This is a genomic window from Mycolicibacterium moriokaense, assembly GCF_010726085.1.
Taxonomy (GTDB): domain Bacteria; phylum Actinomycetota; class Actinomycetes; order Mycobacteriales; family Mycobacteriaceae; genus Mycobacterium; species Mycobacterium moriokaense.
In genome coordinates this window covers 2,848,843-2,906,038 of record NZ_AP022560.1, presented here as the reverse complement: position 1 = coordinate 2,906,038, position 57,196 = coordinate 2,848,843, and the positions used below count along the sequence as shown (strand labels likewise).

Annotated in this window: 53 protein-coding genes and 1 pseudogene (2 of these 54 running past the window's edge); 25 read left to right on the top strand and 29 right to left on the bottom strand. The window is 66.7% G+C overall.

Annotated elements, in window-relative coordinates:
* Together G6N43_RS14135 and G6N43_RS14130 are read right to left on the bottom strand one after the other, a co-directional pair.
* Positions 1-784: the 5' portion of a CbiQ family ECF transporter T component gene (locus tag G6N43_RS14135; protein WP_083155724.1), read on the bottom strand. The gene continues 65 nt to the left of window position 1, outside the view; the window shows 784 of its 849 coding nt (coding positions 1-784); the start codon lies at positions 782-784; its stop codon lies beyond the left edge, outside the window.
* Complete coding sequence (locus G6N43_RS14130; RefSeq protein ID WP_083155721.1) at positions 781-2,829, bottom strand: ABC transporter ATP-binding protein; 2,049 nt, start codon at positions 2,827-2,829, stop codon at positions 781-783. Before G6N43_RS14130 ends, G6N43_RS14135 begins: the two co-directional genes overlap by 4 nt.
* A gap of 98 nt (positions 2,830-2,927) precedes the next feature.
* On the opposite strand from G6N43_RS14130, the gene G6N43_RS14125 reads away from it, so the two are divergent.
* From G6N43_RS14125 to G6N43_RS14085, 9 genes are all read left to right on the top strand, one after another.
* Positions 2,928-3,365, top strand: coding sequence for a MarR family winged helix-turn-helix transcriptional regulator (locus tag G6N43_RS14125; protein ID WP_083155718.1), 438 nt, complete (start codon positions 2,928-2,930; stop codon positions 3,363-3,365).
* A gap of 75 nt (positions 3,366-3,440) precedes the next feature.
* Positions 3,441-4,646, top strand: coding sequence for an MFS transporter (locus G6N43_RS14120; RefSeq protein WP_083155714.1), 1,206 nt, complete (start codon positions 3,441-3,443; stop codon positions 4,644-4,646).
* A gap of 155 nt (positions 4,647-4,801) precedes the next feature.
* Complete coding sequence (locus G6N43_RS14115) at positions 4,802-5,407, top strand: TetR/AcrR family transcriptional regulator (RefSeq protein WP_234810202.1); 606 nt, start codon at positions 4,802-4,804, stop codon at positions 5,405-5,407.
* Positions 5,394-6,635, top strand: coding sequence for an MCE family protein (locus G6N43_RS14110; RefSeq protein ID WP_083155711.1), 1,242 nt, complete (start codon positions 5,394-5,396; stop codon positions 6,633-6,635). Before G6N43_RS14115 ends, G6N43_RS14110 begins: the two co-directional genes overlap by 14 nt.
* Positions 6,632-7,672: an MCE family protein gene (locus G6N43_RS14105; RefSeq protein WP_083155707.1), complete on the top strand. Its 1,041-nt coding sequence runs from the start codon at positions 6,632-6,634 to the stop codon at positions 7,670-7,672. The genes G6N43_RS14110 and G6N43_RS14105 overlap by 4 nt, the downstream gene beginning before the upstream one ends.
* The gene (locus G6N43_RS14100) at positions 7,669-9,102 is read left to right on the top strand and encodes an MCE family protein (RefSeq protein WP_083155704.1); all 1,434 of its coding nucleotides are present in this window, start codon (positions 7,669-7,671) and stop codon (positions 9,100-9,102) included. Before G6N43_RS14105 ends, G6N43_RS14100 begins: the two co-directional genes overlap by 4 nt.
* 3 nt (positions 9,103-9,105) lie before the next feature.
* Positions 9,106-10,569 carry a virulence factor Mce family protein gene (locus G6N43_RS14095; RefSeq protein WP_083155691.1) on the top strand — a complete coding sequence of 488 codons (1,464 nt, stop codon included), beginning with the start codon at positions 9,106-9,108 and terminating at the stop codon, positions 10,567-10,569.
* Positions 10,566-11,711, top strand: coding sequence for an MCE family protein (locus G6N43_RS14090; RefSeq protein ID WP_083155689.1), 1,146 nt, complete (start codon positions 10,566-10,568; stop codon positions 11,709-11,711). The genes G6N43_RS14095 and G6N43_RS14090 overlap by 4 nt, the downstream gene beginning before the upstream one ends.
* Before the next feature lie 4 nt (positions 11,712-11,715).
* Positions 11,716-13,278, top strand: coding sequence for an MCE family protein (locus G6N43_RS14085; protein ID WP_083155764.1), 1,563 nt, complete (start codon positions 11,716-11,718; stop codon positions 13,276-13,278).
* A 4-nt stretch (positions 13,279-13,282) separates the two neighbouring features.
* On the opposite strand, the gene G6N43_RS14080 is transcribed toward G6N43_RS14085, so the two are convergent.
* Positions 13,283-14,452 (bottom strand): amidohydrolase family protein, encoded by a 1,170-nt coding sequence (locus G6N43_RS14080; protein ID WP_083155686.1) that lies wholly within the window; start codon positions 14,450-14,452, stop codon positions 13,283-13,285.
* Positions 14,453-14,490: 38 nt separating this feature from the next.
* On the opposite strand from G6N43_RS14080, the gene G6N43_RS14075 reads away from it, so the two are divergent.
* Positions 14,491-14,805 carry an acyl-CoA synthetase gene (locus tag G6N43_RS14075; RefSeq protein WP_083155683.1) on the top strand — a complete coding sequence of 105 codons (315 nt, stop codon included), beginning with the start codon at positions 14,491-14,493 and terminating at the stop codon, positions 14,803-14,805.
* Positions 14,806-14,834: 29 nt separating this feature from the next.
* On the opposite strand, the gene G6N43_RS14070 is transcribed toward G6N43_RS14075, so the two are convergent.
* Genes G6N43_RS14070 through G6N43_RS14050 form a run of 5 tightly spaced genes read right to left on the bottom strand, consistent with a single transcriptional unit; the run spans position 14,835 to position 20,484 of the window.
* Positions 14,835-15,860 carry a spirocyclase AveC family protein gene (locus G6N43_RS14070; protein ID WP_083155681.1) on the bottom strand — a complete coding sequence of 342 codons (1,026 nt, stop codon included), beginning with the start codon at positions 15,858-15,860 and terminating at the stop codon, positions 14,835-14,837.
* A complete protein-coding gene (locus tag G6N43_RS14065; RefSeq protein ID WP_083155679.1) occupies positions 15,857-16,861 on the bottom strand; it encodes an LLM class flavin-dependent oxidoreductase in 1,005 nt (334 codons plus the stop codon). The genes G6N43_RS14070 and G6N43_RS14065 overlap by 4 nt, the downstream gene beginning before the upstream one ends.
* 5 nt (positions 16,862-16,866) lie before the next feature.
* Positions 16,867-17,721, bottom strand: coding sequence for a mycofactocin-coupled SDR family oxidoreductase (locus G6N43_RS14060; RefSeq protein WP_083155677.1), 855 nt, complete (start codon positions 17,719-17,721; stop codon positions 16,867-16,869).
* Positions 17,722-17,743: 22 nt separating this feature from the next.
* Positions 17,744-19,336: a class I adenylate-forming enzyme family protein gene (locus G6N43_RS14055; protein WP_083155675.1), complete on the bottom strand. Its 1,593-nt coding sequence runs from the start codon at positions 19,334-19,336 to the stop codon at positions 17,744-17,746.
* Positions 19,315-20,484 carry a thiolase family protein gene (locus G6N43_RS14050; protein WP_083155672.1) on the bottom strand — a complete coding sequence of 390 codons (1,170 nt, stop codon included), beginning with the start codon at positions 20,482-20,484 and terminating at the stop codon, positions 19,315-19,317. Before G6N43_RS14050 ends, G6N43_RS14055 begins: the two co-directional genes overlap by 22 nt.
* Positions 20,485-20,531: 47 nt before the next feature.
* On the opposite strand from G6N43_RS14050, the gene G6N43_RS14045 reads away from it, so the two are divergent.
* Positions 20,532-20,963, top strand: coding sequence for a Zn-ribbon domain-containing OB-fold protein (locus tag G6N43_RS14045; protein ID WP_308206487.1), 432 nt, complete (start codon positions 20,532-20,534; stop codon positions 20,961-20,963).
* On the opposite strand, the gene G6N43_RS14040 is transcribed toward G6N43_RS14045, so the two are convergent.
* The 5 genes from G6N43_RS14040 to G6N43_RS14020 are packed head-to-tail and all read right to left on the bottom strand — an operon-like array spanning position 20,956 to position 27,850.
* On the bottom strand, positions 20,956-23,121 hold the full coding sequence (locus G6N43_RS14040; protein ID WP_083155761.1) for an acyl-CoA dehydrogenase family protein: 2,166 nt from the start codon (positions 23,119-23,121) through the stop codon (positions 20,956-20,958). The genes G6N43_RS14045 and G6N43_RS14040 overlap by 8 nt on opposite strands.
* On the bottom strand, positions 23,085-24,518 hold the full coding sequence (locus tag G6N43_RS14035) for a phosphotransferase family protein (RefSeq protein WP_083155762.1): 1,434 nt from the start codon (positions 24,516-24,518) through the stop codon (positions 23,085-23,087). Before G6N43_RS14035 ends, G6N43_RS14040 begins: the two co-directional genes overlap by 37 nt.
* On the bottom strand, positions 24,515-25,357 hold the full coding sequence (locus G6N43_RS14030; protein ID WP_179968004.1) for an enoyl-CoA hydratase/isomerase family protein: 843 nt from the start codon (positions 25,355-25,357) through the stop codon (positions 24,515-24,517). The genes G6N43_RS14035 and G6N43_RS14030 overlap by 4 nt, the downstream gene beginning before the upstream one ends.
* Positions 25,354-26,622, bottom strand: a complete 1,269-nt coding sequence (locus tag G6N43_RS14025) for an FAS1-like dehydratase domain-containing protein (RefSeq protein ID WP_083155666.1) — start codon at positions 26,620-26,622, stop codon at positions 25,354-25,356. The genes G6N43_RS14030 and G6N43_RS14025 overlap by 4 nt, the downstream gene beginning before the upstream one ends.
* A 1-nt stretch (position 26,623) precedes the next feature.
* The gene (locus tag G6N43_RS14020) at positions 26,624-27,850 is read right to left on the bottom strand and encodes a cytochrome P450 family protein (RefSeq protein ID WP_083155662.1); all 1,227 of its coding nucleotides are present in this window, start codon (positions 27,848-27,850) and stop codon (positions 26,624-26,626) included.
* Positions 27,851-27,975: 125 nt separating this feature from the next.
* Between G6N43_RS14020 and G6N43_RS14015 the strand changes: the two genes are divergently transcribed.
* The 8 genes from G6N43_RS14015 (at position 27,976) to G6N43_RS13980 (ending at position 36,941) form a co-directional block, all read left to right on the top strand.
* The gene (locus G6N43_RS14015; RefSeq protein WP_083155659.1) at positions 27,976-28,812 is read left to right on the top strand and encodes an enoyl-CoA hydratase/isomerase family protein; all 837 of its coding nucleotides are present in this window, start codon (positions 27,976-27,978) and stop codon (positions 28,810-28,812) included.
* 4 nt (positions 28,813-28,816) lie between these two features.
* The gene (locus G6N43_RS14010) at positions 28,817-30,247 is read left to right on the top strand and encodes a FadR/GntR family transcriptional regulator (protein ID WP_083155655.1); all 1,431 of its coding nucleotides are present in this window, start codon (positions 28,817-28,819) and stop codon (positions 30,245-30,247) included.
* A gap of 81 nt (positions 30,248-30,328) precedes the next feature.
* A complete protein-coding gene (locus tag G6N43_RS14005; protein ID WP_083155757.1) occupies positions 30,329-31,903 on the top strand; it encodes an AMP-binding protein in 1,575 nt (524 codons plus the stop codon).
* Positions 31,904-31,913: 10 nt separating this feature from the next.
* The gene (locus G6N43_RS14000) at positions 31,914-32,327 is read left to right on the top strand and encodes a Zn-ribbon domain-containing OB-fold protein (protein WP_083155652.1); all 414 of its coding nucleotides are present in this window, start codon (positions 31,914-31,916) and stop codon (positions 32,325-32,327) included.
* Complete coding sequence (locus G6N43_RS13995; RefSeq protein WP_083155649.1) at positions 32,324-33,529, top strand: thiolase family protein; 1,206 nt, start codon at positions 32,324-32,326, stop codon at positions 33,527-33,529. Before G6N43_RS14000 ends, G6N43_RS13995 begins: the two co-directional genes overlap by 4 nt.
* A gap of 4 nt (positions 33,530-33,533) precedes the next feature.
* Positions 33,534-34,379 (top strand): acyl-CoA thioesterase, encoded by an 846-nt coding sequence (locus G6N43_RS13990; protein WP_083155646.1) that lies wholly within the window; start codon positions 33,534-33,536, stop codon positions 34,377-34,379.
* A gap of 164 nt (positions 34,380-34,543) precedes the next feature.
* Entirely contained in the window at positions 34,544-35,686 is a 1,143-nt protein-coding gene (locus G6N43_RS13985; protein ID WP_234810201.1) for a DUF7064 domain-containing protein, read from the top strand.
* A 46-nt stretch (positions 35,687-35,732) separates the two neighbouring features.
* Positions 35,733-36,941, top strand: a complete 1,209-nt coding sequence (locus tag G6N43_RS13980; protein WP_083155753.1) for a CaiB/BaiF CoA transferase family protein — start codon at positions 35,733-35,735, stop codon at positions 36,939-36,941.
* A gap of 15 nt (positions 36,942-36,956) precedes the next feature.
* Here the strand turns inward: G6N43_RS13980 and G6N43_RS13975 are convergent, their stop codons facing one another.
* On the bottom strand, positions 36,957-37,751 hold the full coding sequence (locus tag G6N43_RS13975; protein WP_083155643.1) for a FadR/GntR family transcriptional regulator: 795 nt from the start codon (positions 37,749-37,751) through the stop codon (positions 36,957-36,959).
* A gap of 82 nt (positions 37,752-37,833) precedes the next feature.
* On the opposite strand from G6N43_RS13975, the gene G6N43_RS13970 reads away from it, so the two are divergent.
* Both G6N43_RS13970 and G6N43_RS13965 read left to right on the top strand, forming a co-directional pair.
* Complete coding sequence (locus G6N43_RS13970) at positions 37,834-39,306, top strand: aldehyde dehydrogenase family protein (RefSeq protein WP_234810200.1); 1,473 nt, start codon at positions 37,834-37,836, stop codon at positions 39,304-39,306.
* Complete coding sequence (locus tag G6N43_RS13965) at positions 39,291-39,716, top strand: DUF2599 domain-containing protein (protein ID WP_083155636.1); 426 nt, start codon at positions 39,291-39,293, stop codon at positions 39,714-39,716. Before G6N43_RS13970 ends, G6N43_RS13965 begins: the two co-directional genes overlap by 16 nt.
* Here the strand turns inward: G6N43_RS13965 and G6N43_RS13960 are convergent.
* The 11 genes from G6N43_RS13960 to G6N43_RS13910 form a co-directional block, all read right to left on the bottom strand.
* A complete protein-coding gene (locus tag G6N43_RS13960; protein ID WP_234810199.1) occupies positions 39,706-40,440 on the bottom strand; it encodes a DUF3298 domain-containing protein in 735 nt (244 codons plus the stop codon). The two genes, G6N43_RS13965 and G6N43_RS13960, sit on opposite strands and share 11 nt — an antisense overlap.
* Positions 40,437-41,063, bottom strand: a complete 627-nt coding sequence (locus G6N43_RS13955; RefSeq protein WP_083155634.1) for an Rv1363c family protein — start codon at positions 41,061-41,063, stop codon at positions 40,437-40,439. Before G6N43_RS13955 ends, G6N43_RS13960 begins: the two co-directional genes overlap by 4 nt.
* Positions 41,064-41,118: 55 nt before the next feature.
* The gene (locus G6N43_RS13950; protein WP_083155622.1) at positions 41,119-42,369 is read right to left on the bottom strand and encodes an MlaD family protein; all 1,251 of its coding nucleotides are present in this window, start codon (positions 42,367-42,369) and stop codon (positions 41,119-41,121) included.
* Complete coding sequence (locus G6N43_RS13945; protein ID WP_234810198.1) at positions 42,366-43,535, bottom strand: MCE family protein; 1,170 nt, start codon at positions 43,533-43,535, stop codon at positions 42,366-42,368. Before G6N43_RS13945 ends, G6N43_RS13950 begins: the two co-directional genes overlap by 4 nt.
* 83 nt (positions 43,536-43,618) lie before the next feature.
* The gene (locus tag G6N43_RS13940; RefSeq protein WP_083155621.1) at positions 43,619-44,719 is read right to left on the bottom strand and encodes an MCE family protein; all 1,101 of its coding nucleotides are present in this window, start codon (positions 44,717-44,719) and stop codon (positions 43,619-43,621) included.
* Positions 44,716-45,777 carry an MlaD family protein gene (locus G6N43_RS13935; protein ID WP_083155749.1) on the bottom strand — a complete coding sequence of 354 codons (1,062 nt, stop codon included), beginning with the start codon at positions 45,775-45,777 and terminating at the stop codon, positions 44,716-44,718. The genes G6N43_RS13940 and G6N43_RS13935 overlap by 4 nt, the downstream gene beginning before the upstream one ends.
* On the bottom strand, positions 45,777-46,847 hold the full coding sequence (locus G6N43_RS13930; RefSeq protein WP_083155618.1) for an MlaD family protein: 1,071 nt from the start codon (positions 46,845-46,847) through the stop codon (positions 45,777-45,779). Before G6N43_RS13930 ends, G6N43_RS13935 begins: the two co-directional genes overlap by 1 nt.
* The gene (locus G6N43_RS13925; protein ID WP_234810196.1) at positions 46,847-48,226 is read right to left on the bottom strand and encodes an MlaD family protein; all 1,380 of its coding nucleotides are present in this window, start codon (positions 48,224-48,226) and stop codon (positions 46,847-46,849) included. Before G6N43_RS13925 ends, G6N43_RS13930 begins: the two co-directional genes overlap by 1 nt.
* Positions 48,190-49,044, bottom strand: a complete 855-nt coding sequence (locus G6N43_RS13920) for an ABC transporter permease (protein WP_165761893.1) — start codon at positions 49,042-49,044, stop codon at positions 48,190-48,192. Before G6N43_RS13920 ends, G6N43_RS13925 begins: the two co-directional genes overlap by 37 nt.
* Positions 49,044-49,895 carry an MlaE family ABC transporter permease gene (locus G6N43_RS13915; RefSeq protein ID WP_083155612.1) on the bottom strand — a complete coding sequence of 284 codons (852 nt, stop codon included), beginning with the start codon at positions 49,893-49,895 and terminating at the stop codon, positions 49,044-49,046. Before G6N43_RS13915 ends, G6N43_RS13920 begins: the two co-directional genes overlap by 1 nt.
* A 17-nt stretch (positions 49,896-49,912) precedes the next feature.
* Entirely contained in the window at positions 49,913-51,103 is a 1,191-nt protein-coding gene (locus tag G6N43_RS13910; RefSeq protein WP_083155609.1) for an acyl-CoA dehydrogenase family protein, read from the bottom strand.
* Positions 51,104-51,221: 118 nt separating this feature from the next.
* On the opposite strand from G6N43_RS13910, the gene G6N43_RS13905 reads away from it, so the two are divergent.
* Positions 51,222-52,346 (top strand): acyl-CoA dehydrogenase family protein, encoded by a 1,125-nt coding sequence (locus G6N43_RS13905; protein WP_083155605.1) that lies wholly within the window; start codon positions 51,222-51,224, stop codon positions 52,344-52,346.
* Positions 52,347-52,376: 30 nt separating this feature from the next.
* Here the strand turns inward: G6N43_RS13905 and G6N43_RS30945 are convergent.
* Both G6N43_RS30945 and G6N43_RS13895 read right to left on the bottom strand, forming a co-directional pair.
* Positions 52,377-52,578: pseudogene (locus G6N43_RS30945) on the bottom strand (cytochrome P450); the annotation flags it as partial.
* Between the two features lie 40 nt (positions 52,579-52,618).
* Positions 52,619-53,332, bottom strand: a complete 714-nt coding sequence (locus G6N43_RS13895) for a VIT1/CCC1 transporter family protein (RefSeq protein WP_083155602.1) — start codon at positions 53,330-53,332, stop codon at positions 52,619-52,621.
* Positions 53,333-53,433: 101 nt separating this feature from the next.
* Here G6N43_RS13895 and G6N43_RS13890 point away from each other — a divergent pair, with 101 nt between their 5' ends.
* Positions 53,434-55,353, top strand: coding sequence for an acyl-CoA dehydrogenase family protein (locus G6N43_RS13890; protein ID WP_083155600.1), 1,920 nt, complete (start codon positions 53,434-53,436; stop codon positions 55,351-55,353).
* 227 nt (positions 55,354-55,580) lie between these two features.
* Here G6N43_RS13890 and G6N43_RS13885 read toward each other — a convergent pair whose 3' ends face one another.
* Positions 55,581-55,745, bottom strand: a complete 165-nt coding sequence (locus G6N43_RS13885) for a thiazole synthase (RefSeq protein WP_083155598.1) — start codon at positions 55,743-55,745, stop codon at positions 55,581-55,583.
* Between the two features lie 119 nt (positions 55,746-55,864).
* Positions 55,865-56,260 (bottom strand): hypothetical protein, encoded by a 396-nt coding sequence (locus G6N43_RS13880; RefSeq protein ID WP_083155595.1) that lies wholly within the window; start codon positions 56,258-56,260, stop codon positions 55,865-55,867.
* A 272-nt stretch (positions 56,261-56,532) separates the two neighbouring features.
* Here G6N43_RS13880 and G6N43_RS13875 point away from each other — a divergent pair, with 272 nt between their 5' ends.
* Both G6N43_RS13875 and G6N43_RS13870 read left to right on the top strand, forming a co-directional pair.
* A complete protein-coding gene (locus G6N43_RS13875; RefSeq protein WP_133056575.1) occupies positions 56,533-56,817 on the top strand; it encodes a hypothetical protein in 285 nt (94 codons plus the stop codon).
* Between the two features lie 186 nt (positions 56,818-57,003).
* Positions 57,004-57,196, top strand: partial view of a tyrosine-type recombinase/integrase gene (locus tag G6N43_RS13870; protein WP_083155588.1) — the beginning only. 956 nt of this gene lie beyond the right edge of the window; only the first 193 of its 1,149 coding nucleotides appear in the window; the start codon lies at positions 57,004-57,006; its stop codon lies off the right edge, out of view.

Sequence of the window (57,196 nt, the reverse complement as noted above, 5' to 3'; positions counted from 1 at the left end):
AGATCACGATCACCCACGCCCACAGGTCGATCATCTTGGGGCGCGACGGAAACGCGGAGATCTGGCCCGCGCCGCCGCGGGCGGTGATGGCGTCACCCATCTCGTCGGCCCGGCGCAACGCGACGGTGATGGCCGCCGCGAGCAGATCGATGAGCTCGAGCCAAGCACCGCGTAAGCGTCCTCGCCTGCTGGCTGCCACGTTCCTGGGTCGCAGCCTGCGCGCCGCGTAGAGGACGCGGAACTCCTCGATCAGCATCGGGAACGCGCGCAACGCCAACGCCAGCGCTACCGACCACTCGTCGACCGGGATCCGCAATATCCGCAGCGGCCGCCCCAATGTGGCGACGGCGGGCGCGATTTCGGCGACGTTCGTCGTCCACGACACCATGGCCCCAAGGCCCAGCAGGACGATCGACAACGCGGTGATGCGCAGGAAGTTGAGCAGCCCGCCGAGCCCGATCTCGACTGAGCCGAAATCGACGATCGGGCTACCGCCGGCGAACGTGGCGGTGAGGCCGCCGAAGAAAATCAGAATCCACAGCCAGCCCGGAATCGAAGGCAGCACCCCTCGGGGAATCCGTGCGATCCACGCGGCCACCAGCACCAGGACCGCGACCGCGGCGATAGGCACCCAACCCGGGTAGAACGTCATCAGCACGCCGATGCCCGCCACCATAAGGAGTTTCGAGCCCGCCCACAGCCGATGGATGGCGCTGTCGCCGGGAACCGGCCGCAGCAGCACAACCGGCTTTCGCTGCCGTTTGGTTGCCGTCGGGGCCGTCATGACACGCCTCCCGCGGTGGTCGGTACCGGTGCCAGAACGCCGTCCTGCAGGTGCAGGATGCGCGGGCACACCTCCTCGAGGCCCGAGAAGTCGTGCGAGATGATGATCACCGTCAGGCCGGCGTTGCGCCGCAGCTCGGCCAGAAGGCGCAGCAGCCCACGCTGACTCGCGGCGTCCAGCCCGGCGAGCGGCTCGTCGAGGATGAGCGCGCGCGGCGACCGAGCCAGCAGACCGGCGAGCACCACACGGCGCATCTGGCCACCGCTGAGTTGGTCGATGCGCCGCTTCGCCAGGCCCGGATCCAGGCCGACGGTGGCCAACGCCTCGGCCACCCGCTTGCGGTCGCGATGGGAGAACCCGGCCGCCGACGCGATCTCCAGGTCGACGCGGCCGCGCATCAACTGCAGTCGGGCCGCCTGGAACGAGATGGCCACGGCGCCAACCTGTTCGGACACCGGCCTGCCGTCGAGCAGGCAGCTGCCGGACGTCGGGACGGTGAGGCCCGCCATGATCCATGCCAGGGTGGACTTGCCGGATCCGTTGACACCGTGGATCAGCAGCCCGTCGCCCTCGTTGACGGTGAAGGTGATGTCGCGCAGAGCCGTTGCGGCCCACGGTGTCCCGCTGGCGTATTCATGGTTGACGTCGACCAGCTGAAGCACCGGAGTGTCTGCGTGGTGGCCGTGTGCCATTGTCGCAGCGGGCGCCGAGGCGGTCTCCACCATGTCGGTGTTGTCGGCGGCGCCACCGTTGCCGGTGAGGTTCACGGCGCGGTCGGCGGCGTCGGCCTCGTCGTTGTAGTGGGTGATGTGCACCAGCGACATGTCGTGGTGCTGGGTCAGCCCGGACAGCACCGACATCAGCGCTGTGCGGCCGTCCTGATCGACCATGCTGGTGACCTCGTCGGCGATCAGCAGCGACGGCTCGCGCGCGAGCGCCGCGGCGACCGCGAGGCGCTGTAGCTCACCGCCGGACAGGCCGCCGGTGTCGCGTTCGGCCAGACCATCGAGGCCGACCTCGCCCAGCAGCCTGTGCACGTCGGTGGTGGTGCCAGGCGGCAGGCCCCACACCACGTCGTCGGCCACCCGCGTGCCGAGCACCTGACTCTCGGGGTGCTGCATGATCACCGCCGTGCCGCCGAGCCGGCCGAGCCCGACGGCGCCGGGCCGCTCGATGGTGCCCGCGGTGGGTTCGCGTCCGGCGAGCATCAGCATCAGCGTCGTCTTGCCCGAGCCGTTGGCGCCGGTGATGGCGAGGTGCTCGCCCGGTTCGACGGTCAGCGACACCGGGCCCAGCGCGTCGTGATCGGTGTTGGGATAGCGGAAGCGGACGTCGTGCAGGCGCATCGGCACCGGCGCGATCGGCCCGGTGTCGGTCGAGGCGTCGAGCTTGTGCACGTCGGGAATGCCGAACAGACGCGAAAGCACCCGCGACAACGCCCACCAGCCGATGAGAGTCACCATGGAGATGGACAAGATCGAGGTCGCAAAGAACAGGAACGGCCAGTACTCGAGCGCGGTGGCGAAGTCGCGCTTGAGTTGGTCGGCGACGCCTTGCATGTCGGGGATGCGCGCGATGATCGCGGCGACGCCGTTGATGTTGGCGGTCACCGATTCGAAGATCAGGTGGCGCAGCCGCGCCAGGACCGCCAGCGCGGTGACGACTGCGACGCCGAAGACGGAGCCGGCGACCAGTGAACAGAGGAAGACGGTCGTGGTGCCGCGGCCGCGACGCTTGACGATGCCGGTCAGTCCGCCGATGTAGGCGCAGTTGACGACGGTCATGAAGCCGCCCATGCCGGCGATCAGGAAGGCGATGATCGCGCCCGCGACGGTCGCGGTGAGCAGCACCCGCAGTCGGTAGCGGTAGGCCAGCAGACCCATCGGGACGGTGCCGACCAATGACAGCGCGGCGGCAAAGGGAACGACGACGGAGATGATCGCCGTGGCAGCCGACAGCGCCGCAATGACCGACGCCTGTGCGAGTTCGGCGGGATTCAGCGAGCCGGAACGTCGAGACATGCTCGAATCCCCGGTCACGGCCATTTCATGATTCTGCCAGTCGTAGGGTGAGAGCGGTCTTCGCCGCGCTCCGACCTGCGGCAGGTTTGAACTGCATAGTAAAACTATGTAATCTAGAAGCTATGTCTCAGACTCTTGGAGCTGATCTGCTGGCTGTGGTCGCCCGGCTCAACCGACTCGCCACACAGCGCGCGCGGCTGCCGCTGGGATACGCGCAGGCGCGGTTGCTGTCGACCATCGAGGACCAGGGGCCGACCCGGATATCCGACCTCGCCGCGCTGGACCACTGCTCGCAGCCGACGATGACCACCCAGGTACGTCGACTCGAGGACGGGGGTTATGTATCGCGCACCGTCGACCCCGACGATGCGCGGGCCGTGCTCATCGAGATCACGGCCAAGGGCGTCGAGACACTGAGGCAGGTACGGGTGGATCGCGGCGCCGCCATCGATCCGTATCTCGAGCGCCTCGATGCGAAGGATCAGCAGACCCTCGGCAACGCCGTCGAGGTGCTGCGCCGACTGCTCGCCGACGCGTCCTCCCCCACAAAATCTCGGTGATTTCGGCGTGGCTGGTCGCGCTCAGCGCGACTTAGCACACCGAAATCGCTACAAAACGTTAGGAGTATCGCCCGTATGTGGCGTCAACCCAAAGCTGTTTGGGCCGTTGCCTTCGCGTCTGTCGTCGCGTTCATGGGTATCGGTCTCGTCGACCCGATCCTCAAGCCGATCGCCGACACCCTCAACGCGTCGCCGTCTCAGGTGTCGCTGTTGTTCACCAGCTATATGGCGGTGATGGGCGTCGCGATGCTCATCACGGGCGTGGTGGCCAGCCGCATCGGCCCGAAGCGCACGCTGCTGATCGGCCTGGTGGTGATCATCGCCGGCGCAGGGCTGGCCGGTATGTCGGACACGGTGACCGAAATCGTTGGGTGGCGGGCACTTTGGGGTCTGGGCAACGCGCTGTTCGTCGCGACGGCGCTGGCGACGATCGTGAACTCGGCGCGCGGGTCGGTGGCGCAGGCGATCATCCTGTACGAGGCGGCGCTCGGCCTGGGCATCGCAGTCGGCCCGCTGGTCGGCGGTGTCCTGGGGTCGATCTCGTGGCGCGGCCCGTTCTTCGGGGTGTCGGTGCTGATGGCCGTCGCGGTCGTCGTCACCGCGTTCCTGTTGCCGTCGACGCCACCCGCCGCGCGGGCCACCACGTTGGCCGACCCGTTCCGTGCGCTGCGGCACCGCGGGCTGCTCGGGGTGGCGATCACCGCGCTGCTCTACAACTTCGGCTTCTTCACGCTGCTGGCGTTCACGCCGTTCCCGCTCGACATGAGCGCTCATGAGATCGGGCTGATCTTCTTCGGCTGGGGTATCGCGCTGGCGTTCACGTCGGTGGTCGTCGCGCCGCGGCTGCAGCATCGCTTCGGCACGGTCCCGACCTTGTTGGCGAACCTGGTGGCGATGACGGCGGTGCTCGTGGTGATGGCCGTCGGCACCGACCACAAGCCCCTGTTGGCGGCGTGCGTGGTGATCGCCGGCCTCTTCATCGGCATCAACAACACGTTGATCACCGAGACGGTGATGAAGGCGGCGCCCGTCGAAAGAGGTGTGGCCTCAGCGGCTTACAGCTTCGTGCGGTTCTCCGGTGCCGCGTTGGCGCCGTGGCTGGCCGGGGTGCTCGGCGAGCGGATCAACGTGCATGTGCCGTTCTGGGTCGGCGCGGGTGCGGTGCTGCTGGCCGCCGGCGTGCTGGCGGCCAGTCGCCCGCACCTGATGGGCATCGACGTCGAGGGGGAACTCGACGAGCTCGACGAGGCGACGGTGATCACGGTCGGCAGCGATTCTTAGCGATTTCGGCGTGGCTGGTCACGCTGAGCGCGACCCAGCACGCCGAAATCGCATCGCACGGGTCACGCGGACCAATTTCTCCGAGACGGCCAAGTCTGGTGAGACGCATGATACTGTCCCCGCTTGTGAGTCCCACGCCCAAGACTGGGAATATCGTGGCCAGCGCACTCGCGACTCCGCCGGTGCTGCGCGACGCCTCCGATATCGCCATCTTGGAAGCGACACTGCGGTGTCTGACGCGCTATGGCATCGAGCGGATGACCGTCGAGGACGTCGCCCGCACCGCAGGGGTGGGCCGCGCGACGGTGTTCCGCCGGTTCGAATCCAAGGACACCTTGATCCGTGAGGCGCTCGCGCTCGAACTGCAGCGGCTGATCTCCGAATTCGAAACCAAGGCCAAGTCGTTCGACGACCCCTACAACCGGCTGTTCGAGTTGTCGGTGGAGACGGTGCGGTTGATCCGCACCCACCCGGTGGCGCGGCGACTGGTCGAAGACGAAACCGCGCTGCCGCTGCACCGGGACCCACGCGTCGCCGAATTCCAGCTCGTCGGCCTGCGGCGCGATATCTCCCAAGCCGCAAAGGATTTGGGCGTCAAGGTCGACGCCCGGGCGATGGCCGAACTGCTGATGCGATTCTTCGGCAGTCTGTGGATCGCACCGGATATCGGACTAGGGGTGGACAATGAAGCTCACATTCGCACCATGATCGCAATACTGCTCGCGCCGCTGCGTCCCCAAAAGCGCGATGCGACTGGGTAAGCGCGGCAAGTCCGACTCCTCGGGAGTCAACGGTCCGCGACGGAAAGTGCCGATCAAGACGATCGGCCTGGCGGCGCTGCTGCTCATGGCGCTGGTCTTCGGCCTGATCTACGGCCGGTTCGAGAACTACTTCACCCCCAAGATCACACTGACAATGATCGCCGGCCGTGGCGGCCTGGTCATGGACCCGGGCTCCAAGGTCACCTTGAACGGGGTGCCGATCGGCAGGGTGGACTCGATCCAGCACTACGACGACGGCGGTGACGCCAAGGCCAAGATCCTGCTCGACGTCAATCCGCGCTACGTCAGCCAGATTCCGGCCAATGTGCGTGCCGACATCAAGGCCACCACCGTGTTCGGCAACAAGTACGTCGCCCTGAGCTGGCCGGAACATCCGGTGGCGGCACGGATCGAGAGCGGCGACGTCATCGACGCCACCTCAGTCACCACCGAGTTCAACACGCTGTTCGAAACCGTCACCGAAATCGGCGAGAAGATCGACCCGATCGAGCTCAACAAGACGCTGTCGGCGACCTCGCAGGCGTTCGAGGGACTCGGCACCCAGTTCGGCGAGTCGCTGCTCGCCGGCGAACGGATTCTCGATCAGGTCAATCCCCGCATGCCGACGCTGACCGCCGACATCCGCCGCCTCGCCGACCTGGCGGAGGTCTACGAGCAGGCCTCGCCCGACCTCTGGCGTTTCCTCGACAACGGCGTGGTGACCGCCGAGACCCTTAACGAGCACAGCGCGGACCTGGACCGCGTGCTGGAGGCGGGCCTGAGCTTCGCCGAGACCGGTGCCTACGTCTTCGAAAAGGGCGAACCCTATTTCGTGCGCTCGGTATCCGACCTGACCGCCACCTCCGGCGTGCTCGACACCTACAGCCCCGAATTCTTCTGCGGGATCCGCAATTACGACGAGATCGCACCGATGGTCAGCCACGCGCTGGGCGCGAACGGCTACTCACTGCAACTGGCTTCGGGGTTGTTGGGCGCCGAGAACCCCTACGTGTACCCCGACAATCTTCCGAGGGTGAACGCGAAGGGCGGACCCGGCGGCAAGCCCGGCTGCTGGCAGAAGATCACCAGAGAACTCTGGCCCGCGCCCGTCCTGGTCATGGACACCGGAGCCACCATCGCGCCGTATGACCACTTCGAGTCCGCGACACCGATGTTCACCGAATACGTGTGGGGCCGCCAGGTCGGGGAGAACACGATCAACCCATGAAAATCACCGGAACCGCCATCCGACTCGGCGTCAGCGCGCTCATTCTGCTGCTGCTCACGGGTCTGATCATCGTGGTGTTCGGGCAGGTTCGGTTCGACAGGACCAAGACCTACGCCGCGGTGTTCGGCGACATCGGCGGCCTGCGCGAGGGCCAGTTCGTCCGCGCGTCGGGAGTCGAGGTCGGCAAGGTCTCGCGCATGCAGCTGATCGACGGCGGTAAGCATGTGCGTGTCGAATTCACTGTGGACGAGACGATTCCGCTCTACGAGTCCACCACCGCGTCGATCCGCTACGCCGACCTCATCGGAACGCGGTACATCGAGCTGCAGCGTGGGGAGGGTGAAGGGGCACATCGGGTGCTCTCCCCGGGCGGCACCATCCCGCTTACCCAGACCCAGCCGGCGCTCAGCCTCGACGCGCTGATCGGCAGTTTCCGGCCACTGCTGCGCTCGCTGGACCCGGAGAAGGTCAACAACATCTCGCGCTCGTTGATCACCGTGTTCCAGGGCCAGGGTGGCAGCATCGCCAACATCCTGGACCAAACCGCGCAGTTGACAATGGAACTCGCCGACCATGACCAGGCGATCGGCGAGGTCATCACCAACCTGCGCACAGTGCTGGCGACCACCACCAAACACCAGAAGGAATTCGATCAGACCGTCGTCGACCTGGAGGCACTGATCTCCGGGCTGAGCGCACGCGGCGACCCCCTCGCCGACGCCGTGGCCCACATCAGCGACGCCGCGGGCACGGTGGCCGATCTGCTCGCCGACGACCGGCCCGAGTTGCACAGTTCCATCGCCTATGTGGAGCAGGTGGCACAACCGTTGGTGGACAACCGGGTTGCGATCGACGACCTACTAGGATCACTGCCCGGTGCGTTCCAGATCCTCGGGCGTGCTGGTGGCGTGTACGGCGACTTCTTCAACTTCTACATGTGCGACCTCACGCTGAAGATCAACGGGCTGCAGCCCGGCGGGCCGGTCCGCATGGTCAAGGTGACGACGCAGCCGACGGGCAGGTGCACGCCCAAGTGAGAACACTGGAGAGCGGCAACCGCGTACGGCGGGGATTCATGGGAATCGTCATCACTGCCTTGGTGATCGGGGTGGGTCAGAGCTTCACCACCGTGCCCATGCTCTTCGCGCAGCCGGTCTACTACGGCGAGTTCGCCGAGTCGGGTGGTCTCTCGAAGGGCGACAAGGTGCGGATCGCGGGGATGGACGTCGGCACGGTCCGGTCCCTGGAGTTGGACGTCGACCGAGTGGTGGTCGGATTCGACCTCGGCGGGACCATCGTCGGATCCGACAGCCGCATGGCGATCCAGACGGACACGCTGTTGGGGCAGAAGGTGATTCAGATCGAGCCGCGCGGCTCGACGCCGTTGCGTGTCAACGAGGTCATCCCCCTGAACCACACGGCCACCCCCTACCAGATCTACGACGCGATCGACGACACGACGAAAGCCGCGTCGGGCTGGGACATCGACGCCATCAAGGAGTCACTCGACGTGGTCAGCGACACCATCGACCAGGCATCGCCGCATCTCAGTGCCGCACTGGACGGTGTCGAACGGTTCTCCGACACGATCGCCAAGCGCAACGAGGACCTCAAGGCACTGCTGAAGGACGCGAACGCGGTGGCGCGCGTCTTCGGTGACCGCAGCGAGAAGATCAACCAGATCCTCGTCAGGTCGAACAGTCTGCTCGCCGACGTGAACGCCCGCGGACAGGCGGTCGACCAACTGCTGGAACGTGTTTCGGCCGTCGCGGTGCAGGTGCGCGGTCTGGTCAACGACAACCCGAACCTCAACAACGTGCTCAAGCAGGTGGGCACGGTCAGCGACATCCTCGAAAAGCACAAGCACGACCTGGCGGAACTTCTCGTCACGATCAGGAACTTCTCCGCCGCGCTCAGCGAGGCGGTCGGGTCGGGACCGTACTTCAAGGCGATGCTGGTCAACCTGCTGCCCGGCAGCATCCTGCAACCGTTCATCGACTCCGCGTTCAAGGAGCGCGGCATCGATCCTCAGAAGTTCTGGGGCGACGCGGGACTGCCTGCGTTCCAGTTCCCCGACCCCAACGGCGAGCGGCTGCCCAACGGCGCCCCACCGCCCGCACCGCCGGTTCAGGAAGGCACACCCGAGTTCCCGCATGCGGCCGTGCCTCCGGGCTCACCGTGCTCCTACACGCCGGCCCCTGGCGCGCAGCCCATACCGGGCAATCCGCTGCCGTGCGCCGCCCTGAACCAGGGTCCGTTCGGGCCGGTGCCTGGCGGGTACGGACCGCCGAATGTGTTGTCCTCCCCCGCCAATCCGACGGGACCCCTGCCGGGCCCGGGACTGCCCGCCGCCGCGCTGCCGGGCCAGCCTGCGCCTCCGGTGCCCGGCACACCGGTGCCCATCCCCCCGGCAACCAACCCCGGTGCCACGACGGTGCCGCACCGGCAGACCACGGCGGGAGGGTGATCTGTGACGACGATTCTGGACATTCGCAAGCTGAAACTGCCGCGGCTCTCGCGCGGCATGGTCATCGTCGGAACGCTGGTGATCATCCTCGGCCTCACGGCGGCGATCGTCGGCTTCCAGCTGTACCGCAAGCTGACGACCAACACCGTCGTGGCGTACTTCCCGTCCGCGATCGCGCTCTATCCCGGCGACCAGGTGGAGGTGCTTGGGATCCGGGTCGGCTCCATCGACACGATCGAACCGGTCAACGGTCGGATGAAGGTCACCTTCCACTACGAGAACAAGTACAAGGTGCCCGCCGACGCGACGGCGACGATCCTCAACCCCAGCCTCGTCGCATCGCGGACCATCCGGCTGGGGCCGCGCTATGAGGGCGGGCCGACGCTGGCCGACGGTGCGGTCATCCCGATCGAGCGCACCCAGGTTCCCGTCGAATGGGACGATCTGCGTGACGATCTCGGCAACCTGGTCGAAGAGTTCAAGCCAACGCCCCAACAACCCGCCGGACCCATCGGCGAGGTCATCAACTCGTTCGCCAACGGTCTGGACGGCAAGGGCGAGGCCATCAACAAGACGCTGACGTCGCTGTCGGAGGCCGTCACCGCGCTCAATGAGGGTCGCGGCGACTTCTTCTCCGTCGTCCGCAGTCTTGCGTTGTTCGTCAACACGTTGCAGGCCAATGACGAACAGTTCGTCCAACTCAACTCCAACCTCGCCGAGTTCACCGGTTCACTGAGCAACTCGGACCAGGAGTTGTCGACGGTGATCACCGAGGTCGACTCGCTTGTCTCGACGTTGCGAACCTTCCTCGGCGAGAACGGCTCTCAGCTGGCGCACGACATCAACCAACTGGCCGAGGTCAGCAACGCCGTCGTCCAGCCGGAACCGCGCGAAGGTCTTGAGATGGGCCTGCATGTCCTGCCGAACACCGCCGCCAACCTGGCCGCGATCTACGAGCCCGCCCACGGCGCCACCACGGGTGCACTCGTGGTGACCAACTTCGCCAACCCCCTGCAGATGATCTGCAGCGTCATCCAGGCCGGCAGCCGGCTCGGCTATCAGGAGTCCGCCGAACTCTGCGCCCAATATCTAGCGCCGATCTTCGACGCCATCAAGTTCAACTACCCGCCGTTCGGTCAGAACATCTTCAACACGGCGTCGACGCTTCGCGATCAGGTGGCCTACTCCGAGGAGCGGCTGCGCCCGCCGCCGGGATACAAGCCCACGACGGTGCCCGGTGTGTTCGCGCCCGACAACATCTTCTCCCACCGCAACCGGGGCGAAACGACATGGCGAATCGGTCCCGGAATGGAGGGCCTGGAGTTGCAGCCCGGCACCCAACGCATGCTGGCCCCAGAGGATCTCGCACAGCTGCTCGGCACAGCACCGCCACCCCAGCCCGCCGCTGCCCCACCACCCGCGCCCCTGCCCGCCGAGGCGCCGCTACCCGCGGAGGCAGGACGATGAACAAGGTACGCCGCATCCTCTGGCGCACACTGGTATTCGCCGCCGTCATGCTCGCGACGGTGTCGTGCAGCCAGTGGCGCGGCATCGCGAACGTGCCGCTGCCCGGCGTGCCCGGCAGCTCCGGGGAGCACTACACCGTCTACATCCAGATGCCCGACGTGCTCGCGGTCACCGTCAACAGCAGGGTCCGCGTGGTCGACACCTACGTCGGCACCGTGCGCGCCGTCGAGCTGAAGAACTGGATCGCCACCGTCACCGTCGACATCCGCAGCGACGTCAAACTGCCCGCGAACGCCACCGCGAAGATCGGGCAGACCAGCCTGCTGGGCACCCAGCACCTCGAGTTGGCGGCACTCCCGGATCCGTCACCGGAGCCGCTGCGCAACGGTGACACCATTCCGCTGCAGCATTCGTCGGCCTATCCCACCACCGAACGCACCCTCGCCAGCGTCGCGATGGTGCTGCGCGGCGGTGGCATCGAACACCTAGAGGTCATCACCACCGAGGTCAACGATGTGTTGTGGGGCAACGCAGAACGGATCCGCAGCTTCCTGGCCAAACTCGAGACCTTCATCACCGAGCTCAACCAGCAGCGTGAGCAGATCACCCGCGCCACCACCGAGGTTCGCGACCTCCTCGCCATCGCGGCGGCCAACGAGCGAACCCTGGACCGCGTGCTCACCGCATTCCCGCCGCTCGTGCAGCATTTCGCGGACCAGCAGGAGCTGTTCGCCGACGGTGCCGAAGCATTCGGCCGCTTCAGCGCGGTCACCGACCGGACGCTGACCGCAGCGCGCGCCGACATCGACGATAACCTGCGGCTGCTGCAACGTCCGCTGCGCGAACTCGGAAGAGCCGCACCGCATCTGCCCGGGGCGCTGGAGATCCTGCTGACCCTGCCGTTCACCGCCGACGGGGTCGGCAAGTTCGTCCGTGGCGACTACATCAACCTGTCGCCGACCTTCGACCTGACGCTGAGCACGATCGACAACTCGTTCCTCGCGGGCACCCGGTTCTCCGGGGCCCTGCGTGCGCTCGAGCAGTCGTGGGGCCGCGATCCCAACACGATGGTCCCCGACATCCGGTTCACCCCGAACCCGCTCACGGCGCCGGGTGGTCCGTTGGTCGAGAGGTCGGAGTGAGATGTTGCTGACCCGCTTCGTCCGCATCCAGCTGATCATCTTCACGCTGCTGACGATCTTCGCGGTGACGGTGTTGTGCATCTACTACCTTCGGCTGCCGAGCCTCGTGGGCGTCGGTCATTACACGTTGCACGCGCAGCTGCCCGCGTCCGGTGGCCTGTACGCGACCGCCAACGTCACCTACGGCGGGGTGACGGTCGGACGGGTCACCGATGTGCAACCCGTCGGTCGCGGTGTCGTCGCGTCGATGAGCATCGACAACCGCTACGAGATCCCCGCCAACGTCTCGGCCAACGTGCACTCCGTGTCCGCCGTCGGTGAGCAGTACCTCGACCTTGTCGACCCCGACCCGGGCCTCCCCACCAACGACTTCCTGCGACCCGGCCAGACGATCACCACCGGCACCGTGCCCGCCGAGGTCGGTCCGATCCTCGATGCGACCAATAAAGGCCTGTCAGCGCTGCCCAAGGACCAGATCTCCAAGCTGCTCAAGGAATCGTCGCTGGCGGTCGGCGGGCTCGGACCCGCCCTGCACCGATTGGCGGACTCCACTCAGCTGATCGTCGGCGACTTCGACGCGAATATCGACAGCATCAACGACATCATCGACAATTCGGGTCCGATTCTCGACAGCCAGATCCGGTCGTCCGACGACATCGACCGCTGGGCAGCCAATCTCAGCACCCTGGCGGCGCAGTCGGCGCAGAAGGACGACACGGTGCGCCATCTGCTGACCGAGGCCGTCCCCACCATCGAGGCCGCCAGGGCGGTGATCACCGACGTTCGCGACTCGCTGCCGCAGCTGCTGGCCAATTCCGCGATCGTGCTGGACATGCTCAAGCGTTACGACAACGGCCTCGAGCAGTTCCTGGTGATCCTCCCGCAGGGAGCCGCAGTCGCACAGACGGTGCTCGCACCGTATCCCGGCACCGTCGGCCTGAACTTCAACCTCACCATCAACCAGCCGCCCGCCTGCCTCACCGGTTTCGAGCCGCCGGGCAACTGGCGCTCCCCCGCGGACACCACCACCGCGCCGCTGCCCACCGACATCCGGTACTGCAAGATTCCGAAGGGCGCTCCGAATGTCGTTCGCGGCGCACGCAATTACCCATGTGCCGACGTACCCGGCAAGCGCGCCGCCACACCGAACGAGTGCCGCAGCAACGAACCCTATGTGCCGCTGGGCACCAACCCGTGGTACGGGGACCCCAACCAGGTCCTCGACTGCCCTGCGCCTGCCGCCCGCTGCACGCGTCCGGTTGAGCCGGGCCTGGTGATCCCCGCACCGACGATCAACACCGGCATGAACCCGATGCCCGCCGATCAGCTGCCGCCGCCCGAGCCCGTGCGCAGCGATCCACTCACCCCGCCGAGTCAGGGCACCGTGCAATGCGATGGCCGGCAACCGAAGCCGTGCAGCTACACCCCGTCGCTGCAGGCAACCGGCGTGTACTCACCGGCCAGCGGTGAGGTCGTCGGACCCGACGGCGTGCGCTACCGGGTGGAGAACACGCTGCCCGACGTCGACAACGGCTGGAAGGACATGCTGGCGCCCGCGGGCAGTTAGACCCTCACGCCACCCGCGGGAAGTTCAGCATCCGCCGTGCGTTGTCCTCGACGATCAACTTGCATTCGTCATCGGGGACTTTGGTGAGCACCTCCGCGGCCCGCTTGCGCGAGTTGGGCCAGTTGGAATCCGAATGGGGGAAATCGATTTCGAGCGTGATGCGGTCGACTCCGATCGTGTGCCGATTCACCAGACCGTGCTCGTCGTCGATGAAGCAGCCGTAGAAGTGCGCTCGGAACAGATCCGAAGGGCGCGTGTCGAAGTCGATGGGCTGGTAGTACCGGTGCCGCTTCCACACATAATCCGAACGCTCCAGAACGTAGGGCACCCAGCCGATCCCACCTTCGGACAACGAGAACTGCAGGTCCGGGAACTTCTGCAGCTTGCCCGAGAACAACAGGTCGACGGTGGTCCACATCAGGTTCGTCGAGAACAAGGTGATCGCCACCGCGAACGGTGCGTCCGGCAGCGTAGGCGTCGGCGAGGACGCGATTGCCGAATAGGAGAAGCCAGGCACGAACGAGCCCGAACCGAAGTGGAGTGACACCGGCATCTTCGCGTCAGAACACACGTCCCACAACCCGTCCCAGTGGTCGGAGTGGAACGAGGGCAGACCCATCGGCACGGGACTGTCGGGGAACGACACCGTGCGTGCCCCCTTCGCGGCGACGCGCTTGGCCTCGGCGACCGTCTCGTCAATGTCCCACACCGGCAGGATGGCCAGCGGGATGTAGCGGTCCGGCGCGGTCGCGCACCACTCGTCGATGTAGAAGTCGTTCCACGCCTTGACGCACAGCAGCGCGAGTTCCTTGTCCTGGCCACGGAAGAACGTGCTGCCCCCGAAGCCGGGCATCGAAGGGAAGCACAGCGCGGCCTGCACCCCGTCGAGGTCCATGTCGGCGATGCGGGCCACCGGGTCGTAGCAGCCCGGAATCATGTCCTCGTAGCGGACGGGGTCCATCCCCCACTCCTCGGGCGGCTTACCCGCCACCGCGTTGAGCCCGATGGTCGGCATGATCTGCCCGTCGTAGCTCCACAGATGCCTGCCCTCGAGCTCCACGATGCGCGGCCCGTTCTCCTGGAACTTCTGCGGCAGGCGATCCTGCCACACTCGCGGATGCTCGATCAGGTGGTCGTCGACGGAGACGATCTGATGATCATCTTGCAATGGCATGGTGTGCCTCCTGTGGATCCATCGGTAACGTGGGCTGCATGAAAGATGCGGAATCGGTTGAGGGTTCGGACCCGCCGCGCCAGCGGGTGGATGAGGACGACCACGATCTGCTGACTTTCGGTGAGGTGCATGAGCGTTTACGCATCGAGATCGCCTCCGCCAGAGATGCCGTCACCGAACTGGAAGCCGGCGGCGATGCCGATGCGTTGCAGCGGGCGCGTGATCGCTTGGCCGCACTGGAATCCGCGGCCAAGCGCAACAGCGCCAACCGCATCAACGACGCCAACTTCGAGAAGTTCTTCGGCTACGCCGGCACGGCCCAGCGCAATCTGTCGCCGCCGCAACCGGAGTGACGGTCCGAGCCATCGAGCGGCGGTGATCATCATGGCCTCGGTGGGCACGGCGGATTCGGCCCGACGCCACACATGCCGTGGTGCAGGTAACTGGGCACTTCATCAGCGGGCGGTTGCAGCTCGGCGTGCTGGTTGACCAGGTTGAAGCCGAGGTTGAACACCAGCATGATCAGGTTGAACACCGCCGTCAGCGCGAGGATGCGCACCAGGGTGACGGTGCGTTTGCTCTTCAGTTTCTCGATGCCGATGTCGGAGATCATCCGGCCGTTGCGGTCGCGCAGACAATAGATGGCGATGGACGAAACGCTGACCAGACCGCCGAACACGATGCCCTCGTACAGCGGGAACTGGTACAGGGTGCCACCGAAGATCGACCAGGTGTCGTCGACGCGCAGGTAGGTCCACAGTTTGATGCGATGGAAGTACTGCTCCAAGACGATGTCGAGCACGATGAACAGCACGAGCATCACGAACAGCACACCCGCGGTGTTGATGCGCGGCCACGTCTTTCGCATCCGGGCGATCACCTGATCGATGCCCATGATGGCCAGCGGCGTCAGCAGGATGTAGCTGGCGAGGAAGTAGATGATCGGCTGCGGATTCTCGGCGCCCTTGTGCACCCAGCCCGGGATGAACCCACCCCAGGTGCCCATGTTGAAGAACCCGGCGTTGTACCCGAACACCGGCCGCACGGCGTTCACACCGGGGTCCTGCCAGGCCGCCAGCAGCCAGGCCACCACGAAGATGCCGATGGCCGGAAGTTGTTTGTCCCGCCGCGTCTTCCGGATCAGCCAGACGAGCAGGACCACCCCGCCGAGCATGCAGCCGATCTCCCAGAATCGGATCCAGGCGATGCTCGACCCCGGGATCGGGTCGGGTCCGGCGGGTGCGGGCCTGAACTCGTCCGAAAATATCCAGCGGGCGTAGACATAGAGCTGGAACACCACGAAGACGGCACCCAGCCGGGCCAGCCACACTATCGGGGGTGAATCCCGGTAGGTCTTCGGCGCCTCGTCCAGAGACTCGGGGGCGTCGATGTTGCGCTCGGTGGTCATGTGACGACTCCCGTCCGTGTGAAGGCCTCGATGACCCTGGTGCCGTACTGCTTGCGTCGTCGCGCACTGACCAGAAATCCTGGCGGCGAATGGAATCCGAGATCGGGTAGCGACTGCCGGGCGGCGAGCATCGCGCGGGCCTGCTCGGTGTCGCCGCACGCCGCCATCGCCCACAGCATCTCGTCGGTGACATGGTTACCGATGGCGCGCGGGTCCCCTTCGCGGAACGCCGCCCGGATCGCGGCCACCTCGTCCTGCCAGCCGTGCAGCGCGACGAGCGAGTCGTAGGTCTTGACGGTCAGATAGAACGCGATCTGACGCTTGGCATCCTCGATCGCCCGCTGCGGATCCTCGTCGTCGATTGCGGTGATCACCCACCCCCACCGCAACAGCTCCGCGGGGTCACGGCCGGCGCGCCGCGCCCCGAGGGCCAGGTTCGGCTCCACCACCTCGGCCCACCAGCGGTCGGTGAACAACCCGTGCCCGAGCACCCCGTCGGCGACGCCGCCGACGGTTCGCAGCATGTGAATGTTGAACGCGCCCAGCAGGATCGGCACGCCGATCCGGCCCAACACCGGGGCCTGAATGCGGGCGTCGAGGTGGTAGAAGTCGCCGTCGAACGTGATCCGCTCACCGTTTTCGGCATCCAGGAACGCCCTGATGCAGGTGACGAGCTCGCGCATCCTCGGCGCTGGATGTGACGAGTCCCCCCCGAACCAGTCGCTGTTCATCCGGCTGGTCCCCGCGCCCAGCCCGAGGAACACCCGGCCCGGCGCGATCTGGTTGAGGTGTCGGGCCGCCGACGCGTGCACGAACGGCGACCGCGCGAACGCGTAGGCGACGCCTGGGCCGATCCGCGCGGCGGTGGTCTGGTGTGCCATCTCCGATGCGGTGACGTAGGCGTTGCTGTCGGCGAACTCGCCGGCGCAGAATGCCGCCGCGCCGGCGGATTCGGCCTGTCTGGCGAGTTCGGCGCCCGGCCAGGGCATCGCCCACTGCATCGTTATCAGAATCTCAGGGAGGCGCCGGCGTCGACCTTGAGTTGCACGCCGGTGACATAGCGGGACTCGTCGGATGCCAGATAGCAGACCGCATGCGAGACGTCGTCGGGTTCGACATAGGGAATCGGCATGCCCTGCAGGATCGGGAAGGTCAGCACGGCGTCGTCGAGCGTCGGATGTTCGAGGTCGGGCCGGAACATCTTGTACATCGGTTCGTTGTGCAGCATCGGGGTGTTGACGTTGGTCGGATGCACCACGTTGACTCGGATCGACTTGGGCGCCAACTGGTTCGCCAGCGCCATCGTGTACTTGTCGATGAACTGCTTGGCCAGGTTGTAACCCGCACCACCGGCGCCGTTGGGTCCCATACTGACGGCGGGCCCGGCCTTCTCGGCCAGCAATCCTGCGATCGACCCGACCGTGATGATTGAGGCGCCCTCCGAAAGATGAGGCAGCGCAACATGAACCGTGTTGACCACGCCGACGAAGTCCACATCGAAGGCGTTGGCGAAAGCGTCGATCGGCACATCCGTGCCCATCGGGCAGATGCCTGCGTTGGCGACAACGACGTCGAGCTTCCCGAGTTCGGCGACGGCATCGTTGAGCGCCGTCCCCAGTGCTGCCCGGTCCCGCACGTCGACGACGGCCGTCACGGCTCGGCGTCCGGTCTTCTCCACCTCGCGGCCCACCTCTTCGAGATCGTGCTCGGTGGCCAGCGAATAGGCGTTGTGTTCGACGTCGGAGCAGATGTCGAACAGGATGACGTCGGCGCCCTCCTCTGCCAGCCGCACCGCATGCGACCGGCCCTGACCACGCGCACCCCCGGTGACGAGTACGACCTTGTCCTGCACTCTGCCCACGTTCGTTCCTTCCCTCGGATTTCTACTGCACGGCGTTGTCGAGTTGCTCTCTGAGACGGTGCTTTTGCACTTTGCCGCTGATGGTGCGCGGCAGCTCGGGAACCACCACGACACGTTCGGGCGTCTTCTGTCTGGCCAGTCCGCACGCGGCGAAGTGCGCTGCGGCGTCGGCGGTGTCGAAGGAGTCGCCACCGTTGAGGACGACGAACACGCAGACCCGTTCGCCGTACTTCTCGTCGGGTGCGCCGACCGCGGCGGCTTCCGCCACCGCCGGGTGGCTGCTGACCACGTCCTCGACTTCCTTCGACGAGATGTTCTCGCCGCCGCGCACGATGATGTCCTTCTTGCGGTCGGTGATGGTGAGAAAGCCGTCGGCATCCAACCGTCCGACGTCGCCGGTGCGGAACCACCCGTCGATGAAGCTGGCCTCGGTGAAACGCGGGTTGGTGTAACCCCGGAACAGTTCCGGGCCCTGCGTGAGGATCTCCCCGTCGACGCCGACCGGGACGTCACGACCGTCGTCGTCGACCAACCGGACCGCCGTTCCCGGGGCGATCCGGCCGTCGGTGTCGGCCCGCTTGTCCAGCGGGTCCTCGGGACGGCCGACGCTGATGGTCGGGTGCTCGCTGGATCCGTAGCAGCGGTAGGCGCCGATGCCGAAACGGTCGGCCCGCCGGATCAGCGCGCCGGCGACACCCGCGGCGCCGGTGGTGTACTCACGCAGGCTCGACACGTCGAGACTGTCGCGTTCGGCGACGTCGAGGATGCCGCCGAGGTGGATCGGCGCGCCCGCCGACACCGCGACCCGGTGCTTGGCGATCAGCCACGCGGCCGCCTCGGGGTTCCACGCATCCATCGCGACGGTGCCGCCGGAACGGCACATCAGGCGCAGGATGCCCAACGTCCCGGCGATGTGGCCCGACGGGAACACCGCCAGCGTGGTTTCACCGGCCTCGGTGTGGCGCAGCGCATCCATCGCGTGCAGTTCGCCGAGCAGCGATCCGTGGCTGTGCTGGACGCCCTTGGGCTCGGCCGTCGTACCCGACGTGTACACCAACAGCGCCCGGCTGTCCGGATCGGGACGATACGGTGTGAAACCCGTTGGCGGAGTAGCGCTCAGCTCATCGAACGGGATCGTCCCGGCGTCCCCGCCGCCGAGCATGATGCGGTACTTCAGGTCGGGCAGATCGGCGAGCGCGGCGACCGTGGCGCCCGTGTCGCGGTTGCGCAGTTCGCGGGCCAGGATGATGGCACGCGCTCCCGACTGCCTGGCGATGAACGCGACCTCGGCGGGCCCGTAGATCGGCACGATGGGTAAGACGACGGCGCCGCACAGCCAGACCGCCGCGTGCGCCGAGAAACACTCCCGCCAGTTCGGCAGCTGCAGCGCGACGACATCACCCGGGCCAACACCCAGCCCCGCCAGCCCGGCGGCCAGCCGAATGCTCTCGTCGAAGAGTTCGGCGACGGTGAACTCGTCGGGGTGGACGTCGCTGTGCACGACGACGGCGGTGTCGGGGTCCTGGCGGATGAACCCGGCGATCTCGTCGGGAATGGTGGAGGCGGCCGTCACTGCGGTGCGCTCGGATTCGGTCAGCACGACAGCAGCACACATCCCGCGATCGGACCGCCGCCCGCGGAGGCGACAGCCACTTCAGGGCGCGTGGGGATGGCGGTGTCGCCTGCCAAGCCACGCAGCTGCTGGCAGGCCTCGTACAGCACCCAGTACCCGTGCATCCGGCCTGCCGACAACTGGCCGCCGTAGGTGTTCAACGGCAACTCGCCGTCGCGTGCGATGCGTTGGCCGCCTTCGACGAACGGTCCACCCTCGCCGTCGGCGCAGAAGCCCAGCGCCTCCAACCAGGCCAGCGTGAGATAGCTGAATCCGTCGTACAGTTCGACCAGATCCACGTCGGCCGGTTTCAGGTCGGTCTGCGCCCACATGTCGGCCGCGGCGTCGTGCATCGCCATCTTCGGGTAATCGAGCCTGCCGGTCCAACCGCCCGCCCCCGACGCCCCGCCAGCGGCCTCGATGGTGACCGCGCCGTGCGGGGTGTCGGCGCGATGCTCCGGGGTGGACACCACCAGCGCGATCGAACCGTCCACCGGCACATCGCAATCCAGGAGCCCGAGCGGTGAGGAGATGGTTCTGGCGCCGAGGTACTGCTCCATGGTCATCGGATCCCGGTACACCGCCAACGGATTGCGCTCGGCGTTGCGCCTGGCGTTCAACGCGATCCAGCCGAGCTGCTCCTTGGTGGTGCCGTAGCGGTCCATGTGGGCACGGCAGTGCATGGCGAGCCAGTTGGCCGCCGAATAGGCATGCGCGGCAAGCAGATAGCCGACCTCGACCATGTCCATCCCGCCACCGGCACGCTTGCCACCCGACGCCGGCGCCTGCGCGGCGCGCTGATCCACCGTGCCGCCGATCATCTGTACGGTCCGGTACACGAGCACATGACACGCGCTGCCCTCGGCGACCAGATCCCGCGCCGCGACGACCGGGGTCAGCAACCCGTTGCGCCCGAGCGTTGGACCCTGCTCGCCGGCCTCCGCGATGCTCAGCGCCCTCGCCGCCTCATCGGCCGGAGTGTCGCCCATGGTGAGCACGGCGTCGATGTCGGCGGGCGTCAACCCCGCGTCGGCGATGGCGGCGGCACAGGACTCAACCGTGAGATCCAGCGCCGGAATACCGGTGCGGCGCCCGATCCGGGAGATGCCGGCACCCGAGATCACCGGTGCGCTCGCCGGGGTGGCCGACATTCAACCTCCTTGGAGACCAATAAACTTAATCAGTGTACTTTTATGTCGTGCCTGATACATCGGTTACTTCGGACTTCTTGCACGCCCCGCGCATGCTGCCGCCACTCGACGACGCCTCGCGTCCTTATTGGACCGGGGGCGCCGAGGGCAGGCTGCTCATCGCACACTGCGCGCGGTGCCAGCGGTACTTCCATCCCCCACGGTCGGCATGCCCGACGTGCGATGCGGATCCGGAGTTCGTCGCGGTGTCCGGGCGCGGCACCGTGTTCACGTTCACGGTGTGTCATCAGCAGTTCAATCCCAGCGTGCCAACGCCATTCGTGGTTGCGCTGATCGAGTTGGCCGAGCAGCCGGGCCTGAGGCTGGCCGCGAATGTCGTCGACTGCGACCCCGAATCGGTGCGCTCCGGCATGCCGGTCGAGGTCCGGTTCGTACAGCAGGATGACGCCTGGGTCCCGGTGTTCGTGCCGGTCACTTGATCAGCGGGTCCCGGGGCAATCCGAGGATGCGCTCGGCGATCTGATTGCGCGTGATCTCCGAGGTGCCGCCCGCGATGGTCATTCCGCGGGAGGCCAGCATCATGAACCCCGGATACTTGCCGGGTCCGCTGACCAGCGCGACGTCGGGCCCGACCAATTCCGCCGACAACCGTGCCCGCTCCACGACGTGCTCGGCGATCAGCAGCTTGGTGACGTTGCCCTCGGGGCCGGGTTCGGCGCCGACCACGCTGCGCGCCGCCCGACGCAGGTTCAGTAGCCGCAACGCGTGGTCGTCGGCAAGGAACCTGCCTGCTCGCTCGCGTGCGGCCGCCACCCGGTCGCCGTAGCGCTGTGTCAGATCGACCACCATGGCGGCGGCGCCCTGACTGCCGGGTAGCCCGCCGCCGATGCTGACCCGTTCGTTGCCGAGCGTCGCGCGCGCCACGCGCCACCCGTCGTTGGGTTCGCCGACCACGTCGCGGTCGGGCACGAAGACGTCATTGAAGAACACCTCGTTGAACTCCGACCCGCCGGTGATCTGGCGCAGTGGGCGGACTTCGACCCCAGGTGCGTTCATGTCGATGATGACGGTGGTGATGCCCGCGTGTTTGGCGGCGGACGGATCGGTGCGCACGGTCGCCAGGCCGTAGCGGCAATACTGCGCGCCGCTGGTCCAGACCTTCTGGCCGTTGATGATCCAACCACCGTCGGTGCGGGTGGCCTTGGTGCTGACCGCCGCCGCGTCCGATCCGGCGCCGGGTTCGGAGAACAGCTGGCACCACACGTGCTCACCGGTCAGCGCCGGGCGCACCAGTCGTTCGATCTGATCGGCGGTGCCGTGCTGGATCATCGTCAGCACCACCCAGCTGGTGATGCCGAACTCCGGTCGTTTGATGCCGGCCGCGGCCATCTCCTGCTCGATGACCAGTTGCTCCACCGCGCCGGCGGCCCGACCCCACGGCGTCGGCCAGTGCGGCATGATGTAACCGGTTTCGATCATCTTCTCGCGCAGCTCTTTCGGCTCCAGACCGGACCAGGATGCGAACTCGGCGCGGATCCGGTGGCGCAACTCCTCCGCTTCGGGCGGCAGGTCGATCGAGTTCTCCCGGACGACGCCCTTGGCGGTCAGCTCGTAGACGTCGAGCGGCGCGTCGTGCCCACCGAGCAGGCCGCGCAGCGTGATCGCACGCCGCAGATGCAGGTGCGCGTCGTGCTCCCACGTGAATCCGATGCCGCCGTGTACCTGGATGTTCAGTTCGGCGTTGTGCACGTAGGCCGGGAAGGCCAGCGTCGCCGCACATGCCGCCATGAGCGCGAACTCCTGCTCCCCCGCCTCGGCGGCCCGCGCCGCGTCCCATACGGTGGCGCCGGCTGATTCAGCGGCGACCAGCATGTTGGCCAGATGATGCTTGACCGCCTGGAAGGTGCCGATGGTGCGGCCGAACTGCTCACGCACCTTGGCGTACTCGACGGCCGTGTCGAGGCAATCATGGGCGGCCCCAACGGCTTCCGCGGCCAGGATGGTCCTGGCGATCGCGCGGGCGATCCCCGCCGCGCCCGGCAATAGCTCGGCGGCGCCGACCTCGACGTCAGTCAGCGTGACGCGTGCAGCACGTCGGGTGGGATCGAGGTTGGTTTTCAGGTCGACGGTGACCCCGTCGGTCCCGGCCGGGAGCACCAGCACGTCATCGCCGACCGTCAACACCAGCACATGGGCCACCCCGGCACCCAGCACCACGCCCGCGTCGCCCGAACAGCGCGAACCGTCGAGCGTCAGAGAGGCGTTGAAGCCGACCCCCGCGGTCGACGTACCGTCCACCAAGCCGGGCAGCCACCGTTGACGTTGCTCGTCGGTGCCCGCCGTCGAGATGATCGCCGACGCGATCACCGTGGGGACGAACGGTCCGGGCGCCACCGCACGACCGAATTCCTCTGTCACCACGACGAGTTCGGCCAGTCCGCACCCAGAACCGCCGTACTCCTCCGGCACATGCAGTCCGAGCCACCCGAGCCCGGCCAGTTCGGACCAGAAGTCGGGCCGCGATTCGGTGTCGGCGTCCAGCAGCGCTCTGGCCGCGGCACGCACCCCGCGCGCCTGAAGGAAGGACCGGGCGACCTCGGCTAGCTCACGGTGGTCTTCGGTGATGGCGATACCCATCGCTGCACTCCTGTTTCGCTGGAATCGTGAAGTTCGGGCCAGGTCCGACGCCGCAACGCGCCGGACGCCGTTCTGGTGAGGTAGTCGTCGCGCTTGATGCCGCGCCACAGCTGGGTGACGTAGTCGCGCTCGTCGAGCTCGCCGCGGGCGACCCGTTCCGCGAGCGCGGCACGTCCCGACGGCACCGATGACGGGGTGGCACCGAGCATTTCGGCCAGCTCGGCGAGTTCGGCCGCGTCGACCTGCGCGCCGACCCGGTCCACTTCTGCGAGGTACTTGACCAGCCGGGCGGCGCCCTTGACGTAGCGGACGGCCAACGGGTCGGTGGTGCGCCCGACCGCGTCGGACAGCGCTGCCGCCGTGGCGTCGTACACCGGGCCACATTCGGATTCCTGCTCGTCGTCGGGGAATTCGACCTCGACGTCGGGAATGCCGACCACGCGAGCCAGCGCCTCCACCAGCAACCGCCGGTGCAGCATCCCGTAGATCAAGCTGTTCCCCGCGTCGGGCGAATGGGCAGGCACCGACGCGCGCACGTCCATGCCGCCCGGGTTCATCGACGCCAGCCGGGTCTCGGCGAACAGCCGGTAGTACCAGACCCGGGCTTCGTCGATCGGGTGCCCGGACAGCCGTTCGTATTCGGCGATGCGGTCGGGGAAATGGGTGAAGGTGTCCTGCACGGTGCGCAACGACAGCCAGGCGATGTCGTCCATCGGGTCACCGAAATGCGCCAGCTCCCAGTCGACGATCGCGGTCACCTTGCCGTCGGCGTACATGAAGTTGCCCGGTCCCGTGTCCCCCTGGACCAGCACGGTCGGACCGTCGTAGTCCGGGATGTTGCGCTCGAGCCAGTCGATGCAGAACGACACCAGCGGTGCCGGTTTTCCGTATGCCGCAACGCGTTCCCGCATTTTCGTCAATTCGTCCCGCACGTGCCCGGGCACCGGTCCTGCCTGGCCCAGGCTGGCGATGTTCAGCGTGCCGGCATCGACACGATGCAGATAGGCCAGCTTGGCGATGAAGTCCTGCGCGACGCGGACCTGATCGTCGGGATCCTTGATCAACCGGAACCAGGTTTCGCCGCCGACCCGTTCCAGCAGCACGGCCTGCTCCACCGGGTGGGCAGCCAGCACCCGCGGCACCGTCACACCGCGGCATGACAACTCCGCCATGATCTCGGCCTCCACCTGCAAGGGGTGAAAGATGCTGAGGGGATTCGACGGCTTCGGGTCATAACGCAGGAACAACTCCTGGCTGCCGTCAGGTCCGTGCGCGTCGACGAACCAGGCCTGCCTGCTGGCGCCGCCGGGGACCTGCTTGACGTCGACCCGATCGGCGCCGGTGGCCTCGACGATCCACTGCTGCAGTTCGGGGGAGATCTCTGCGGCCTTGCTCATGAGCGCGCGCCTGACTTCGCCGCCGCCGCAGCCAGCCACGCCTTGACCGCCGCGCGGTGCTCGGCCGTCATACCGCTTCGCACCATGCGCTCGCTTTCGGCCGCCAATGCCTGCTCCAGCGGAAGGCTCTGCGCGTCACGGACGTTGGCCTTTGTTCCGGCGAAGGCGTCGGTCGGTCCGGCGGCGATCTGCGCGGCCCAGCGCAGGGCGGCAGCCGGGAGTTCAGGGTCGTCGACGACGCGGTTGAACAGCCCGAGGCGCAGCCCGGCCTCGGCGTCCACCGGTTCGTCGGCGATCAGCAGCTCCAGTGCTTTGGCGGGGCCGACCAGCCGGGTCAAGAACCAGGCACCGCCGAAGTCGCCCGAGAACGCGAGCTTCGACCAGCCGGGGATGAGCCGCGCCGAGCGTGCGGCGATGCGCATATCGGCGGCCAGTGCGATGCTCATGCCCGCCCCGACGGCGGCCCCTGGCAACGCGGCGATCGTCACCTTGGGCATCCGGTGCAGCAACGTCACCATCCTGGCGTTGTCGGCGAGGATCGCGGCCTGGGCGTGCACCTTGGCTTCGATATCGGCGGCGGGGGTCGGCGGCTGCTTGGCTGAATTGCCGTCGCGCACATCGCCGCCCGCGCAGAACGCACCGCCCGCACCCGTGAGGAGAACGCAACCGATCGTGTCGTCGGCGCCGAACTGTTCCAACAACCGCGGCACCGCCACGTACATCTCAGCATGCAGCGCGTTACGCCGCTCGGGCCGGTTGAGGGTGATGACCCCGACCCCGTCGACGACCTCGGCCAGTACGGTTTCGGTACCGGTCTCGATCGGCTGGGCTGAGCTCACTTGCGTGATTTCCCGATCAGTTCGTTGTGGCGGTCGAGCATCTGCACCGCCTTGCGGCGCAACTCCTCGTCCGGGACGGGCAGCGTCACCGGGCCGTGCTCACGGCTGGGCAGCGCCACGGTCGCGGTGGCCGGAGCGGTGATCTCGCCGCGCTGGCTGGTGCACCGGAACTCTAGGTCCACCAACGCATTTCCGTTCTCCATGCGCTTACCGACTACCTCACCGGTGATGAACTGGGTGTCCCCGATGAAGTTGAACTTGCGCATCTCGTCGTGCTGGCGCACCAGCCAGCCGTCGTCGCCCATCCAGTCGGTGACGTAGTGGGTGAGCCAACACTCGCGCATCACGCCGTAGTCGTAGGCCATCGGATTGCCGATGGACTGCGACCACTCGTTCTCCCAGTGCAGCCGCTGCGCGACGTCGGGGATGCCTGCCGCGTTCTTGATGTAGAACTTCGGCACCCGCTGCCGGTTCTTGTAGCCGATCCGCGCAGCGCCGATCCCGTACGGGCCGAATCCGTAACCACCCGAGTGGAAGCTAATCACGTCGGTGAGCGTCAGCGGGCCCTTGACCATCTTGGGCATCTCCTCGCCGACCTGGACGTCCTCCCAATAGCGCGGCTCAGCACCGCGGGGTTTCTCGGCGGCGTAGATCTCGTCGATCTCGGCGATCTGCTCATCGGTGTAGGTCGCAGGCTTGATATCCATGTACTTGCCGCGTTCACGGGACTTCTGGCGTTCGGTCGCGATCAGGATGATGCGGGCGACCACGACCACCTCGCCGCGCTGATTCACCCTGACCTGCCGGATGATCCGGATGATCGAGCGCCCGGCGTACTCGCTGTGCTTCTCCTCGATCGACTCCAGCCCACCGAAGCCGTAGAGCGAGTCGCCCGGCCGCACCGGTTGATACCACTCGGTGGTCTGACCGGAGACGAAGACATGGATGCCGGAGAACAGCCCCCTGGTGGCCTTGCGGATGTCCTCGGGAATGGGATCGCCGAGCATCTTCTTCGACATCGCCGAGAAGATCATCGGCGGCGCGATCACCCCTCCCCAGCGGGTTTTGGCCGCGTACTCCGGATCGCAGAACAACGGGTTGTCATCACCGGCGCCGCGCGCGAAGTTGCGGATTCCGTCGACGCTGGCTTCACGGTAGAACTCGTCGATGCTCGTCGGGGCGTCGATACCGAGCAGCAGTTTGGCGCGCTCGATGTCCTCATCCTTGATGGCGTGGTCGAATTCCTGTTGTTGCGTCTGGGTCATGTCAGTACATCCGTATCGGTAGGTTGATCAATCCGCGTAGCGAGACCGTGGACTTGTAGCGCAGGCTCTCCCTCGGCGCCGTCAATTCCCAGTTGCCGAAGCGCTGTAAGAGCGTGTTCAGGGCGATGCGGCCTTCCAGCCGGGCCAGCTGATGCCCCAGGCAGTAGTGGATGCCGAAGGCGAATGCCAAGTGCCTGTTGGGTTTCCGCGTCAGATCGAGCGTCTCGGGGTTCTCGAAAACGGCTTCGTCGAAGTTCGCCGACGTGATGGACCCCAGCACCTGAGAGCCGCGTGGAATCGGCACACCGCCGATCTCGAGATCCGTCAGCGCGAAACGCGCGGCACCGTCGGCGACGGGTGAGGTGAACCGGAGCAGCTCCTCCACCGCCGTCGACTCCAGCAGTTCGGGTTGGCGCCGAAGCAGCTGCAGCTGTTCGGGATTCTCGGTGAGGGCCAGCACGCTGCTGCCGATCAGGTTGGCGGTGGTGTCATGGCCGGCCAGCAGCAGAAGGAAGATCATGCACACCGCCTCACGGTGGCTGAGCCGGTCACCGTCTTCCTCGGCGCGGACGAGCTCGGAGATCAAGCCGTCGTCCGGATGCAACCGGCGGTCTTCGATCAGTGCCTCGAACAGCTTGCCGAGCTTGCGCGCGCTGAAGTATGACCCGACCAGGTTGCCCTGCTGTTCGCCCATCTTCTCGACGAGCGTGTGGAACCTGTCCCGGTCCTCGTCGGCGACGCCGAGCATGGTGGCGATCACGGCCAGCGGCAGTCGAACGGCGTACGCGTGGATCAGGTCCACGTCACGCTCAGCCGCGAGCTGGTCGGCGAGCTCCTCCGCGATCTTGGTGATGTCGGTCGCCATCGTCGACACCAACTTCGGCGTAAAGGCCTTGTGCACCAGCGTGCGTAGACGCTTGTGGTCGGGGTCGTCCTTGAACACCATCGTCTGGGCCAGCATCCGCAGGCTCGGCGGCAACAGCCAGATGAACTTGCCTGCCGGCGAGTTCTTCGTGACGTCGGTGGAGAAGCGGTCGTCGCTGTGGATGAACATGACGTCGTCGTAGCGGGTCAACAGGTAGCCACCCTTGCCCTGCAGGATCCCCTGGGCCGTCGCCCAGGACACCGGGTGGTGTTGACGCAGGTATGCGAACCGCGCATGCGGGGTGTCCAGCATCTCGCGCGAGCTGAGATCGGTCTTCTCAAGTGTGTCAATCACTTTGGGCATTACCACTCCCGTCTCTGCCGAATTGCGCCAGCACCGAATGCGCGGCCGCGGCGCCCATCGAGAGTCCCCATCGCAACTTCTCCGTATCTCGGCTTCGCCTGAGAATTATTAGTACACTGAATAGTATGATTTACGCTACCCCCCAATCGGACGCCGATCCCAGCGCCGCAGGGGACGGTGAACTTCAGGCCATCGAATTCGCCGTCGGCGCCGACCACGTGGCCACGGTGACGCTGAATCGGCCGGACGCCATGAACGCCATCTCCGATCGAATGGCCCGTGAGCTGGCCTGGGCCTGGCAGACGGTGCGCGATACCGACGACATCCACGTGGTCGTATTGCGGGCCGCGGGCGACCGGGCCTTTTGCACCGGGGTGGACGTCAAGGGAGACGCCAGCTGGTTCCTGAAGTCCAACGTGTGGAACAGCTTCGACCCCGGGGTGTGGGTCTCCCCGAAGATCGCGCACCGCTGTTGGAAACCGGTGATCACCGCGGTGCACGGGCTGGTGGCCGGCGGCGGGCAGTACCTGCTCAACGAGGCCGACATCATCATCTGCTCCGAGGACGCCGCGTTCTTCGACCCGCACGCGAACGCGTCGATCGTCTCGGCGCTGGAACCCATCGGCATGCTACACCGCGGGGTGCCGCTCGGCGACGTGCTGCGCTGGGCGCTGATGGGTACCGAGGAGCGCATCTCCGCCCACACCGCACTGCGGCTCGGGCTGGTGACCGAGGTCGTCGAGCGCGACGCGCTGTGGGATCGCGCCCATGAGATCGCGGCCACCATCGCCGCGCGGAACCCCCAGGCAATCCAGGGCACCATCCGCGCGATATGGGAATCTCTTGACATGACCAGGTCGACCGCGCTGCAGAACGGTATGGCCTACACCCACATCGGCAACCCACCGATCGCCGAACGCCGCGCGGCGCCACGGCGCAACGGGCCACCCAGCTACCGGTGATGCCGTGGAACAGGACCTGATCGCGCCCCGGATCGACTCGCGCCAAGCCAAACTCGCGGGCCGAGCGGCGGAGCAGATCGTCGCCGACGTCATCGAGTTGGGTTGGCCGGTCGGCCATGTGCTCGGTTCCGAGGCCGAACTGCTCGAGCGGTACGGGGTGAGCCGCGCGGTGCTGCGCGAAGCGGTGCGACTCATCGAGCACCAGCACGTCGCGCGGATGCGGCGCGGCACCGGCGGCGGCCTCGTCATCGACGAGCCCAACGTCGACGCGGTGATCGGCCCGACGGTGATCTACCTGCTCCGCGCGGGCGCCACGCTCGACGAGCTCTTCGACACGCGCATCATCCTGGAGGAACTGGTCGCCGAGCTGGCCTCGCAGCGGGTCGACGAGGCCGACATCCGCACGGTGCGCGAAACCCTGGCCAACGAGTCGTCGGGCAACTTCACCGACGCCCGACTTCTGCACACCCAGCTGGCCACGCTGACCGGAAATCCGGTGCTGCAGTTGTTCGTCGAGACCTTCAGCCGCGTCATCGAATTCCACTTCAAGGACGATGCGGTGCTGCCCCCGAACGTGAGCAAGGAGGTGCAGCACGCGCACGCGAGCATCGCCCGTGCGATCCTCACCAACAATCCCGGGATGGCCCGCGAGCGCATGAGCAGGCACCTGCGCGCCGAGGCGGAGTTCATCGCCCGCCAGCCGGCCACGGTGCAACACCTGGACCCGACCGCCGCGCTGGCGGGTACCGACGGCGACAAGCGTGGCGAGGCGCTGGCCAGACAGATTTTCGCGTGGGTGCTCGAGACCGAGGCGAAGCCGGGCACGTTCATCGGGTCCGAGGCCGCGCTGATGGCCAAGTACCGGGCCAGCCGGGCGGTGCTGCGCGAGGCCATCCGGATCCTGGAGTACCAGCAGATCGCACTCACCCGGCGCGGACCCGGCGGCGGGCTGTTCGTCACCGAGCCGGACAGCGCGGCGCTGACCGACATCATCTCGATCTACCTGCGCCGCCACGGGGTCACCGCAGAACACATCCACGAGCTGCGCAGCGGGCTGGAGCTGGCCGTCGCCGAGCGGGCCGCGAACGCCGTGCGCGACGGCGCGGTCGACGCCTCGATCATCGAGAAGGCGCTGGCCACCGAATCCGAGAAGGGACTTATCGCCGCATATGCCCACCGCGAGGATTTCCACTCGATGCTGGGCCAGCTGTCGGGCAACCGCGCGCTGGAACTGGTGCACCGGGTGACCATGCGCCTGGGCTGGAACTTCTTCTCGCAGTACGCCGATGCCGACCCGCAGGCGATCGAACGCGCCGCCCGAGCCGTCGATCCCGCGCACCGCGGCATCGCCGACGCGTTGTTGGCCGGGGACAGCGAACTCGCCGTCGTGCGGATGCGCGCACACGTTTCGACCACTTCGCCGCCGGCCGGGTGACCTTCGGGGTGCCTCGCAGATAGGCTGTCGCAGCGATTATATTGAGTATACTGTTATAGCTAATTCCAGATGGGAGCGCACGTGAAGCATTCGTGGGACCGGCGGCTCGGAGTGTGGTGGATCGCCGAGGATCACCCCCACGCACCGGCGATCGCCGAGTCGCCGAGCGGACGCACGATGACCTTCTCCGAACTCGCCGCAGCCGCTCACCGGGTGGCCAACGCGCTGCGCGCCCATGGAATCGGGGACGGCGAGGCCGTCGCCTACGCGCTGCCCAACGACGTCGACGCCGTCGTATGGCAGTTGGCGACGCTGGAAACCGGGTTGCGCTACCTGACGCTGAACCCGACGCTGTCGACCGACGAGTTCGCCTCGATTCTCGAGCACTCCGGCGCAACCGCCCTGGTCACTCATGTCGACTACCTCCAGCGCTGCGCCGAAGCCGCGACCGGCGCCACGCTGCGCGTGGTGGTCGGCGCCGCGGCGGATGACGCGCTGCCGTCGGGGTTCATCACCGATACCGAACTGGTCGCCGACCAGCCGTCCACACCGCCCGCCAAACGCAAGCAGGGCGATTCCATCCGGTACTCCTCGGGCACCACCGGCAAGCCAAAGGGCATCATGCGTCCACTCGAGGACCGCGATCCGTCGGTGGCCGCCAATGCGATGGCGGTGTTCGGCCACGCCTTCGACTTCCGTCCATTCGACGGCGTGCACCTGGTGTCCACGGGCATGCATCACGCCGGTTGTCAGAGCTTTTACCTCGGGGCGCTGAACGTCGGTCAGGCGCTGGTGATCCTGGGCAAGTTCGACGCCGAGCAGACGCTCGCTGCCATCGACAGCCACCCGGTCACGTCCGCCTACATGGTGCCCACCCAATTCGTGCGCATGCTCAAACTCCCGCACGACGTGCGCAGCAAGTACGACGTGTCGAGCCTGCGGTCTGTGGTGCATTCGGCGGCGCCGTGTCCGCTGCAGGTCAAGAAGGAGATGATGGACTGGTGGGGCCCGGTGATCTGGGAGACCTACGGCGGCACCGAGGGTGCGGCGACCATCGCCAAGCCGTATCGCTGGCTGGAGAAGCCGGGCACGGTCGGGCGCCCGGTGCGTGGGATGAGCGTCAAGATCCTCGATGACGAAGGAAATCCGTTGCCCGCCAACGAAGTCGGCAATGTCTACATCGAGTCGCTGTCAGGACGGAGCTTCGAGTACCGCAACGACGCCGAACTCACCGCCTCGGTGTACCGGGGCAATGCGTTCACGCTCGGCGACCTCGGATATCTCGACGACGACGGCTACCTGTTCATCTGTGACCGCGCCAAGGACATGATCATCAGCGGCGGAGTCAACATCTACCCGGCCGAGGTCGAGGGCGTGCTGTCCAGTCACCCGGCGATCACCGATGTGGCGGTGATCGGCATCCCCGATCCCGAATGGGGCGAACAGATCAAGGCGGTGGTCGAACTCGTTCCTGACGCGGAACCGTCCGACGCCCTGGCCGAGGAACTGATCGCATACACCCGGGCGCGGTTGGCCGGGTTCAAGTGTCCCCGCTCGGTGGACTTCACCCCACAATTGCCGCGCACCGAGACGGGCAAATTGATGAAACGTCAGATACGCGACCCCTATTGGGTCGAAGCTGGTCGGCGGGTCTGAGAGGAGCAGCATGACCACCACGAACACCGTGCCGATCGTCGGCTACCTTGCGCTGACCGATCCCCCACATCTCAACGCCACGGTCTGCACGTCCTGCTCGGCGTACTACTTCGACCGCCGCGACGCGTGCGCCTCCTGTTTCGGCACCGACTTCACCACGAAGGAGGTGTCGCGCACCGGGACTCTGGAGACCTTCACCATCGTCGCGGTCGCCGCACCGGGCGTCCCCGTGCCCTACGTCGCGGGCGTGGTGAACTGCGACGGCATCGCGGTGCGGGCCAACGTCGTCAACATCGAGCCCGCAACACCGCCGCTGCGACTCGGAATGCCGGTGCGGCTCACCACCTTCCCGATCGGCACCGACGACGAGGGCAAGACCGCGATCGGGTTCGCGTTCGAACCGGATGAAGGGAGCGCCAAATGAACGGCGACGTCTGGATCCTCGGCATCTCGATGACCAAGTTCGGCAAGCGGCCCGAACGCGACGTCGTCGGGCTGGGCTTCGATGCCGCGCATGCGGCACTCACCGATGCCGGCGTCAGCGTCGCCGACATGGACGTGCTCGCGGCGGGCAATCTGATGGGCAACCCCGGTATCGGGCAGGCGGTGCAGAAACAACTGGGCCAGACCGGCATCCCGGTGTTCAACGTCACCAACGCCTGTGCGACGGGGGCGACCGCGTTACGCACCGTTATCCTGGCGATCAAGGCCGGGGAGGCCGATATGGGCCTGGCCATCGGTGCCGAAAAGCTCGCCGGGGCAGGCATGCTCGGCGTCAGCGGGAAATCCCGCGACGCGGGTAAGGAGTGGAAGCCCAGCGGCCGCCTCGACGCCGTCGCCCCGCTGGAGGGGCAGGTCGGCACCGACCTGATGCCGGGCGTGTTCGCCCAGATCGGCATGCAGTACCTGTATCGCCACGACTACTCCGGTACCCCGTTGGAGCTGTTCGCCAAGATCAGCGAGAAGAACCACTTCCACTCCACGCTCAATCCCCTGGCGGCGCACACCAAGGCGATGTCGGCCGAACAGATCATGAACGACGTGATGATCGCGTACCCGAACACCCGCCCGATGTGCTCGGCCAACTGCGACGGCGCCGCGGCGGCAGTCTTGGTGAGTGACGAACGGCTGCAGACGCTTTCACCCGAGCAGCGTCGGCGCGCCGTCAAGATCAGCGCCTCGGTGCTCACCACCGATCCCTGGGAGGAGGCCTGCCAGGTGTTGCCCAACGTCAACACCCTGACCCGCCACGCGGCGACCAAGGCCTACGAGCAGGCCGGTGTCGAACCCGATGACCTCGACCTCGTCGAACTGCATGACTGCTTCGCCACCGCCGAACTGGTGCACTACGACAATCTCGGGCTGTGCCAGCCCGGCGGCGCGGTCGACTTCTTCGAAAGCGGCGCGACCTGGCGCGACGGGCGGCTGCCGGTCAACGTCTCCGGCGGCCTGCAGTCCAAGGGGCATCCCATTGCGGCCACCGGCATCGCCAACGTCTGGGAGATCTGCCAGCACCTGCGCGGAGAGGCCGGCGACCGCCAGATCGACGGCGCCAAGGTGGGCCTCGCGCATGTGATCGGGCTGGGATCGACGTGCGGCATCCACATCCTGGAGAAAGCGGCGTGATGGCGTGAGCCTGACCCGCGAGGTCTTCGACGGCGGACAGCTCACCCCCACCACCGTGGCCGAGGTGCTGGCCATCCGGGCGCTGCCGCACGACCGTTTCCAGGCGGATCCGGTCAGCGTGACGGGCCGTCGCACGATCTACGGCGGGCAGGTCGCCGCGCAGGCCCTGCGCGCGGCCAGTCTGACCGTGCCCGAGGATCGGGTCGCGCACTCCATCCACGGCTATTTCCTGCTGGCAGGCGATGCCAGTGCACCGGTCGAGTTGCGTGTCGAACGCGACCGCGACGGCGGACGCTACTCGGGACGTCGGGTCACCGCGGTGCAGAACGACGGGGTGATCTTCTCGATGTCCTGCTCGTTCAGCCGCTCCAAACCCGAAGCGCCTGAGTTTCAGGCCGGCGAGGCGCCTCGCGTGCAGCCACCCGACGACCTGGAGACCCACCAGCTCAACGCATCACGCACCTTCGACGTCGAAGCCCGCGTTCCCGAGGATCCCGAACCCTGGTACCGCTGGCCGGCTCGAATGTGGTTGCGCATCCGCGAGCCGTTGGTCGACGACCCCAATGTGCGGGCCTGCGGCCTGGTGTTCCTGTCCGACCTGTGCACCGGGTTGTCCCGGGCCCCGCAGATCGAGCAGGTCGGCCTGTTGCCCAGCGTCGACCACGCGGTGTGGCTGCACCGCCGTGCATACCCGAACGACTGGTTGCTGATCGACCTCAACGCCGTCGTCACCGCGGGTGGCCGCGGAATGTATACCGGCCAGATGTACGACGCCGGCGGCATGTTGGTGGCCAGCCTGGCTCAGGAGTCGCTGTTCGACTATCCCCGCTCCCACTCCGAAAAGCGGTGATTCACTTGGTGATTGGCGCACCGTCCATTGCGGCGGCACCGATCGTGCAACTAGTGCGAAAGACGCGCCGATTATTCGCAGTGAACGCACACTGGGCGGGCCTTCGCCTCAGCGTCTCACAGAAGTATCTCCTAAATTAGTATCCTTTACGTTAGGATGACGCCATGGTGCGGGCCAGCAGTCCGGACGCGGTGACGCGAACGGACCGTGCGGACACGGCAGATCAGGCGGATCAGACGACGGCAGTCACCGCCGACACTCCCCTGTCACCCGCTGACGACAACTTCCACCCCGCACCCGAGGGCGATCCCTACTGGGCGGAGACCACCTGGTGGTCGTTCAACATTCCGGAACGCAAGATCGGCTGCTGGTTGCACGCCACGTTCCACACCACCAGGGGCACGGTCACCTGGCGGGTCTACGTGTGGGACCCCAGCGGCGCCTACCCGGACGAGTTGCGTTACTTCCGGATGGAGACCGACGTACCCGTCACCGATCCGAACCCGGATCTGCGCGACATCACCATCCCCGGCGGTGGGTTCTCGGTGCGGATGCTGCGCCCGCTGCGCGAATACCAGGTCGAGTTCGCCGATGCCGCAGCCGACTTCGCCATCCGTATCCATTTCGAGGGTCTGCACGACCCGCGCCGCTTCACCCCCGGCGAGCCGCCCTTCATGAACCACGCCCACATCGACCAGGTCGGTCGCGTGACCGGGGTGTTGACCCTGGACGGCGAGGACATCCCGATCGACTGCTACTCGGTGCGCGACCGGTCCTGGGCGCCGCGCGGAGCGCCACGCCCTCCGCGTAAACCCGGCAGCGACCGCCCCGCGGGCACGGAGTCCCGGGTCCTTCACCCGGGCGGCCCGCTGTGGCGCCAGATCGAACGTGAACGCGGACGGGGACGTATCCAGTACGTGTTCGCCCACACCGGGCCGGAGTCCGGGTTTCTCGCCTTCGTGCGGGTCGCCGAGGGTGACGCCGAGGGTTGGTCACCCGTCAACCACGGCTGGCTGCTGCGCGACGGGGAGTTCGCCTCGCTGGACAAGTCGGCGAGCGTGATGAAGAACTACCGCGATCCGGTGACCGGATGGAGCTCGCACATGGAGTTCCGGCTCGCCGACGTGCTGGGCCGAGAGCTGGCCACTGAGGGGTTCACCGTCAGCCACATCAGCGAATATGGCGGCGGCAGTACCGCTTTGATGCGCTTCGACATCGACGGGCGCATCGGCTGGGGTGAGGACCAGGACATCTGGGAGCCGAAACACTTCGCGCGGATGCGCGACGCGCTGCAGGCGGTGCGGTGACGTCACCAACAGATCCGGAACCGTTGCGAGCAGCAGGAGGATGAGCATGGCTGGACCGTTCGAAGGTGTTCGCGTCGTCGAGGTGGCGGCATGGACCTTCGTGCCCGGTGCCGGCGCCATCATGGCCGATCTCGGTGCCGACGTGATCAAGGTGGAACCGCCGACCGGTGATCCGCAGCGCGCGCTGCGCAATGCGCTCAACGCCGACGACAGCGCGCCCAACCCGTTCCTGCAGGTGCCCAACCGAGGTAAGCGCAGCATCACCCTGGACCTGACCACGCCGGCCGGACTGGACGCGCTGCGCCGCTTGGTCAAGACGGCCGACGTCTTCCTCACCAGCTACCTGCCGAAGGTGCGGGCCAAACTCGGCATCGACCCGGAAGACTTGCGCGAAGAGAATCCGCGACTGGTCTACGTCCGGGGATCCGGCTGGGGCAGCCAGGGCGCCAACGCCTCTACGGGTGGATTCGATTCGGCCGCAGCATGGTCGGCTGCGGGTGTGCAGAACAAGCTGACGGCTCCGGGAGCCGCCGAACCGGCCGCGCAGCCCGCCGCGTTCTTCGACCTGCAGGGCTCCAGCGCCATCGCCGGGGCCGTGGCGATGGCGCTGTTCCGGCGCGAACGTTCCGGTGAGGGCGCAGTGATCGACGTCTCGCTGTTGAACACCGGAATGTGGACCATGGGCCCCGACCTGGCCGCCGCCGCAACGGGTTCCGGCGAGCTGCCGAGAATCGACCGCAAGGCGGCACCGAATCCGATCGTGAATTACTACCGCACTTCCGACGATCGTTGGCTGAACCTGGTGTGCCTGCAGGCGGACCGGTTCTGGGCCGAGCTCTGCACACTGATCGGGCGCGACGACCTCATCGACGACGAGCGCTTCCGCGACGCGTTCTCGCGCTACGTCAACAGCGCCGATTGTGTCGCCGAACTGGACGCCACGTTCGGCAGCCGGACACTCGACGAATGGCGCACGGTGCTGGCCAATTTCTCCGGGGTGTGGTCGGCGGCCGCCACCTTCGAAGAGGTCTGCGCCAGCCCGCAGGTCGCCGACAACGGCTATCTGCCCGAGGTGGTCGGCGCCGACGGGCGCCCGTTCCGTCTGGTGGCCCCGCCGTACCAATTCGACGGTGTGCCAACCACTCCCGCCGGCCCGGCACCCGAACTCGGCCAGCACACCGAGGAGATCCTGTTGGATGCCGGCCTGGATTGGGACACGATCGCCGATCTGCGGGAGCAGGGAGCGTTGGGCTGAATTGTGTCAGTGGTGTCAGCGGTAGAGGTCGATGACCGTCTCGTTCCCCAGCTCGCCCCAGAGCATCTGGCGGCCGGCGCGATTCATGTGCGCGGTCCAGAGCTCCCTGGCTCCGGCAGCGTCACCGTCTTCGACCAGAGCGATGAACTTCTCGAAGGTGCGCAACGTCTGCTTGAACTGCTTCACGATGGCCACGGGATCGGTGGCGGAAGTTACCGCACGGTCCATGTGCTTGGTGATCACCTCCCGCAACACCGCACCGACCAGCGCCATGGTGTTGTTGCCCGAGCGGTCGAGGATGACATCGTGAAAGCGGAAGACGACCGCCGTCCACTCACCGAAGTCGGCCTGTTCGGGGCCGTCGTCGATCAGCGCCGCCAATGTCGATGCCGTGGAACGCAATTCGGCGATGTCGTCGGGTCCGGCCCGCTTGGCCAGCAGTTCGGCGGCGGCCGGTTCGAACACCTTGCGCGCCTCGTACACGTCGGCCAGCGTGGTCTTCGACATCTGCAGCAGCAGCCCGAAGTCACGTGCGGCGACCGCAGTTTCGGGCGAGGACACCAGCACGCCGCCGCGCGAACCGCGACGCACCACGATCAGCGACTCGCTCTCGAGGATCCGGAAGGCCTCGCGCAGGGTGGGCCGGGACACCCCGAACTGACGCACCAACTCCACCTCGGTGGGCAGCGCATCGCCCTTCTTGAGGACACCGCGGACGATGTTGCTACGCAGGTGGTCTGCGATGAGCTCAGCCGTCTTAGGCGCGCGAACCAGCTTCGACGAGCGGTCGCCGCGTCCCGCCAGTTCCATGTCGCTCCCACCCTGTTCGCCGAATCCCCCACCAAAACATCTAATTCAGCTTACTCATCGACGGTTACCTAGGAGGACTTCTGTGACAGCGACGACAGTCTCCACGAGAGGCTTGTTCATCGACGGCGGCTGGACGTCGGGTACCGGCGGCGACACCGTCACGGTGGTCAACCCGGCGACCGAAGAAGTCATCGCCGAGGTGCCGCAGGCGTCAGTCGCCGACATCGACGCGGCGGTCACCGCGGCGCGCAAGGCCTTCGACGAAGGACCGTGGCCGACGATGAGTCCCGCCGAGCGGGGCCGCATCCTGGCTGCGATGGCGGACGAACTCAGCCGTCGCCGAGCCGACCTCATCGAGCTGAACGTCACCGAGGCCGGCTCGACCCGCATGCTCGCCGAGATGCTGCAGGTCGGCACCCCGATCGACCACTTCCACGACCTGACCAACCGGGTATTGCCCCAGTTCGATTTCGAGCCGCCGGTGCGCCCAGTCATGGGTCACGGCATCGGCCACGGCATGGTGGTGCGCGAACCGTACGGCGTGGCCGCGCTCATCACCCCGTTCAACTTCCCATTCCTGCTCAACCTCGCCAAGGTCGGCCCCGCGCTGGCCGCCGGGTGTACCGCTGTGCTCAAGCCGTCGCCGTACACGCCGCTGGAGGCGCTGGTGCTCGGCGAGATCGCCGAGGCCGCCGGCCTGCCGCCCGGTGTGCTCAACATCGTGACCGGCGACATCACCGAGGGTGAGGCGCTGACCACCCACCCCGGGGTCGATCTGGTCAGCTTCACGGGCTCGGATGCGGTGGGGCGCAAGGTGTACACGCAGGCCGCCGATTCCCTGAAGAAGGTGGTTCTCGAACTCGGCGGCAAGTCGGCGAACATCATCCTCGACGACGCCGACCTCGACAAGGTGATGGAGAGCGTGCTCGCGGGCATCGTCACCCACGCCGGCCAGGGTTGCGCGCTGCTGACCCGGATCCTGGTGCATCAGTCACTACACGACGAGCTGGTTGCCCGGATCGCCGGTGTGCTGGGATTCATCAGCGTGGGCGACCCGTCCGATCCGGCGACGATGATGGGTCCGCTGATCCGCGACGTGCAACGCCAGCGCGTGGAGTCGCTGATCGCAACCGGGGTGGAGGAAGGCGCCCAAATCGCGTTCGGCGGTAAGCGTCCCGCACAACTCGAACGCGGTTATTTCGTCGAACCGACGCTGTTCGTCGGGGTGGACAATTCGATGCGCATCGCGCAGGACGAGTTCTTCGGCCCGGTCGGTGTGGTCATTCCGTTCAGCGACGACGACGAAGCGGTGCGGCTGGCGAACGACAGCCGCTACGGCCTGGCCGGTGGCGTGTGGTCGGCCGACCCGCTCCGAGCGGTGGCGGTGGGACGCCGGTTGCGCACCGGCACGGTGATCATCAACGGCGGTGGCGGCGGGCTGAACCCGAGTGCACCCTTCGGTGGGTACAAACACAGCGGTATCGGTCGGGAGTTCGGCGAGCACGGGCTCGCGGAGTACCTACAGCACAAGGCGCTTCAATGGCCGGTCGGATAGTTCGACTTGCCGCGGCGGTGGCGGCCGGTGCGGTTCTCCTGAGCTCCGCACCCGCCCACGCCAGGCCGCCGGGATCCCCCGACTACATCGACCACACCGTCTGGGAGTACCACGGCGATCGGGCCACCCTGCGGATCTACCCCACCCCGTGGGGATGGGCCGGATCCGGTCCCTTCACCAACGGTGCGCAGAGCTACGACGCGTGGGCCGAGCTGCTCGAGCACGCACCCGATGCCAACACGCTGTCCATGCAGAACCAATTCATGTGCTACTGGCAGCTTTCCTCGTTCACCAACCCCGGCAAGGTCGGAACCTGGAACCTGGAGCCCTGGCGACCGGTCGTTTCCAGCATCATGATGCAGAACGCGGGCTGCAATCCCGGTGGACCCGACGACGTGCTCAACTGGTGATCGGCGCGAACACGGGGTCGATCAGATCCTTCACCGCCTCCCAGGGGATGGTGATCGTTCGCACTTCCCTGCCGAATTGTCCTTCGGGAAAGTACATCTGGATGCCCGTATCGCTCGGAATCCAGAAGCGGAAGTTGCGTTCGATCGGTGCCCACCCCGCGTAGTACTCCCCCCAACCACCAAGCGGCGGTGTCGGGTAGGTGGCGGGCAGGATCTGCTTGGTCAGTTCGCCCAACCGCGTCAGCCCGGCCTGCTCGTCGACGAAGAGGTTCGACCACACGATCTGAATTCCGCTGCGCGAGTCGAACACCCGCGTGGCGACGGTGTCGACGGGCATGTTCGGCAGTTCGACGGCGTTGTACTGGCCCTGCCACAGTTCCGAGATGGTCATCGGCCGGAACTGCAACCTGCCCTGGGTATTGAACGTCCATGGCGAACTCTTGCTGGCGCTGGCGGCGAACAGCCACACCTGACCGTTGGCCTCGTCGTCGAGGATCCGGTTGATCGCATCGGTGACCGCAGGGTCGCCGCCCGCGAGCCTCTCGTAGTTCACCGTCCATTCGCCTGGGCCTTGCGGGCTGGTGCCGGCGCGCACGTCCGGGACGACCGTGTAGCTGAGGCCGTTGGATACGTTGTCAGCCCCCGCGACGGGCGGCGTGCCGACGACCGGCGCCAGGAGCAGAACGCCGAGAAGCGCAGCGGCCCACCGCAGGTGCCGGCTCACGGCAGCACGACATCACTGGCCAGCCAGCGGCCGTCGACCTTCTCCATCGTCATGATGATGCGGTTGCGATCAAGGCGCGGTTCGGGATTGAGCGCATTGGTGACCGACTGATCGAGGAACAACATCACCTCGACCTTGTCCGCCGTCGCCGACTTGATGCCCGCCGCGACGACCTTGCCGTCCGCCTTGGCCTTGTTGTCGATCAGCACCTGTTTGAGCTGACTGCTGGACTCGCCGTACATGCGCTTGAACTCGCCGGTCGCCCCATCCAGTACCGCGGCGAAGTTACTGTCGAGCTTGGCGGCGTCCACACTGGTCAGGATGACGGCATACTGCTGCGCCGCGGCCAGCGCCTGCTGCCCAGCGTCGGCAACGGTCCGCTCCCGATGCAGATCTACGGCCAGCACCGCGGTAGTGGCCAGCGAGCCGACCAGAAGTACAGCACCCAGCGCGAGCGCCACGGTCTTACGAGTGGGTCGGCGCAGCCACCGCCGCCGCCGCGAATCCGATTCGGACTCAGTCGCTTCCGCGCCGCCTTCCGACTCGGCATCTTTGGCATCGGCCTTCTCTTCCAGGTCCTCGTCGGTAGCGTCCAGTGTCAACACCTGTTCTCTGCTGGTCATCGTCTGCTCCTTTCAGCAGTTTCGGCGTCGGTCTCGAGGGAACGGTCCATGGGCGTCACGGACCACTCGGTGGCGGAGGTAGCGGGAGGAAGGGGCCGCCGAACGGCGTCGGAATCGTGAGCGGACCGACCGGAACGGGATCCGCTCGCTGCAGCGGATGCGCACCGGGCGGCGGGCCCGCGGTGTCGTCACCGGGCGGCCGCGGGGCGTTGCGCGCGCCGCGCACAAGATATTTCGGGTCCGGATTCGGGCAGTACGTGTACAGGAACGGCTCGGGGAAGTCGGTCAGCGTCGGCGGCGCCTTCGGCAGGTTGTAGTCACAGCCGTACCGCGAATACAGGCTGACCGCCCCCCACACCCCACCGTCGCGGAAAGTACTGCCGACCGCCTCGAGGGCCGAACCGGTGCGGTACTGCGGGAAGAAGAACTCCTGCAGGGCAGGCACCCGCTGATAGAACAGTTGCGAGGCCGTGGTCAGGTTGCCGAGCAACTGCACCATCGTCGTCGAGTTGTCGGCGATGACGGCGTCGATGCCGGAGAACGCCTCGGGGCCGCGGTCCAGCAGGGTCCGATACCCACCATCCATGCGCTCGACGCCGCCGAGGATCGTCGACAGGTCCGCCGATGTCGTGGCCATGCCCGGGCTGACGTCGCGCACCGTCGACGCCACCACCTTGCTGTTGCGGATCAGGCTGACCGTTTGAGGCAGAACCGAATCCAGCGTCGACACCAGGAACGTGCCGCCGTCGAGAATGGCGGCGAGCTTGTCCGCCCCCTCCGGGCCGACCCGCAGTTCGTCGAGGACGGCAGACAGTCGTGCCGGGTCGACCTGCGACAGCGTGCCGTCCAGATCGCCGAGCAGCTTGGCCAGCGTCACCGGCGTTCGCGTTCGGTCACTGGCGATTACGGCACCGTCGGCGAGGTAGGGCCCGTCGTTGTGGTCGGCACGGAAATCGAGGTACTGCTCACCGGCCGGCGACAGCGCCGACACCCTCGCCTCGGTGTCGGCGGGAATCCGGATACCGGGGCGGATCGCCGCCACAGCCACCGCGCCGGTGTCGGACAGCTCGATCGAACGCACACGACCCACCGGCACGCCGCGCAGCGTCACATCCTGGCCCGGCAGCAGACCGCCGGTCTGCTCGAGGTGGACGCGAACCAGGGCGTCAGTGCTGATCGGATCGAAGCGCAGCGTGCCGAACGTCAGGTACACCACCCCGACGACGAACATCAACGCCAGCGCGAAGGCCGACAGCCCCAAGCGGCGCAATTTCGCCCACCGCAACGCGTTTAAGACCAGCCTCACGGCGTGCCCTCCAACGTGGCGCCCGGCGGGGCTGTCGGTGGGGGCGGTTCCAGCCCTGGCGGTGGCGGGGCTGGCGTCAGATTGCCGGGGTTCGGACCGATCAGGTTGGGCGGCGGCACAACTCCCGGCGGCGCAGTCGGCGGACCCCAGAACTTGTTGCGCACCATCAACAGTTCGTAGGAAATGCTGCCGACCAGGTTGCGGAAGTCCTCCCGGCCCGGTCCGCGGCTACCCGGATCGGCGGGGTGGTGCGGATCGGCGAATGCGCCGACGGCGAGGTCGGCGAGGTCGATCTCGACGTTCGCCGCGGTCGAGTTCGTCGTCTTGAGAACCGGGCCGAACAGCCGGTTGAAGTTGGCCAGCGACGCTCCGGGAGCCGTCGACGCGTCGTTGAGACCCTCGGACAGCCGGTTGAGGTCGGCCATCATGCTGCGTGATTCCTCGCCACGCACCGACGGGAACTTTGCCAGCTGCAGGGTGATCCGGTTGACCTGCACGATGAGGTCGATGATCCGGTTGGTGTTCTCGGCGACGGCACCCAGAGCGGGACCCGCCGCCTCGACGGCCGCGTCGATCGACTGCTGCCGCGCGGCCATCGTCTCGGCCAGATCTCCTGTTTGAGTCAACGCACGCTTGATGGAATCCGAACGCGCCGAGAGGCTCTGGATCAGTCGGGTGGACTCATCGACGAACTTGTTCAGGTCCTCACCCTTGCCGCCGACGGCGTGCCCCATGCCGTTGATCACCCGCGTCAGGTTGCGGATCGCACCGCCGTTCACGAGGACCGCCGCGGTGCTCAGCACGTCCTCCACCGACGCGGCCGACGCGGTGGAGTCCAACGGGAGCACGGCACCCGGCGCCAACGCCGGCGTCGCCGCGGACGCACCGGGAGGTGGTGTCAGCGCGACGAAGATGTCGCCCAGCGGGGTGGCCGAGCGCAGTTCTGCCTTTGTGCCGGAAGGGATCTGAACATCCGACGCGATCCGCATGCTCACCACGGCGGTGTAGTTGCGGGCCGTCATCGACTCGACCTCACCGACGTCGGCGCCCGACAATCGCACCTTGGCCTTGGCAGGCAGATTCAGGGCATTCGCGAACGTGGCGCTGATCTCGTAGGTGTCCTCGCCGACGGACGGCGCGGGCAACGGGATCCGGTCCAGGCCCATCGAGCAGCCTCCCAGAGCTGCTGTCAGGCACAGCGCCGCAAGTAATCTGCGCACAATCGTCATGGGCTTCATCACGGGCTTCATCACGGGCCGAGACCTGCCAATCCCTCCAGCATGCTCGTGAGTCCGAAATCGGGACCGAAGTCCTGAACGGTCCCCGTGGTGCACCCCAGCTGCTTCATACCCAGCAGGTTGCACAGCTCCTTGGTCAACTGGCCGTTGAGCTCCACCTTGTCGAGCACGGGGTGCGAGCGGATGGCGTCCTTCTCGTGGTCGATCATGTTGTAGACGTTGTCGATCAGCATCGGCGCCACGTCCAGCGACTCGGCGAGCTCGCGTCGGTAATCAGCGATGGCCTTGGTGGTCGTCTCCGCGCCCGCAGTTGTCGTTTTCAGGGCGTCGCGGTTGTCCTCGATCAGATCCGCAGTCTCGGTGAGAATCTGGTTGATCTGCGCACCGGTCGATCCGCTGCCGAGCTGTTCGGCGGCCAACACATCGCTGAGTTGGCGCATCGACGAGCCGAAGTCACGGATGGTCTGGTCGTTCTCGACGGCCGCGGCGGTCAGCCTGTCCAAATTGGTGACGATGGTCGTGATCGCGTCGCCGGTCGGCGCACCGCGCTCCTGGCTCATCTTCAGCGCCTTGGACAACTCACCGAGCGCCGATCGGATCTTGTCGCCGTTCCCCTCGGTCATCGCAGCGCTCACCGACAGCAGATCGGCCACCGGGCCCGATCCGTGGCCGTCGCCCTGCAGCTGCACCGCCAGCTTGTCGATCATCGCCAGCACGCGGTCGAACTCGACGGGCGTACGGGTGCGGTCCAGGCCGAGCGTCTCACCGTCACGCAGTGTGGGACCGCCCTGATACACCGGGGTGAACTCGACGTGCCGGTCGGTGAGGATCGACGTCGACACGGTGACGGCCTGCGCGTCGGCCGGGATCTGGATGCCCGGGTCGACGCGCATCGTCACCTCGACGTATGCGCCCTTCGGCTCGATCTTCTCGACCGAGCCGACCGGCATCCCGAGAATCGACACCGCATTGCCCTCGTAAAGCCCACTCGCACTGTCGAAGTGCCCGATGATCGTCATCGGCTGCGCGCCGAACGGCCCAGTCGAGCAGCCGCACGCGCCGCACACCATCGCAAGGACCACGATCAGCTTCGCCAGCGCTCGCGTGGTCATTTGCAGTCCCCGAAGTAGGGCGGCAGGTTGAACTGCTTGGCGCGGCTGCTGATCGCGCACACAAACGAGTCGATCATCGTGCCGCCGGTGGAGGTGAAGTCGAACTCGTTGCCGTTGCCGGTGGCGTTGGCGAAGTTGCGGACCGTAACGGGCATCAGCTGCAGGGTGCTGCGCAGCAGCGCATCATTGCGGCCCACCGCGCCGAGCATGCCCTCCAGGTTGTGCAGCAGCTCGTCGATACGCGTCCGGTCGCCGATCAGCACGGGCCGCAACTGATTTACCAACTTGGTGGTGGCGTCGATCAGCCGAACCACCAGCTCCTTGCGCGCCGCCAGATCGGCGAGCACCTCGCGGCCCTGGGTCATCACCAGGCCCAAACTCCGCTGCTGATTGCCGAGCAGCTTGGCCACCTGCTCGGTGCTGCGCAGCAGGTCGTAGATCTGATCGCGGCGCGACGCGATCACCGACGAAAGGTGCTCGATGTTGTCCAGCGCCTGTGGCAGCACCTCAGGAGCGCCTGCCAGCTGGGTGGACAACGTCGTCATCGACTGGGCGATCTTCTCGGCGTCCACGGCGTCGAACGTCGTGGTGGCGTCCTGCAGCGCGGACTGCAGATCGTAGGGCACTTCGGTGTTGGACAGTGGAATGCGCTTGTCTGACAGCGGTTTCGATCCCGCCGGCGCCAGATCGACATACCGCGCGCCGAGCAGCGTGGTGAGCTTGATGGAGGCGCGGGTGGCCGAACCCATCGGCAGGTCGTCATCGATCTCGAGACCGACGGCCACCCGGTCGCCGGCGAGTCGCATGCTCGTGACGCGACCGACCCGCACACCGGCCACCGTCACCTGATCGCCCACACTCAGCCCCGCCGCCTGGGCGAACTCGGCGATGTAGACGTCCTTTCCGAACCCCAGACGCCCGATGCCGAGCGCACCACCGAGCGCCAACGCGATGACGACGACCGCGATGATTCCCAGGCGCAGCTTGCCGTACGACTCAATGGGTCGCCGCCACAGACGTTTCCTGGAAGTCACGGCCGCCGGCTCCTGCATGGTCATCACCGGCACTTCTGGCTGTATGTCAGGCGGTCTTCGCGGGTGCCCTCCCGCACGATCGCGTTGATCAGGCTGTCGATGCGCGGAAACTGGGTGACGGTGAGGTTGCATGCGTACACATCGAGAAATGCCCCGCCCTGACTGAACCGGGCCATCCCCTTCAGCATCAGCGGTGTGTTGAAGGCCATATAGGCGAAACCCTGCTTGTCGTCCATGAAGTGCTTGGCGAAGCCCGGCTCACGCGCCAGCCATTCCCGCATGTCCGGTTGTACGTCGGTGATGACGTTCGCCAGCCGGTCCCCCACCACCGAGATCTGATCCATGGAGTCGACGAATTCCACACGGCGGGCCGCGAATCCGTTGAACGTCGTCTCGGCCGACTTGATGCTGTCCTCCAGTGCACCGCTGTGGTCGGCCAGCGAGGCCACCACGCTGTTGAGGTGGGTAAGCACGCCGTCGAGAATCGCGTCGGTACCCGAATAGGACTCCGCGAGGCGCGTGGTCTCGGAGATCATCGTGGCGATCGCACCTGTATCGCCCTGCAGCGAGCGCACGATGGCCATCGTGAGGTTGTCGACCTGTTCTGGGCTCAGCAGTGCGAACAGCGGTTCGAACCCATTGAGCAGCTTGGAGATGTCGAACGACGGTTCGGTGTGCTCGACGGGGATCACCGCCCCGGCGGGCAGCACGCTCGGATCGCCGTAGTCGGCGAGCGACAAGCCGAGATAGCGCTGGCCGATGATGTTCTGGTAGACGATCGACGCCTTGGTGTTGCCGTACAGCACCTGTTCGGACTGCACCCGGAACTGCACGCGCGCCTGGGTGCCATCCAGCGCGACGTCGTCGACGCGGCCCACCTTGACCCCGGCCATCCTCACCTCGTCACCAACCTTGAGGCCGGACACGTCTGTGAAAACAGCGCTGTAGGAATGGGTTTCACCATCGACTTCACGCTGCAGGGTGACGAACACGGTCCAGATCAGCGCCAGACAGACCACCAGGAACACGCACAGCCCGATCAGCGGGCGGCTGTGCCTCCGCAGCGGTGACCTGACTTGAGTGCTGGCTGACATCAGCGACCAGCCTCTGCGGGCAGTGGCAGTCCCGGGGGCGGGCCTGCCCCGGGTAGCGACGGGTCGGGGACGACCTGCACGGTGTTGCCCCTGGCGACCGGCCCGAAGAGCAGTTGGGTAGCGGCGTTCGGCTCGGGTCCGAGCAGTTCGCTCAGCTGCGCGCGCTCCTCGGGGCTGCCGACCGGACCCACGTTGCCGCCGGGCGGTTGGTAGTTGCGGGGATCGAGAGGTTGGGGCAGCACCGGCGGGTCGGCGGTGAGCGGCGCGGTGCGACAGCTGGGGCCCTCGAGCGTGCCGTAGCGCGGACAGTCCTTGCGGGTGTACATCCGATTCGGCGTGAGCACCAACATGAACTTGCCCACCGCCATGTTCTTGTCCTCATGCCATACATGGTCGAAGAATCGGTTGGTGAGGTCGTTGATGCGGGTGACGATGGGGGCGAACTGATTTGAGCCGTCCGCCATCACGCCCATCACCGGGGACAGCTGGGTGGTGATCACGATCATCCGGTCAGTGTTGTTCTCGAAGGCGGTTCCCACCTCGCCGAAGGTGGCGTGCCCCGCCGACAGGAAGGTGGCCAGCTCCTGACGCTTCTCGGCGAAGGTGCGCATGGGCACCACCGCGCTGTGCACGGCGTCGAGCAGATCCGGCGCACTGCCCTGCAGGCCCTGCAGCGCGTCGGACACGACGGCGAGGGTGGCTTCGGTGCCGTCGTCGGCGATGACGCGGTTGAGTTCGTCGACGATGCGGTTGGCGCCGCCACCCGCGCGCTCGATCTCGTCACCGCGTCCGCTGGTGGCCTCGGCGACGGCGGCCAGCACACCGACGGTATCGGTGGACCCGGGCCTGCCCGCGGCGGCCATCACCTCGCGCAGCTTCGACAGCGCGGTCTGGAACTGCACCGTGGCAAGGCTCTCGTCCTGGTGGATGCGCGAGCCCGGCTGCAGCGCCGGTCCGGAACCGTTGTCCACCAGTTGGATCGACGATACGGCGAACACGTTGCCGGGGACGACGCGCGCGGTGACCGTCGCGGGGATCGCGCGCGCAAAGTGCGGGTCGATACTCAGGTCGACGACGTTGTCGCCACCGTCGATGCTCGGCGTGACACCCTCGACGGTGCCGACGAGGGCGCCGCGGAACTTCACGTCGGAGCCGTTCGGCAGCCCGTCACCGACGTTGGCGAGCAGCGCGATGACCTCGACCCGGTTGGAGAACGCTCCCTCGGACTTGGCAATCGCGACAGCCGCCAACAGCACGGTGCCGAGTAACAAGGCAACACCACGCAGCAGCAACCGCGCGTCCGATATGGGCTTCGCCGCCGATTCGAAGTTCTGCGGCATCGTCAGCCGCCCAACCGTGCGCCGGAGCCGATCCCCCACAAGCCAACGGTGAGAAGGAGGTTGGCGATGATCATGACCGAGATGCTGGCCCGCATGGCGCGGCCCGCGGCGATGCCGACGCCCTGCGGCCCGCCCGAGGCGAAGTAGCCGTAGTAGCACTGGATCGTCGACGTGATGATCACGAAGACGATCGCCTTCAGGACCGAGTACACGATGTCCTGGCCGGTGAGTACCAGCCGGAAGTAGTGCTCGAAGGACCCCGCCGACAATCCGCCCGCGAACGTCACGATGGTCTGCACCGCCGCGTAGTTCACCACCAGACACAGGATGTACAGCGGAATGATCGCCACCACGGAGGCGAGCAACCGGGTGCTGACCAGATATGGCAGCGGGCGGATCGCCAGCGACTCGATGGCGTCGATCTCCTCGGAGATGCGCATCGACCCCAGTTGCGCCGTGAACCGGCAGCCGGCCTGCGCGGCGAACGCCAGGGCGGCCATGACGGGTGCCAGCTCGCGGGTGGACACCGTCGAAGACAGCAGTCCCGCAGCGGGTTCCATTCCCAGCAGGTGTAGCGCCTGGTACCCCTCGATGCCGACGATCGCACCTGCTGTCGCACCGAGGAGGATGATCACCCACGCCGTGCCGCCGCCCACCACGATGGATCCGTTGCCCCATGTGACATCGGACAGGATGGTCAGAAAGGCCCTGCGGTAACGGGTCACCGCGATCGGAACACCCGCCACCGCGCGGGTGAAGAAGGTCAGCATGTGGCCGAGCAGGATGCCGAGCCCGGCCACCGATGTCGACGCCTCGACGATCGGCCGGACGCCCTTCGGGTAGTACGGCGCCGCCATCAGAGCGCCGCCTTGGGGAAGAGCAGGACGTACATCTGAGTGAACACCACATTGGTGATCATCAGCAGCAGGATGGACGCCACCACGGTGGCGTTGACGGAGTTGGCCACACCCGCGGGCCCACCCTTGGTGGTCAGCCCCTTGTCGCACGCGACGATTGCGACGATCGCGGCGAACACCACCGCCTTGATCATGGTGAGGACGAGATCGCCGACCGTCGCGAACGATGCGAAGGTCATCACGAAGCTGCCTGCGGCGCCGTTCTGGGCGAACGTGTTGAACAGGTAACCGGCGAGGAAGCCGATGAAGCACACCAGCCCGGTCAGTGTGACGCCGACGACGATCGATGCCGCTAGCCGCGGAACGACGAGCCTGCGTACCGCCGAGATGCCAAGCACCTCAAGGGCGTCCACCTCTTCGCGAATGGTGCGCGACCCGAGGTCCGCACAGATCGCCGAACCCACCGCGGACGCCATCAGCAGCGCGGCAACCAGCGGCGCACCCTGCCGGATCACCGCAAGTCCGCTCGCGGCACCGGCCAGCGACGTGGCGCCGACCTGACCGGCCAGCAGAGCGAACTGGATCTGCAGCGTCACGCCGATCGGGATCGCCACGCACATGGTCGGCAGCATCGCCGTCGACGCCATGAACGCCGCCTGCTGCACGAACTCCCAGAACGGAAACCGCCACCTGACGATGTCAGCCACCAGGTAGCGAATCGCCTGCAGTCCCAGGATGCATTGACTGCCAACGGTACTCAGCGCGGCGACGGGATGTCGCTGGACGTATCCGCGACCCCATTCACCGACTTCACCAAGCGGGCTTGGGTATGCCGGGCGGCCTGTGGTCATCCCGCGCTCACCAGCCGTCAGCCACGCGGTAGTCCGAGCGCCCGCTCTGCGATGACGTTACGCAAAACCTCGTTGGTGCCGCCCGCGATGGTGAATGCGCGGCCATAGAGGAACGCGTCCTGCCACCAACCGCCGTCATGCACATGCGGATCCGTGTCGATGCGGACGCCGTCATGGCCCTGCAGCTGCACCCCGTATTCGTGCAACGCCAGATTGATCTGACTGAACAGGATCTTCGACACCGGTGCGTCGGCGAAGTCGGCGCCACCGTGCAGCGCCCTGCTCTCGTTGTACGCCGCGACCAAAGAGTTGACGTGTACGTCTGCGACGAACCCCCCGATCGCCTGACGCACATCGCGGCGATCGAGTGCCGAGCCCGACTCGGCGCCCCCGTCGCCCGGCAGTGCCCCCGCCAGCCGCACCAACCGCTGCAGCGCACCGAACAGCGATGCGCCACTGCCCGCGCCCGCACGCTCGTGCATCAGGCTGGCCGTGGTCACCGCCCAGCCCTGGTCGACCTCGCCGATCACGTGCTCGGCCGGCACACGTACCCCGTCGAAGAACACCTCGTTGAAGTCCGAGGTGCCGGTGATCTCGCGCAGTGGCCGCACGGTCACTCCGGGCAATGACATGTCCAGAGCAAACGCGGTGATGCCCGCGTGTTTGGGTACATCCGGATTCGTACGGGCGAGCAGGTAGCCCCAGTCGGCGTGCTGCCCGTTGGTGGTCCACACCTTCTGTCCGTCGATGACGAAGTAGTCGCCATCACGGCGCGCGCGGGTGCGCAGACTCGCCAGGTCGCTGCCGGCGTCGGGCTCGCTGAACAACTGGCACCAGATGTGCTCACCGGACCGGATGCGGGGCAGGAAGTAATCCTTTTGCGAAGTGGAACCGTGGGTGATAATCGCGGCGGCCGCCAGCATTCCGCCGCCCACCGGACCTGGGGCGTTGACCCGAATCAGCTCATCGATCACCACCGATTCGTGCAACGGATGCGGGTCCGGCAGTCCCCCGTACTCGACCGGCCAGTGCACCCCCAGCAGTTGTTCGGAGAACAGCCGCTCGGTCCACTCCCGCAGCTTTGGGATGTCGTGGGCCTCCGGGGCCCGGACGCCGGTGCGACCATGTCGCGGCGGTTCGTACTGCGCCGCCAAGGCACGCACCCGCTCGCGCAACGAGTCGAGTTGCGTGTCCTCCTCGAGATGCATTCAACCCCTCCCCGTCGAATGGCCGAACCAGCAATCGAGCTTAATCAGTATCCTGTATCTTTGGGAAGGCTTTTCCCGATCGGATCCCTTCGGCACTGCGTAATGCAAAGGAGCCGCCGTGAACTTCGACCTCACCGACGAGCAACGGGGGCTGGTCGACGTCACCCGCGAGCTGTTGGACCGGCACTCGTCGGTGACCGCGTCTCGCGCGCTCATCGACGGGGCGGCGGGATACGACGAGCAGCTGTGGCGCAAGGGAGTCGAACTGGGGTGGCCCGCATTGGCCATTCCCGAGGCGGACGGCGGATTGGGCCAGCAGTCCATTGAATTGACGCTCGTGGCAATAGAACTCGGCCGCGGCCTGGCGTCCACACCCTTTCTGCCGACCGTCGTGGTGGCTGACGCACTCACCCGCTCGACGGCGGCCGGCCGCTCTGAGCTCTTGTCGGCGCTGGCTTCGGGAGCTCAAACGGCGTCGTGGGCCTTCGCCGAAGTGGGACGACCGTGGTCGACGGCCGGTATTCAGACCACCGCGACCCGGGACGGCTCCGGGTACGTCATCACCGGCGCCAAGGCCTCGGTGCAGGACGCCGATTCGGCGGCGACGCTTCTGGTCGACGCCATGCTCGACGGACGCCCGGCGCGTTTCCTGGTCCCCGCTGACGCGACCGGTGTGAAGATCGAGCGCCAGCACACGCTCGACGTTACGCGCCGCTACTGCGACGTCGTGCTGGACGGGGCGATGGTTGACGGCTCCGCGCTGTGCGCCGAGGGCGCGGACGCCGAGAAATCCATCGCCCGCTCCGGCGAGCTGGCCGCGGTCCTCACCTGCGCCGAACTGGTCGGCATCGGTGAGCGGCTGCTCGACCTCACCGTGGCCTACGTGAAGGAACGCGTTCAGTTCGGCAAGCCGGTGGGCAGTTTCCAGGCGGTCAAGCACAAGTGCGCCGATATGCGGATCTGGGCCCAATCCAGCGCTGCGGCAACGTACTTCGCGGCCATGACGCTGGACAGCGAACACCACGACAGCGCCCATGCCGCCGGCGTGGCCAAGGCCTACGTGTCCGACGCGGTGAATCGGCTCGCCGGTGAAGCACTGCAACTACACGGCGGCATCGGCTTCACCTGGGAGCATGATTTGCACCTGCTTCTGCGGCGGGCCCGCGTTGGCGCAGCGCTTTACGGCGACGCCGACCACCACCGCGAGCAACTGTGCCGGGCGCAGGTGCTCGCCTCCACCTGATACGCGCTCAGCTCTCCCAACTCAGCTGTAGCAGCGGTGCGGACCCGCGCCGAACGAGATGTGCCGGGTGATACCGCGGCCAGGTCGACCTCGCGGGCGTTCGGGACAATCGTCTCGTCGCGACCGGCGGCGGCCGGCGGGAACGAGGCCATGTCGCCGTCCTTGACCGGGAGCCGTGAAAGTCCATGTCCTGCATGGCCTTTCGTGCGGTCTGCACGATCGGATAGACCCGGGTGGGCGGATGCCGCGACCAGGATTCATTGCCGACGACGTCAGGTGACAGCGGTGCCGACCAGCAGGCCGACGAGGTAGGTCGCCGCGATGGCCACCGCGCCGAACGCCAGTTGACGCAACGACGCGAACCAGACCGGGCGCCGAGTGAAACGCGCCGCCACACCGCCCGCAATCATCAGGCCGAGGCCACCGCACGCCAGCCCCGCCCAGAGCGATTCGAATCCGAGCAGATACGGGATCAGCGGGACGATCGCACCGATGGTGAACATCACGAACGACGATCCCGCCGCGACCCACGCGGACGGCTTCTCCCGAGGGTCGACGCCCAGTTCCTGGACGAGGTGGAAGTTCAGTGCGCGGTTCTCGTCGCGGTGGACCTCGTCGCTGGCCTTGGTCGCGGTTTCGCGCGTCATTCCCATGTCCATCAACATCGCCACCAGCTCGGCCTTCTCAGCCTGCGGATACTTGCTGAAGGCTCGCCGCTCGACCAGGACCTCGGACTCGATCTGCTCGTTGGCGGTCGTCACCGACGTGTACTCCCCCAGCGCCATCGAGAATGCACCTGCCAACAGCCCCGCCACACCACTGATCACCACGGTGTGCGCGCTGGCCGCTGCGGCGACACCCGCGATGAGGGCGGTGTTGCTGACGAGACCGTCCATCGCCCCGAACGTCGCCGCGCGCAGCCAGCCGCCGGTCACATCGGAGTGACGGTGTGTCGACGTGTGCGGCACTCCGGTCGGGGCGGACATGCCCACGATCTAACGCCAAAGGTTTCGCCTGGTCTAGCCAGGTTTGGCTATGTTTGCCCCATCACGGTTTCGGGGGCGGCCGAAAGGGCTACCGTCGAATCATGACCACCACCGCGGAACATCTGCGCAATACCCTCGACGGCCGCTGGCGCGATGTTAAGAACCGGATGCGAGAGGAACTCTCCAGCGAGGTCTTCAAGCCGCACTACACACCGAACACCGTCATCGCCCGCACCAAGGTGGCCGAACAGCTGAAGATCATGGCCGCCCACGGTGCGGCCGAGGACGGGTTCAAGAAGGAACACGGCGGTAACGGCGATGTCGGCGCGGCCGTGACCCAGATCGAGATGCTCGCCATGTCGGACCTGTCGCTGATGGTCAAGGCGGGCGTGCAGTGGGGTCTGTTCGGCGGGGCCATCGAGAACCTCGGCACCGAACGCCACCACGAGGCGTACGTGCAGAAGATCATCGACCTGGAGCTGCTCGGGTGCTTCGCGATGACCGAGACCGGTCACGGCAGTGATGTGCAGTCGCTGGAGACCACCGCGACATACGATCCCGCGACGCAGGAGTTCGTGATCGACTCCCCCACCCGCACCTCACGCAAGGACTACATCGGCGGTGCCGCCGAAACCGCCAGGGTGGCAGCGGTTTTCGCGCAGTTGATCACACCCGACGGCGTCGGGCACGGGGTGCACTGTTTCGTCGTGCCGATCCGCGACGACGAGGGTAACGATCTGCCGGGCGTCACGACCAGCGACTGTCACTACAAGGGCGGGCTGCCCGGAGTGGACAACGGCCGTATCCAGTTCGACCACGTCCGCATCCCGCGCGAGAACCTGCTCAACAAATACGCCGACGTCGCCGCGGACGGCACGTACTCCTCACCGATCGAGAACCCCAACCGGCGGTTCTTCACCATGCTCGGAACGCTGATCCGCGGCCGGGTGACAGTCGGCGGCAGCGCCGGGGCCGCCGCCCGGGTCGCGCTCGACATCGCGACCCGATACGCGTTGCAGCGCAGGCAGTTCGAAGACCCCGACGGCGGCGAGGTGCTGCTGATGGACTATCTCGTGCACCAGCGCCGGCTGTTCCCGCTGATCGCCCGGTCCTACGCACTGCAGTTCGCCCAGAACGAGCTCGTCGCCAAATGCCACGAGCTGCAGACCGCCGACGACCCCGACCCCGAGGAACAACGTGAGCTCGAGTCCCGCGCCGCGGGCCTGAAGGCCGCCAACACCTGGCATGCCACCCGCGCCATCCAGGAGGCCCGCGAAGCATGTGGCGGCGCAGGCTATCTAGCGGAGAACCGGCTGATCGCGCTCAAGGCCGACACCGACGTGTTCACCACCTTCGAGGGCGACAACCACGTGCTCTACCAACTGGTGGCCAAGGAGCTGCTGACCGCCTACGCGGACGACATCAAGAGCATGAGCCCGGTCGAATGGGTCAGGTTCGCGGCAAACTTCGCCGGCGAGCGTGTGCTCAAACGCACTGCAGCGCAGACGATCATGCAGACCATCCTGGACACCCGCGAGGACAACGAGGAGGAGGGCAGCCTCTTCAACCGCGGCACCCAGGTCAAGATGTTCGAGGACCGCGAGGAGTACATGGTCGCGTCAGTGGCGCGCCGGCTGCAGGGCAAGTCCAAGGAGATGAGCGCGTTCGACGCGTTCAACGCCGTCCAGGACCATGTGCTTCACGTCGCGCAGGCCCACATCGACCGCATCATCCTCGAGGCGTTCGTCGCCGGGATCGACGCCTGTGAGGACCGGCAGGCCCGCGAGGTCCTCGGCCTCGTGTGCGACCTGTACGCGCTGACGGTGATCGAGGAAGACAAGGCGTGGTTCGTCGAACACCGCTTCCTGTCCACCGAACGCGCCAAGGCCGTCACCCGCGGGATCAACGACCGTTGCCGTCGGCTGCGTCCGCACGCCCAGCTGCTCGTGGACGGGTTCGGCATTCCGGAGCAGTTGCGGTACGCCGAAATGCTGCACCCGGAGAACATCGTCAACACATAGTTCACACGCGTCCAACCCAGGACGACTGGAGCACTGCGCGCGGCGGCGTCATAGCGCCGGGCTCCAACCCGCCGATAACTACTTCGATCTGGCCGCGCAGCTGGCCACCAGGGCCACGACGGATCTGTACTGGCAGGTGCACGACCTCGTCGCCGCCGACTCGGGAACCTGCGCCGCGGACAACCTGTTCCGGGCCGATCGGCAACAATCCTGCTGGTAAGCCGTTCTCAGCCGGCTCGTTTGGCGGTGGCCTGCGGCAGCGGCATCGTCTCCCATGCCTCGAGGTCGGGTTCGAAGGCGTCGGCGACGGTCTGGGCGAATTCCTTGAGATGAGCGACGGCGGCGGCGATCGCAGTGCCGAGGATCCAGTGCGAGGTGCGTCGTATCAACATGTGTCCAGGCTCCGATGTCCGACTTGGAGATTTCTTGGACGCCGATATGGCCCCGATATGGCTCGGCCCCGCCACACGTAAGGGGGATCGTGTGACGGGGCCGAGTGGTCGTTGCGTTGTTACTCCTTTCCCTCCGAGGCTGGCGAGGCCGTCGGGGCGCGCTCCGCCGGCACCTCCTTCGGGGTAGGTGCTTCGACCTCAGCCGGGTTCGGCCGCGGGGTAGGCGCAGGCGCTTCGACCTCAGCCAGGTTCGGCTGCGCGGAGGGCGTGACGCTCTCCACCGCGTGTAGCGTCGGGCCATTCGCTGTGAATCCGCGCCCCGGTATCGCGATAAGCGATGGCCGGTGCACCTGGTGCAGCGGGTTAGAAGACTGGTTCCCGCTTGACCCGAAAATCGGGTTGTTGCTTTGCGCGTCGGCGACCGCCATCGGGGCGGTGAGGCCGAAGGAGCCAATTGCCAGGGCGCCGACGATGAGGCGCAGGACGAGGCGGTTGGTGCGGGCCGATCCGGTCATTATTTCTCCTTCGCGTGGCTGGTCGAGAGCGACTATGCCGATCCACGCGGGGCCTTCGTAATCTCCGGACAGCCAGATTCCTGCGCCGATTCGACCGGTTTTCCTATCGCTCAGGTAAGGAAGATCGCGGATGTCCCGGGGCGGTCGGAGCACCGCCACTCAGTCCTGGATAACTCCGCCAGGTGTCCTGTGGGGTAGCTGTATCTGGTTGTAACACTGGCTGACGCCCTGAAAAATTGCCCCTAAATTGCTCCCAGGAGAGGCGAAAAAACATGGTCAGGGCTATTCCGTGGGCAACAAGGGCCCTTGTCGCCGGGCTCTTCGCGCTGAGCTCGGTCGGCTTTGCGGGCGTGGCTGCGGCCGCACCGAACTGCTGGGGTCAGGTACCGAGCGGGTCGGCACATCAACCCTTCTCGAACGGCACTGCCGGCAACGCCGGTTGTGGTGATACCGATGACACCAGCAAGACGAGCATGGCCGACATCGGCTCAGACGGCTCATGGCCGGGCACCAGCGCCGCATTCGCGGTCTCACCGTGGACGAAGGTCCACCACTAGAGATTCTTGCTCCCCCGGCTGGACTCGAATTAGCCTCCTAGGCAAATCTCCCATCGCTGGCACTGACTAGTTTTCTAGCCTTTACCTGCTACGACGCTGACTGTACGCTAGATGCAGCAATGGCCACAAGAGCGCGCAGATAGCACGCGGATGGTCACACAGATAGCACGAAATAGGTGGGCTGGAATGGCGGGTAAGCGGGGACGGCGAGGGTGGGGCTTCATTCGCCGCCTGCCATCTGGTCGCTACCAGGCGTCGTATGTCGGCCCCGACCTCGTACGCCACCGCGCCCCCAGAACCTACGAGCGCAAAACCGACGCTGAGAAGTGGCTTGCCGATGAGCGCTGGAGCGTCGAGCGCGAGCAGTGGACTCCCCCGG

What these genes read in the sequence shown, in the direction of transcription:
- G6N43_RS14130 (WP_083155721.1), bottom strand. Translation starts at nt 2,829, where the DNA reads ATGGCCGTGACCGGGGATTCGAGCATGTCTCGACGTTCCGGCTCGCTG.
- G6N43_RS14125 (WP_083155718.1), top strand. Translation starts at nt 2,928, where the DNA reads ATGTCTCAGACTCTTGGAGCTGATCTGCTGGCTGTGGTCGCCCGGCTC.
- G6N43_RS14120 (WP_083155714.1), top strand. Translation starts at nt 3,441, where the DNA reads ATGTGGCGTCAACCCAAAGCTGTTTGGGCCGTTGCCTTCGCGTCTGTC.
- G6N43_RS14110 (WP_083155711.1), top strand. Translation starts at nt 5,394, where the DNA reads ATGCGACTGGGTAAGCGCGGCAAGTCCGACTCCTCGGGAGTCAACGGT.
- G6N43_RS14105 (WP_083155707.1), top strand. Translation starts at nt 6,632, where the DNA reads ATGAAAATCACCGGAACCGCCATCCGACTCGGCGTCAGCGCGCTCATT.
- G6N43_RS14090 (WP_083155689.1), top strand. Translation starts at nt 10,566, where the DNA reads ATGAACAAGGTACGCCGCATCCTCTGGCGCACACTGGTATTCGCCGCC.
- G6N43_RS14080 (WP_083155686.1), bottom strand. Translation starts at nt 14,452, where the DNA reads ATGCCATTGCAAGATGATCATCAGATCGTCTCCGTCGACGACCACCTG.
- G6N43_RS14075 (WP_083155683.1), top strand. Translation starts at nt 14,491, where the DNA reads ATGAAAGATGCGGAATCGGTTGAGGGTTCGGACCCGCCGCGCCAGCGG.
- G6N43_RS14070 (WP_083155681.1), bottom strand. Translation starts at nt 15,860, where the DNA reads ATGACCACCGAGCGCAACATCGACGCCCCCGAGTCTCTGGACGAGGCG.
- G6N43_RS14065 (WP_083155679.1), bottom strand. Translation starts at nt 16,861, where the DNA reads ATGCAGTGGGCGATGCCCTGGCCGGGCGCCGAACTCGCCAGACAGGCC.
- G6N43_RS14055 (WP_083155675.1), bottom strand. Translation starts at nt 19,336, where the DNA reads ATGTGTGCTGCTGTCGTGCTGACCGAATCCGAGCGCACCGCAGTGACG.
- G6N43_RS14050 (WP_083155672.1), bottom strand. Translation starts at nt 20,484, where the DNA reads ATGTCGGCCACCCCGGCGAGCGCACCGGTGATCTCGGGTGCCGGCATC.
- G6N43_RS14040 (WP_083155761.1), bottom strand. Translation starts at nt 23,121, where the DNA reads ATGGGTATCGCCATCACCGAAGACCACCGTGAGCTAGCCGAGGTCGCC.
- G6N43_RS14035 (WP_083155762.1), bottom strand. Translation starts at nt 24,518, where the DNA reads ATGAGCAAGGCCGCAGAGATCTCCCCCGAACTGCAGCAGTGGATCGTC.
- G6N43_RS14025 (WP_083155666.1), bottom strand. Translation starts at nt 26,622, where the DNA reads ATGACCCAGACGCAACAACAGGAATTCGACCACGCCATCAAGGATGAG.
- G6N43_RS14020 (WP_083155662.1), bottom strand. Translation starts at nt 27,850, where the DNA reads ATGCCCAAAGTGATTGACACACTTGAGAAGACCGATCTCAGCTCGCGC.
- G6N43_RS14015 (WP_083155659.1), top strand. Translation starts at nt 27,976, where the DNA reads ATGATTTACGCTACCCCCCAATCGGACGCCGATCCCAGCGCCGCAGGG.
- G6N43_RS14000 (WP_083155652.1), top strand. Translation starts at nt 31,914, where the DNA reads ATGACCACCACGAACACCGTGCCGATCGTCGGCTACCTTGCGCTGACC.
- G6N43_RS13995 (WP_083155649.1), top strand. Translation starts at nt 32,324, where the DNA reads ATGAACGGCGACGTCTGGATCCTCGGCATCTCGATGACCAAGTTCGGC.
- G6N43_RS13985 (WP_234810201.1), top strand. Translation starts at nt 34,544, where the DNA reads ATGGTGCGGGCCAGCAGTCCGGACGCGGTGACGCGAACGGACCGTGCG.
- G6N43_RS13980 (WP_083155753.1), top strand. Translation starts at nt 35,733, where the DNA reads ATGGCTGGACCGTTCGAAGGTGTTCGCGTCGTCGAGGTGGCGGCATGG.
- G6N43_RS13975 (WP_083155643.1), bottom strand. Translation starts at nt 37,751, where the DNA reads ATGGAACTGGCGGGACGCGGCGACCGCTCGTCGAAGCTGGTTCGCGCG.
- G6N43_RS13965 (WP_083155636.1), top strand. Translation starts at nt 39,291, where the DNA reads ATGGCCGGTCGGATAGTTCGACTTGCCGCGGCGGTGGCGGCCGGTGCG.
- G6N43_RS13955 (WP_083155634.1), bottom strand. Translation starts at nt 41,063, where the DNA reads ATGACCAGCAGAGAACAGGTGTTGACACTGGACGCTACCGACGAGGAC.
- G6N43_RS13945 (WP_234810198.1), bottom strand. Translation starts at nt 43,535, where the DNA reads ATGGGCCTGGACCGGATCCCGTTGCCCGCGCCGTCCGTCGGCGAGGAC.
- G6N43_RS13940 (WP_083155621.1), bottom strand. Translation starts at nt 44,719, where the DNA reads ATGACCACGCGAGCGCTGGCGAAGCTGATCGTGGTCCTTGCGATGGTG.
- G6N43_RS13935 (WP_083155749.1), bottom strand. Translation starts at nt 45,777, where the DNA reads ATGACCATGCAGGAGCCGGCGGCCGTGACTTCCAGGAAACGTCTGTGG.
- G6N43_RS13930 (WP_083155618.1), bottom strand. Translation starts at nt 46,847, where the DNA reads ATGTCAGCCAGCACTCAAGTCAGGTCACCGCTGCGGAGGCACAGCCGC.
- G6N43_RS13920 (WP_165761893.1), bottom strand. Translation starts at nt 49,044, where the DNA reads ATGGCGGCGCCGTACTACCCGAAGGGCGTCCGGCCGATCGTCGAGGCG.
- G6N43_RS13915 (WP_083155612.1), bottom strand. Translation starts at nt 49,895, where the DNA reads ATGACCACAGGCCGCCCGGCATACCCAAGCCCGCTTGGTGAAGTCGGT.
- G6N43_RS13910 (WP_083155609.1), bottom strand. Translation starts at nt 51,103, where the DNA reads ATGCATCTCGAGGAGGACACGCAACTCGACTCGTTGCGCGAGCGGGTG.
- G6N43_RS13895 (WP_083155602.1), bottom strand. Translation starts at nt 53,332, where the DNA reads ATGTCCGCCCCGACCGGAGTGCCGCACACGTCGACACACCGTCACTCC.
- G6N43_RS13890 (WP_083155600.1), top strand. Translation starts at nt 53,434, where the DNA reads ATGACCACCACCGCGGAACATCTGCGCAATACCCTCGACGGCCGCTGG.
- G6N43_RS13885 (WP_083155598.1), bottom strand. Translation starts at nt 55,745, where the DNA reads ATGTTGATACGACGCACCTCGCACTGGATCCTCGGCACTGCGATCGCC.
- G6N43_RS13880 (WP_083155595.1), bottom strand. Translation starts at nt 56,260, where the DNA reads ATGACCGGATCGGCCCGCACCAACCGCCTCGTCCTGCGCCTCATCGTC.
- G6N43_RS13875 (WP_133056575.1), top strand. Translation starts at nt 56,533, where the DNA reads ATGGTCAGGGCTATTCCGTGGGCAACAAGGGCCCTTGTCGCCGGGCTC.